Here is a 57,671-nt window from a genome sequence, read left to right on the forward strand (position 1 = left end):
TTCGAATCCCCTCAGAAGCGGCCGAGCACTGATGCTCCGGCACTTGGTCGCTGAAGCAACGGGAGCGAAACCATGATTGAGAACAATCGCGCCGAAGAATCATTCGACGACATGCCTGAACCAAGTTTCGGACCAGAAGAGGCGACCGCGCCCCCGCGTCCGATCAACTGGAATCTGCTCACCTCGCATGACCTTGAACAGGAGTTGCTCGCGCTCAACCGATGGGTGAACTGGCTCAGAGTTGAATACGGACTTCCAGCATCCGAGATACCCCCGCTCTGGCATCGCCACCCGGAACTGCTCTGGGAGTTGTCAGCGCTGCACCTGCATTGGCTCAGTGCATATGACGCGGAGCAAGATGGCTCAGCACCGTTCGGCTGGCACCGCGACTTTGCTGATGCCCGCGGGCGGCTGCGCGACTGGGTCGCTGCAAGCGGCACTCGACGAGATCGAGATCGCCCCACCAGGCAGACGCCCTGGCCTGGCGAAGAGAACACTCAAGAAGTTGTAGAGCAGGTCATTCACGACCGCGAAGCCGACTTCGTTGACTTCGTGCTCGATCAGGTGCGTGCCCGCGAAGCAGCAGAGGATGCGTTCTACGCAAACATCGACTTCGAATCTGGCGAGGTGCGTGAGTAATGCCTCGACGATACGAGAGGAAGACCGACCGCCGTAGCAGGGAGGAGCGCAGGTACTCGGTGCGAGCTGAACACCGAGAGCAACCGGATACAGAGCTACTAGCAGAACTGCTCATTCGCTTCGCCCTCCAGGATGCGGGCGAAGCTCGCGCCGCTATTGCAGACCCGCGGAATGGCGCCCTGGCAGGGAACAGGCCCCGGGCGTAGAATGGAGTCGTCCGCTGTGGAAGTGGATGTTGTGGTTCTTAAACCCTTGCGCTTCGACGCTTGGCAAATTTACGTGGCCGTTCCGGCCTAGTCCTACAGCCTTTCGGCTCTTCTCACGATCAACATTCACAGTTGAACATTCCGCGGTGGGCATTCAGAACCACACATTGCGGAGAAGTGTCATGAAGAGCCAAAACCCCAGCCGCACCGCGGTCGATGATCTGGTGCGCCCCTCAGTGCCGTCCGGCGGCGCAGTCGCCGTCACCTACTTGCGCGTGTCTACGAAGGAGCAGGCAGAGAAGGGCGGCACGGATGAGGGGTACTCAATCCCTGCACAGCGTGAAGCGAACCGGCGCAAGGCCGAGCAGATCGGCGCGACGATCGTTGAGGAGTTCGTGGATGCTGGCGAGTCTGCACGTAAGGTAGACCGGCCCGAACTGATGCGGATGATTAAGTACGTGGCCGAGCATCAGGTCAACTACTGCATCGTGCACAAAGTCGACCGGCTCGCACGCAACCGAGCTGACGATGTCGCCATCCACCTCGCGCTTCGTGACGCGGGGGTCATGCTCGTTTCTGCGAGCGAGAACATCGACGAAACTCCGTCGGGCATGCTGCTGCACGGCATCATGTCGTCAATCGCTGAGTTCTATTCACGGAACCTCGCCACCGAGACCGTGAAGGGACTCACGCAAAAGGCTGCGCAAGGCGGTACCATCAACCGAGCACCGATCGGCTACGTCAACATTGGCGTGCGAGACGAGCGTGGCCGCGAGAACCGTACGGTGAAAGTCGATGAGGAGCGCGCTCGACACGTCAAGTGGGCCTTCCAGGTGTACGCCTCGGGCCGCTGGACGATGTCTCAGATTCATCGTGAACTCATCGCCCGCGGCCTCACGACGTTGCCGACGCCGAAGCGACCGTCGAAGCCGATCGCGATCTCGACGCTGCATCGGATTCTGTCGAACCCGTATTACAAGGGTGACGTCACGTTCAAAGGCGCTACCTACAAGGGCAGTCACGAACCGATCGTGCCGAAAGAGGTCTGGTACCAAGTGCAGGCTGTGCTCGACGCCCACAAGTCTGCGGCCGACGCGACCCAAGTGCATGACCACTACTTGAAGGGCACGGTGTACTGCGGCCAGTGCGGGGAGCGCCTGATCATCACGAACGCGAAGAACCGGCACGGCAACGTGTACCCATACTTCGTATGCTCGGGCAGGCATTCGGGGAAGACCGAGTGCACGAGGCAGGCGATGCTTATCGAAGACATTGAACGCTTAATCGAGATGTACTACGAAATGATCGAAGTGTCACCCGGCATGCGGCAAGACCTCGCCGGGAAGATTCACGCCGATTTCGACGCGCTCATGGCGAACGAAACCCAAGAGCTTTCGCGGCTCACGAGTGAGCGTGACCGGCTCGATGACGAGCGTATGAAACTGTTGCAGGCTCACTATGCGGGGGCGATTCCGCTCGATCTGTTAAAGCAGGAGCAGGATCGCATCGCGAACCAGATCGGTGACATTCAACACCGACTTGAATCTCACCACGACGAGTACGCGTCGGCCAGAGCGAACCTTGATGACTCGCTCGGGCTGCTCGCGAACATCGTGAAAGTGTACGAGCGTGCTGATGACGCGAATCGGCGACTGTGTAACCAGGCGTTCTTCCATCGCATCTTCATCGAAGAAGAAGGAGATGTGCGGGTCGGGTACGAACGACCGTTTGGCTCACTTCTGGATACTGAGGAGCAGATGAACGCTCTCAACTGGGCGACCGAAGCGAAGAAAAGAGGAGAGGCTCAAACCGGACAACGAGTGGAGACTCTTGTCGAGGGTTTGAACCTCTCCCATTTGGGGTGAGTAACGGGGCTTGAACCCGCGACCTCCTAGACCACAACCAGGCGCTCTACCAACTGAGCTATACCCACCACGATGAACCGCAGCTTGGCGATCCAACCATGCGATACTACCGCATTATTTAAGATTGGGTGCGAAGTCCTCGACCACGCGGGTCGAAAGTGACTTGAGGTCCTTAGTTTCTGGCCCCGGCTGCGGCACGCACATCGCTTCGCGGTAGTAGCGAAGCTCGCGAATTGACTCGAGGATGTCAGCGGTCGCGCGGTGTCCACCGTTCTTCTCAGGGGAGTTGAAATAGACCCGCGGATACCACCGCCGCGACAGTTCCTTGAATGTGGACACATCGATATTGCGGTAGTGCAGATACGCGTCGAGTGCTGGCATCTGTCGGTTGATGAACATCCGGTCGGTGCCGATCGTATTTCCTGCAAGCGGTGCTTGGCGCTCGGCAGGCACGAACTGCTTGATATATTCGATCACCTTCGCCTCAGCCTCAGCCATGGTGAGTCCCTGCGGGAGTTCTTCGATGAGACCCGAGGTGGTGTGCATATTCGTGACGAATTCATTCATATTGTCCAGCGCCGCTTGCGAGGGCTTAATCACCACGTCGAGGCCCTCATCGTCGAGAAGGTTGAGGTCGAAGTCGCTGACGAAAACCGCGATCTCGCAGATTTCATCCACTTCAACATTGAGACCCGTCATCTCGCAGTCGATCCAAACTAGGCGGTCTTGTGATGTGCTCATACCCTCAATCGTAGTGAGCCGACAAGGTGAGTCCGCTCCATCGAGGTGAACACTGGCGCTGTGGGCGGCGCGGCTCGACTGTTCATACGACCGCGTCGTCCTCTACTCTTATATTCTGTTGCCATGCCCCCGTAGCTCAATGGATAGAGCAACGGCCTTCTAATCCGTAGGTTACGCGTTCGAGTCGCGTCGGGGGCACCAATATTCCTCCAGGTCGCCGCCTACTCCGCATGAGAAAATAACGCCTATGGGTGACTTGCAACAGCAGATTATTGAGGCGCTCGGCGTGAAACCCGAGATCTCGCCAGCAGATGAAATTCGTGAACGTATCCAGTTCATGAAGGACTACCTCCGTGCCGCCGGTGCCAAGGGCTTCGTTCTCGGAATCTCCGGTGGCCAAGATTCATCACTGGGTGGGCGCCTGGCACAGCTCGCCTGCGAAGAGCTTCGAGAAGAGGGCTACGAGGCTTCCTTCGTTGCGGTTCGCTTGCCATACGGAGTGCAACGAGACGAAGCGGATGCGCAAACTGCACTCGAGTTCATCGCTGCCGACCGGGTCGTGAATTTCGACATCAAGCCTGCCACTACCGGCCTTGATGAGGGTGTGGACGTGCGCTTCAGCGACTACAACCGGGGCAATGTCAAAGCACGAATGCGAATGGTCGCGCAATATGCGCTCGCTGGCGAAGAAGGCCTGATGGTAATCGGCACCGACCACGCTGCCGAAGCAGTCACCGGATTCTTCACCAAGTTCGGCGATGGCGCCTGCGACCTCACCCCGCTCGCCGGTCTCAATAAGGGGCAGGGACGCCAACTGCTCGAAGTGCTCGGCGCGCCGGAGCAGCTTTACCTCAAAGTCCCAACGGCTGACCTTCTCGACGACGTTCCGGGCCGACCGGATGAGGTTGAGCTTGGCGTCAGCTATGCGGAAATCGACACCTACCTCACCGGTGGGCAAGTGAGCGAAAAAGCCGCGTCGGTCATCGAAGGCCACTACCGCCGCAGCCAACACAAGCGTGAATTGCCCGTAGGTCCAGCTGACACTTGGTGGCGCTGATCGGCACTCCTGGCTGATCGCTCATACCCGGAGTCGCGGCCGAGCTACATCCATTTCAGCGCGGCGATTGCCTCCTCTGAAGTATCGAAGGTACCGAGCGTGACGAACCGGCGACGGTCAGCGGTCATCCGAGAAATTGCCCAAGTCTCAGTCGCACGAGCCGCGTCGCCCTCGCCCGGCCGACGTTCGAGATAACCGACGATGGCGCCGGTGGGTTGCGCGATTCGCCAGCGAAGGTCCGTCAGCCGGGTGAAGCGAAATCCGAATCGTTCGAAGTTGAGGTCGGCGGTGCGGGGGAGAAGCGTGGTGGTCATGAGGTACTCCTTTCGAGGCTGATTGCTTGCTTGGAACAGTAAGCCCGGCCTCCGACATGAGGATTACGATGAAGAGCATGACGACTTCATTTGTTCTTGCTGGCGGCTGTTTCTGGTGTTTGGATGCTGCCTATCGAAATGTCCGCGGGGTCAGCGATGTCGTATCCGGCTACACCGGTGGCGAGGTCGAGAATCCGAACTACGAGCTTGTGTGCACGGGGCGAACCGGTCACGCGGAAGCAGTTCGCGTGGACTTTGACGAAGAACAGGTTCCGGCCGATGTGATCCTGGATATGTTCTTCACCATGCATGACCCACGCCAACTCAACCGCCAGGGTAACGATGTCGGGACGCAGTACCGCTCGGCAATGTTCCCGGCCGATGAGGACCAGCGAGAGCTTTTTGCAACAGCACTTCAGCGCGCAGACGAGAACTGGGGCGGCGGAACCGTCACCACAATGGAACCCCTCGGCCAGTTCTACGTTGCCGAAGAAGCCCACCAGGATTTCTTCGCCAAGAACCCCACGCAGGGATACTGCCTCGCGGTTGCGGTGCCGAAAGTGAATAAGGTTCGCGCGGGATTCAAGGAATACGTGCTCTAGCTACAGTGAGATGGCCGCCGCGGACGCCGGCACAGGGGACGGCAACGAGGTGTCTCCCAGCAAGTACCGTTCCGCCGATGCTGCCGCGGCGCGACCTTCCGCGATCGCCCAGACGATGAGTGAGGCACCGCGACCGGCGTCGCCCGCCACGAATACACCGTCCACGTCGGTCGCATAGTCGTCACTGCGACTCACATTCCCACGCGAGGTGAACCCGACGCCGAGTTGCGAAGACAACGCAGCCTTTTCGGGCCCTTGGAACCCCATCGATAAGAGCACGAGATCCGCCGGAATCGTCTTTTCGGTACCGGCTTTAGGCACGCGCCTGCCGTCTTCGAGGAAGTCAGTGTCGGCAAACCGAAGCGCGCCAACCCTCCCAGTGTCGTCGCTGATGAACTCCACCGTCGAGGCCTCGAAGAGACGCTCGCCGCCTTCTTCATGCGAGGTCTGCACTTCAAAGACCCGGGGCGTCATCGGCCAAGGTTCACGTGGCGTGCGAAATTCCGGGAGCCGTTTGCCAATGGCGATATTGGTCACGGATGCGGCACCCTGGCGGTGGGCGGTGCCAATGCAGTCGGAACCGGTATCGCCACCTCCGATTACGACCACGTGCTTGCCCGCAGCCGTAATTTGCCCGGGGACCTCGTCGCCCGCTACGGCGTGATTCGACTGCACCAGGTATTCCATCGCCTGGTGCACACCGTCGAGCTCTCGACCCTTCACCGAGAGCTCGCGACCGATGGGTGCACCGGTCGCGACAATCACTGCGTCATATCGACGTCGAAGTTCCGGCCAAGTAATGTCCCGGCCGATCTCAATTCCGGCACGAAAACGGGTGCCTTCCTCACGCATTTGCTCGAGCCGGCGATCCAGCACCGCTCGCTCCATCTTGAAATCGGGGATCCCGTAGCGCAGCAACCCGCCGATACGGTCGTCTCGTTCAAACACGGCGACGGTGTGCCCCGCGCGAGTGAGCTGTTGTGCGGCCGCAAGGCCAGCCGGTCCCGACCCGACGACCGCCACGGTTTTGCCGGTGAGCCGCTGGGGCGGATGCGGTTCAATCCAGCCCTGAGCCACCGCTTCGTCAGCAATCGACTGTTCAATTCGTTTGATGGTCACTGCCGGCTGAGAAATCCCGAGCACGCAGGCCGACTCGCACGGAGCGGGGCACAGTCGCCCGGTAAACTCCGGAAAGTTATTGGTGGCGTGGAGCCGTTCCGAGGCGGTGCGCATGTCACCGCGATACACCAGATCGTTCCACTCGGGGATGATGTTGCCGAGCGGACATCCCTGGTGACAGAAGGCCACACCGCAGTCCATGCAGCGACTTGCCTGCGTGTGTAGCTGCTTTGGGTCCTGCTGCTCGTAGATTTCCTTGTAGTCCATGAGCCGCAGTGGCACGGGGCGGCGCGGTGGCAGCGCGCGTTCTCGTTCGTTGAGAAATCCTCTGGGGTCAGCCATGGGTAGCCTCCAAAATTTGAGTCCACGTCTCGTCACCATCCGGGTCGATCCCGGCGTCGACAGCGTGTTGACGGATATCGGTCACTTTCGCGTAATCGCGAGGAAGCACCTTCGTAAATTCGGTGCGCATGGCCTCGAAATTGTCGAGGATGCGCTGGCCCAGTTTCGAGCCGGTGTAATCGACGTGCTGCTGGATGAGATCGCGGAGTTCCGCGGCATCGGCATCCGAGACGGTCTCAAGGCGGAGCTCACCTGATGAGAGAGAGTCGGGATTGACGAGTTCTTCGCGCAATCGGTGGATATATGCGATGCCTCCCGACATCCCCGCACCGAGGTTTCGGCCCGTGGGACCGAGAATGATTGCCAGCCCACCTGTCATGTACTCGAGGGCATGGTCACCGACGCCTTCGACTACCGCGGTCGCACCCGAATTGCGGACGAGGAATCGCTCGCCGACGATGCCGCTCAGGAACATTGTGCCACTCGTGGCCCCGTAGCCAATGACATTCCCCGCAATGACGTTCTCTGACGCGTCAAACTTGGCCGACGCATCCGGTCGAAGCACGATTTGACCACCGGAGAGGCCTTTGCCGACATAGTCATTCGAATCCCCCTGCAGCCGAAGCGTGATGCCGGAGGGGAGGAACGCCCCGAGCGATTGACCGGCGGTGCCATTGAGCGTGATGTCGATTGTGTCGTGGGGGAGTCCGTGCTCGCCAGCGGCCACCGTGACGTGGTGACCGAGCATCGTGCCAACCGCGCGATCGGTGTTGTGCACCGGCAATTCGAGTTGGATGGATTCGCCACCGTGAATCGCCGCTTGCGTGCGTGCGATTAGGAGCTGGTCGAAGTGCTGCTCGAGTTCGTGGTCCTGGTCGCGAAGACGACGTCGGGGTGATTCGACAGAAAGCCCCGGCCCTTCGATTATTGGTGCGAGGTTCAACCCCATCGCTTTCCAATGGCGCTTGGCCGCATCCGTGTTGAGTAGGTCCTCTCGTCCGATCACCTCATCCAGCGTGCGGTAGCCGAGCTCGGCGAGATATTCGCGCACTTCCTGGGCAATGAATTCAAAGAAATTGACGACGTGCTCGACTTGTCCGGTAAACCGCGAGCGCAGTTCGGGGTTTTGTGTGGCAACACCCACGGGGCAGGTATCGAGATGGCAGACCCGCATCATTACGCAGCCCTCGACAACGAGTGCGGTCGTGGCAAAGCCATATTCTTCGGCGCCGAGCAGGGCACCGATGATCACATCACGGCCGGTCTTGAGCTGCCCATCCACTTGCACGGATACGCGATCGCGAAGCCCGTTGAGCCGCAGCGTCTGTTGTGTTTCGGCAAGTCCCAGTTCCCAGGGCGTACCGGCATGCTTGAGCGAGTTCACGGGGGAGGCTCCCGTGCCACCGTCATGACCGGACACAAGGATCACATCGGCAAGCGCCTTGGTGACGCCAGATGCAACCGCACCGATGCCGTTCTCGGAGACGAGTTTGACGTGGATGCGAGCGTTCGGATTCGCGCGCTTGAGGTCGAAGATGAGTTGTTTGAGGTCTTCAATGGAGTAAATGTCGTGGTGCGGCGGCGGTGAAATGAGGCCGACGCCAGCGGTCGCATGCCTGGTTTTCGCCACCCACGGATACACCTTCTGCGGCGGCAGCTGGCCACCCTCGCCAGGTTTCGCTCCCTGCGCAAGCTTGATCTGGATATCATCAGCGTGCGTGAGGTACATACTCGTCACCCCGAATCGGCCGGATGCGACCTGCTTGATCGCACTGCGACGTTCGGGGTCGAGCAACCGCTCGATATCCTCACCGCCTTCGCCCGTGTTCGACTTTGCACCGAGCCGGTTCATCGCAATCGCGAGCGTCTCGTGCGCCTCCTTGGAGATAGACCCGTAGCTCATCGCGCCGGTTGAAAACCGCTTCACAATCTCCGAAACTGGCTCCACCTCATCCACTGAGATGGGTGCTCGATCGCTCGCGAAGCGAAAGAGCCCGCGAAGCGTTGAGGTTTCTTCGGCCTGCGAATCAACGAGGTTCGTGTAGTCCTTGAAGAGGTCGTAGCGACGTTGTTTCGTGGCCTGCTGGAGACGGAAGATGGTGTCTGGATTGAACAGGTGCGTTGGTCCTTCGCGGCGCCACTGGTATTCTCCGCCGATCTCGAGCGGGCGGTGCGGCGGTTCGTCGCCATCCACGGGATAGGCCGCTTCGTGACGAGCTTGCGACTCCTGCGCAATGACATCGAGACCCACCCCGGAAATCTTGGATGGGGTGCCGGTGAAATACGAGTCGATCAACTCTGTTGCCAGCCCGACCGCTTCGAAGGTCTGCGCCCCCGAATAGCTCGCGATCACCGAGATCCCCATTTTTGACATGATCTTGAGCACACCCTTGCCGAGTGCCTTGAGCAGGTTGTGCGCCGCATCCTCGGGCGAGATACCTTCGATACGTCCCGAGCGGACCATGTCCTCAACCGACTCCATGGCGAGATAGGGGTTGACCGCACTCGCACCGTAGCCGAGGAGCACCGCGACGTGATGCACCTCGCGCACCTCGCCACTCTCAATGACGAGCCCCACTCGAAGACGTCGCTGCGTGCGAATGAGATGGTGATGTACTGCGCCGGTCATGAGCAGGGCAGGGATCGGGGCCCAATTTCGGTTCGAGTCGCGGTCTGAGAGCACAATGAATTTCGCACCATTGTCGATCGCTGCATCCGCTTCGGCACACAGGGCGTCGATGCGCTCGCGGAGCCCGGCAACGCCCTGATTGACGGGGTAGAGCCCGCTGAGCGTCACCGTTTCATCCCGCCCGGGACGTGACTCGAGGTGCTGCAGTTTCGCGAGCTCGTCATTATCGAGAACCGGAAACTCAACAATAATTTGACGCGCGTGTTCGGGACTAATGTGCAGCAAATTCTCCTGCGGCCCGATCGAGGTAATCAAGCTGGTTACGACTTCCTCGCGGATCGCGTCCAGCGGCGGATTCGTCACCTGCGCGAAATTCTGGGTGAAGTAGTCAAAGAGCAGCCGGGGGCGATTCGCGAGCACCGCGATCGGCGTGTCGGTGCCCATCGCGCCAAGCGGCTCGGCAGCAGTTCTCGCCATTGGCTCGAGCAGGATGCGCAGTTCCTCTTCGGTGTATCCGAAGGTGCGCTGGCGACGCACAACCGAAGAACCGGTGTGATTCACGTGTTCGCGTTCCGGGAGCTCCTCGAGGCGGATACGACCCTCGTCCAGCCAGTCACCCCAAGGTTGGAGCTCGGCAAGCTCCTGTTTGATTTCCGCATCCTCGATGATTCGGCCCACTTCGGTGTCGACCATGAACACGTGGCCCGGACGCAACCTGCCTTTTTGGATGACTCGAGCAGGGTCCGTTTCGAAGATGCCCGACTCCGATCCGACCACGACGATGCCGTCATCAGTGACCACGAATCGCCCTGGGCGCAGGCCATTGCGGTCAAGGGTCGCAACAAGGTGACGGCCATCACTGAATGCCATCGATGCCGGACCATCCCAAGGCTCCATCACCATGGAGTGATACTCGAAAAAGTCGCGCACCTCGGGCGACATATCCTCGCTGCGTTCCCACGCGGCCGGCACCATCATGTGCACCGCGTGTGCGAGCGATCGACCCGTCAGCGTCAGTAATTCCAATACCTCATCGAAACTGGCTGAATCGCTATTGCCTTCGGTGATGATGGGGAGGAGGTCTTGCACCTCGCCGAGATAGTGGCTTTCCAATTGCGATTCTCGGGCACGCATCCAGTTGCGATTGCCGCGAACGGTGTTGATTTCGCCATTGTGGGCCATCATTCGCATCGGCTGTGCAAGCGACCAGGAGGGGAATGTATTCGTGGAATACCGGGAGTGCACGATCGCGAGCGTGGATGCGAAGCGATGGTCCGAAAGGTCGGCGTAAAAGGGCTGCAGTTGCAGGGTCGTGACCATCCCCTTATAAGTGATGGTGCGTGAACTCAGCGAGCAGAAGTATGTGCCGACTTCGTGCTCGAGACGCTTGCGCAAGCGATACGCCTGTCGGTCGAGCGCGATGCCTTTGCGTGGGTTTCCGCGGTAGTTTTGCTGGTCCGAACGGATGAACAACTGCTCGATTGCAGGCATTGCCTGGCGCGAGAGCGGGCCGAGGTGCGTGCGGTTGACAGGGACTTCTCGCCAGCCGAGAACAATCAGCTCTTCCTCGGCACAGAGCTCCGCAATGCGCTGTTTCATCGTTTGCCGTTCCCGAGCATCGACGGGCAGGAACGCATTCCCAACTGCGTATCGCTCAGCTTCCGGCAACTCAAAATCCACCACCTCCCGGAAGAATTCGTGGGGGACCTGCGTGAGGATGCCAGCACCATCACCCGTGCCAGCATCAGAACCGACCGCACCGCGGTGTTCCATGTGGCGGAGTGCTTCGAGTGCGATCTCCACGACATCGTGGCTTGGGGCTCCCTGCATCGTGGCAACCGACGCGATGCCGCAGGAATCGCGTTCGTTTTCGGGATCGTAGAGCCCTTGGGCGGCAGGAATGCCATTGAATTGATGGCCTAAATTGCTCATAATGCTCCTGGCGGTTGCGGTAGGCCCACGGTGGTGGACCTTTAGCGTAAACCCTGTTGGCCCCATTGCAAAGTCACATTCGAGTAGCAATGTCCGCTACGTGATAGTTATCTGGGTTCATTTCTGCGCTCTGTTCGGCACTTTTTTGGCTGCTGCGTCTTGCGTGAGGCCTGTGGAGAACCGGGTATTCACAGGTGAGCGAAACCGCGCAGCAGAACGCCTCGCAATTCGCCACACTGACCTTGTGATCCGGCGGGCAACAAGCCACGCACGGTGCGGCCCGCCGGATCACCTCAATCGCTCGTTTAGGAACGGAGAACACTCATGACCGATTTCATTACGGTGACCGGCACCCTCGGCACCGACCCCGAACTCAAAGTTGTTGGTGACAAATTGAGCCGGACGACTTTTCGGATGGCGTGCAGCGAGCGTCGTCGAACCGAAGACGGCCAGCGCTGGGAAGACAGTCACACCAATTGGTACTCGGTGACCTGTTTTGGGCGACTCGCCGAAAACGTAAAGGGCTCGCTCGAGAAGGGGCAGCGTGTCATCGTCAGCGGCAAGCTGCGCATCCGTACCTATACGCGCGACGACAATTCGCAAGGCACCCAGGTGGAGATTATCGCGAACACCGCGGGGCACGACCTCGCATTTCAAGTAGCCATCGCCGCCAAGCGTGCGTCGGCGGAGCGCAATACTGCTGAGCAGGATGCGCCCGGTCCCGAATTTCCGACTCCGGATGGACCCGACTACATGGCGTCGGGAGCAGTTTCATTGACCGATCCATCGCACGCGAACGTCGCTGAGGACGAGAATCCGATGTTTGATGCCAAGACGGGAGAGGTGGTCGAGCCGGCGTTCTGATTTAGGAACTTCTCAACACTTGGCTATTGGCTCGTGGGCGGATTCATCCTCCCCACGAGCTGGCTGCTGTATTCCGTCACACGTCAGTCCGTGATCGGTGATGGGCTGTTGATCGACAGCGTGAGGTGCGTGACGACGTGCTGCACCGTTTTGCCAACCCCAATCCACGCATTCGCCACGGTCCGCAACACGAGCGCAAGGTCACCGTCGAGGCGCGTTGCATAGTGATCCGAACCGGAATAGATACCGTCGGCACGGGCCTGATCAACCGCGGCATAAATCGGCGACATGTGTTCGCCCGCCGAGTCGCCATCGAGCAGCGGGTAGAGCGACCAGTGTGCGCGGGCACGAACTCCTGTTTGTCCGAGTGAGATTGGCTCAGCCCCGAGCGCGCTCACGCCTGCGGGGAGTTCGCACAACAACTCGCCAGGGCACCCGCGCGAGAGCAAGATTGACGCCGAGAGGTGTGCACCGCTCTTCGACGCGTGCGCAATGACCGCGCATAAATACTCGAGGATGCGCTGCTCGGTTCCGCCAATAAAAGTCGAGATGTCACCGGTCTCTACCGTGAGTCCCGTGGCGTCGGCACTCCGGAGCGCGCCAAGAATGATCTCCGGATAATCCGAGTCGTAGACGGCGAGCGTGAAGCGGGCGCCGACGCCATACTGCTGCGGCGTCATCGGAGTGTCTGCGGGAGAGAGCTGTTCGTATGTCACGGGCACACACCCTAGGCGATGTTTTTGTGCGAGCGCGCGCATGCCTATGATGGTTCCACACGGGAGTCCGGTATGCCGGGCTGAGAGGAAGGTCATCAACCTTCGACCGTCGAACCTGATCTGGATCATGCCAGCGCAGGGAGACACTCTTCAAACCCGTGCCCATCAATGACAGAGAGGGCACGCTTCAATGCGCCACCACGTTAATCGGCGGAACTCCGCCAACCAATTCCCCGGCACTCGGCTCTCGACCAGCCGCAGGAACATATTCTCAACCGTCGCGCTGGTGAGTGCAGTCGGTCTCGCACTGACCGGATGCGCCGCCAGCAACTCGGATGCGACACCGGAGGAAACCTCCCTCACGCCGGTCACTTTCGCACTCGACTGGGCACCGAACACCAACCACATCGGCGTGTACGTCGCCGAAGCACTCGGTTACTTCGACGAAGCCGGCCTCGACGTGGAAATCCTGCCCTACGGATCCACTGCCTCCACGCAACTCGTGTCTTCGGGAGCCGCTGACTTCGGAATCGGCGGCCAGTCCAATGTCCAGATGGCTCGAACCTCGGGGCTCGATCTCATTTCCGTATATCGAGTGACCCAGTCGGATACCGGCGAACTCGTCGTACTCGGCGACCGAGAGGATGTGGCATCGCCAGCGGACCTCGACGGTGCGACATTCGGTGGTTTCGGATCACCGCTTTACACCGCTCTCGCTGCCGCAACCATCCAGGGTGACGGCGGCAGCGGCGAATTTGAAGAAGTCGTCCTCGACACCGGTGCCTATGAAGCACTGTCGCAAGGGCGCATTGACTTCACCCTCTCGGTCGCGACGTGGGAGGGACTGCAAGCCGAAATCGACGGGCACCCCTACCTCGGTTTCAGCTACCAGGACTACGGCGTGCCCGACCAACAATCCACGGGCATCGTCTCGAGCGATGCCTACCTCGCTGAGCATCCTGAAGAAGCGACGGCCTTTGTGCAGGCCGTCGCGCGCGGCTACGAATACGCGGCAGAGCATCCCTCCGAAGCGGCCGAAATCCTGATCGAGGCCAACCCTGACACACTGGGCACCGCCACCGAACTCGTGCACAACAGTGCAGAGCTGCTGGCAACAGACGGCTACTTCACGTCCCAGGACCGCGAAATCGGTGCCGCAAACCCCGAGGCCTGGGCGGAATTCGGCACCTTCCTCTTCGAACAGGACTTCCTCGTCGACGCGGAAGGAAACGTGCTGACCTCGGAACCGGATTGGACCGAGTACTACACGGACGACTACCTGTGATTCGACTTCACTGGGGGCAGCTCGGCGGCGTTCTCGCCGCGGTGCTGCCCCCGCTCATCGCACTCTTCCTCCTGCTCGCACTGTGGCAAGGGGTGGCGTCGGCGGGGCTGCTCCCGGCCGACATTCTGCCCTCACCCACACGAATCCTTGCCTCGGGCCAGGCTGAGGGGGCAGCGCTCCTGCAGCACGCGATCCCGACACTCGTGGCTACCGTCGTCGGCTTCGCACTTTCGGTCACGGTCGCCTTTGTCACCGCCGCGCTGCTCGATTTTTCTGGTCCGCTACGCCGAGCGATCTTGCCACTGCTCATCATCAGTCAGACGCTGCCGCTCATCGCTCTTGCGCCACTGGTGGTGTTGTGGTTTGGGTTTGGTCTGCTCCCAAAAATACTGCTCGTTGCCTTTGTGACCTTCTTCCCAATGGTGGTCGGATTCATGCGGGGATTTTCATCGGCCGGCCCGGAGGCAGAGAACCTGCTGCGCTCAATGGGAGCCTCGCGTGCCGCAGTGTTCCGTTACCTTCGCTTACCGGCAGCGACTCCCTCCTTCTTCTCTTCGCTGCGCATCTCAATTACCTATGCCGTGGTGGGCGCGATCTTTGCGGAATACGCGGGGGCCGTCGCGGGACTCGGGGTCTACATGCAGTCCGCGAAGCACGTGTTCCGTACGGATCTCGTTTTGGCAGCCGTGCTCGTGAGCACGATTCTGACGCTCGCCCTTTACGGACTCGCGGTGCTGAGCGAGCGCATCCTCGTGCCATGGATTCGAGTCGAACAGGGAGCGCAGCGATGACGGCAACCGGAGAACACGGTGCGATCGTTCCCCGCGGAGCGCTCACCATCCGAAATCTCACTAAGCGCTTCGGTGAAAAACAGGTCCTCGAACAGGTCAACCTCGACGTGGCTCCCGGCGAAATTGTCGCCCTGGTGGGTCCCAGTGGCAGCGGAAAATCAACGCTCCTTTCGATCCTGACCGGCGCGTTGCAAGCGGATGCGGGGGAGATTCTATTTGACGGCGCGCCAGTGCCGACAAAGAACCGGCCCTTTGCGTATATGCCGCAGCGCGACGTGCTCTTGCCTTGGCGTCGAATTCTGGACAATGCTGGAATCGGGCTCGAAGTCGCGGGATGCTCTCGCCAAGCAGCGAGGCAACGCGTCATCGAACTACTCGAGCCGTTCGGACTCGTTGGTACTGAGCGGCTCTACCCGCGGCAGCTTTCGGGCGGGATGCGGCAGCGAGTGTCATTTCTCCGGACCGTCGTGCAGAACAAACCCGTGCTGCTGCTTGATGAACCGTTCGGCGCGCTCGATGCGATTACCCGGGACGAATTGCAACGCTGGCTGCTGGAGATTTGGCAGGAAAATAACTGGAGCATCCTTTTGATTACGCACGATATTCGGGAAGCCGTGCGCTTATCCGACCGCGTGCTCGTGATGCCCGCAAACGCCGGTTCGCTCCGCGGGGACATCAGGATCGACCGCGATATTCCGCGTCATGACGGCTTTCTCCACGACCCGCGCGTGGCACCGCTCGAGGCGCACCTCTATGAAGTACTTGGCCACGCATCCGCCCAACCAACCAGCAATTGGAGTCCTCGCAGTACGCAATAATGGGCCGGGCCCTCAGGAATGCTTCCACTAAGCACTCCTATGCTTTGGGACATTGTGTTCGTTCGTGAAAGGAAGCTAGTGCCTCAGCTTCGAAAGCTCTCCGTTGTTGCCATTCTTGCGACGGCGGGACTGACACTGGCTGGTTGCGCCACGGATTCTGGGCCCGGCCCCACCGATACTGCCGACACAAGCTCGACTGAGAACGCCACGGCACCGGAAGCGACTTTTGTCCCGGGTGGGGGAGCCGAAGAGAATAAGGCCTTCTTCGACCAAACCCTCGAGGGCTTGCTGGAAGCAAACCCCGATGCGGGATCGCATGAACTGGTGAACACGCTCACCGAGGCCGGCTTCGACAAATCACAAATGGAAGTGACCTTCGACGAGACGAGCGTCGACCTCGAGGCGGCGTTCGTCATTGTCTCCGTGAAGATGCCCGACAATATGTGCCTGATCGGCCAGACTGGCACGCACGGCTACGCATCAGAACTGGTCGAGCCGATGAGTACCGGTAAGTGCCTGATCGGCATGACCCAGGACATCGACTGGTAGCGAAGTCGGGGCAATCCCAAGAGTTTCAGAAATGACCGGCTGATAGAGTCGGTGCAGGCCCCGTGAGGGCCACATTGCTTTGTCCACGCGCCCACCAGGGCTCTTGAAGACTGGAATTTATGGCTGAGTTCATTTACCAAATGGTCCGTGCCCGCAAGAAGGTGGGCGATAAGCTCATCCTCGATGACGTGACCATGTCGTTCTACCCCGGTGCCAAGATCGGTATGGTCGGGCCGAACGGTGCAGGTAAGTCCACCATCCTCAAAATTATGGCCGGTCTCGACCAGCCCTCGAACGGTGAGGCGATGCTGACGGCCGGCTTCACGGTCGGCATCTTGCTGCAGGAACCACCGCTCAACGAAGAGAAGACGGTTCGCGAGAACGTTGAAGAGGGCGTTGCCGAGATCAAGGGCAAGCTCGACCGCTTCAATGAGATTTCGGCTGAGATGGCCGATCCCGACGCAGACTTTGATGCGCTCATGGAAGAGATGGGCACACTGCAGACGGCAATCGACGCCGCGGATGCCTGGGACCTCGACTCGCAGCTCGAACAGGCCATGGATGCACTTCGTTGCCCGCCTGCCGACGAGCCGGTCACGAACCTCTCCGGTGGTGAGCGACGCCGCGTGGCACTGTGCAAGCTCCTCCTCGAGAAGCCAGATCTGCTGCTGCTTGATGAGCCCACGAACCACCTCGATGCCGAGAGTGTGCTGTGGCTCGAGCAGCACCTGCAGAAGTACCCCGGCGCAGTAATTGCCGTCACGCACGACCGGTACTTCCTGGACCACGTCGCGCAGTGGATCGCGGAGGTCGACCGCGGTCGTCTCTACCCCTATGAGGGCAACTACACGACCTACTTGGAGAAGAAACAAGAGCGTCTCCAGGTGCAGGGGAAGAAGGACGCGAAACTCGCCAAGCGCCTCAGTGAAGAGCTCGAGTGGGTTCGCTCGAACACCAAGGGTCGGCAGGCGAAGTCCAAGGCACGTCTGGCACGCTACGAAGAGATGGCGGCCGAGGCTGAGCGGACTCGGAAGTTGGACTTTGAAGAGATTCAGATTCCACCGGGGCCGCGTCTCGGCAATATCGTGCTCGAAGCAAATGACTTGAAAAAGGGTTTCGGCGACCGCGTGCTCTTTGACGATTTGTCGTTCTCGCTACCTCGAAACGGAATCGTCGGCATCATCGGTCCCAACGGTGTCGGTAAGTCGACGCTGTTCAAGACCGTGGTTGGTCTGGAAGAGCTTGATGACGGTGACCTCAAAATCGGTGACACCGTGCAGATCTCCTACGTCGACCAGAGCCGTGCCGGTATCGACCCAGAGAAAAATGTCTGGGAAGTCGTCTCTGATGGCCTGGACTTCATCCAGGTTGGCAAGGTAGAAATCCCCTCCCGTGCCTACGTGTCCTCCTTTGGGTTCAAGGGGCCGGACCAGCAGAAAAAGGCCGGTGTGCTCTCCGGTGGTGAACGCAACCGCCTCAACCTCGCGCTGACGCTCAAGCAGGGTGGAAACCTACTGCTGCTTGACGAACCGACGAACGACCTCGACGTGGAAACACTCTCGAGCCTCGAAAACGCACTCCTCGAGTTCCCCGGTTGCGCCGTGGTCATCACCCACGACCGGTGGTTCCTCGACCGAGTGGCAACCCACATCCTCGCGTACGAAGGTACCGATGAGGACCCCTCGAACTGGTACTGGTACGAGGGCAACTTCGAAGGCTACGAAGCCAACAAGGTGGAGCGACTCGGCCCAGAAGCGGCGAAGCCCTCGCGCGTGACCTACCGGAAGCTCACGCGCGACTAATGCAGGTCGGCTGGGTATCGGGAGAAGAGGACGGACAGCGGCGATACCACGTGGCAATGCCCGTGCGTTGGCGTGACCTTGACGCGTACAACCACGTGAACAATGCCACGATGATGACGCTGCTCGAAGAATCGCGCACGATTGCGTTCTGGAAAGTCCACCCTGACGACCCCAGCCCCGAACGGCCTCTTGCCGTGGTGGATGCGCAAGCGGATTCGGCAACGAATACGCTCATCCAGCGGCAAGAGGCCGAATACAAGGTGCCCATTCCGTACGGACACGAGCCCCTCGACATTCAGCTTTGGGTGAGTGAGCTTTCCGCGGCATCGGTGGAGGTGTCCTACGAGGTTTGGAACCCCGTGACGGCACCCAAGCGCATCCTGCACACCGTCGCCCGCAGCACGATCGTGTTTGTGGATACCGCGACGGGTCGCCCGCGTCGCGTAAACGAACTCGAGCGAGCCGCGTGGTTGCCATTTCTCGGCGCGCCATCGCGGATGCGTATCGACAAGCCGCGTCGAAGCTAGGTGTGGGGCATGCCCGCGATGCTGTATCTGGCGGATCCAAAGGACCGCGATGATCTCGCGACGTTCCTAGGGCGCGCAGGCCGAATTGAGGACGCGGGACTGCGATTGCAGGAAGTGCCGAATGGCATTGCCTGCTGGGTCCCCGTGCTCCGTCCCGCGGGGCTCCTTACCGACTCGCCCCTGGTCATCGGGGTGCGTGGGATCCCTGGGCGCATTGAAAGTACTGAAGCGAATGACTTCGATGGCGAACGGATCGACCTCGTTGTGCCCCTTCGCGGGATGCTCGATCGGCTTGCGCGGGAGGCCGCATCCGAACTTGAAGCGACGCGGATGCTGCTACCGAGTGAGCGTCCGCACGAGTCTTGGACCGGAGTCACTCCGCCGCTTTCCGGGTGGGAACCGATAGGTATGCTCTCGGCGGAAGTGCTCAATCAAGTCGCCGAGGACGGTATCGCCGAAGTGGGCGAGCGGGTCGGGGGAGGACTCGGCCAGATTCTCGCGGAGGAAATCCGCACGAATACCTGGACCAGACCGCTGCCGGAGTTGGCGCGATTACGGAAGGCGAAACGCGACGCCGATCGCGCGAACGAGACCGCGCACGATGCCGCGGCTGCAGCACCGCTGCCGCCCGCAGGTGTCGCGTTCGCGGCGCACGCGCTCGGATTCTTGAGGTCGGGGATGCCGGGCCAACTGTCACAGGCCCCGGGCTGGTGGCGGATCGCGTTTCCCGCCGGCAATGTACTCGTTCGCCGACGATAAACCTTCCGAAAGCTCTACCGTGCTCTCACGATACGGACTACGATTCAATTCGGTGGCTGATCAATCCAGCCTGGAAAGGAAATCCCTCCTGTGACTTCAATGCACACGACGATAGAGACCCTCAAGCGCGAGATCTTCGCGCGGAACTCGGGTGAACCCGAATTCCAACAGGCAGTTGCCGAGGTCCTCGACTCGTTGCCGCCCGTTTTGGAACGGCACCCCGAATACCTCGATCAGGACATCGTTCACCGGCTCGCAGAACCGGAGCGTCAGATCATCTTCCGTGTGCCTTGGATTGACTCTGAAGGCCACGTCAACATCAATCGCGGCTTCCGCGTCGAATACAACTCGGCACTCGGGCCATACAAGGGCGGGCTGCGTTTCCACCCTTCGGTAAACCTCAGCATTGTCAAGTTCCTCGGGTTCGAGCAGATCTTCAAGAATGCACTCACCGGCCTGCCAATTGGTGGCGGTAAGGGTGGTTCCGACTTCGACCCGCGTGGCCGCTCGAACCGCGACATCATGGCCTTTTGCCAGTCCTTCATGACCGAGCTGTATCGCCACATTGGTGAGCACACCGATGTGCCCGCAGGCGACATCGGTGTAGGCTCGCGCGAAATTGGCTACCTCTTCGGCCAGTACAAGCGCATCCAGAACCGCTTTGAAGCGGGAACCCTCACGGGTAAGGGCCTGTCCTGGGGAGGGTCGCTCGTGCGCCCCGAAGCAACCGGATACGGCACCATTTTCTTTGCTCGTGAAATGTACGGCACCCGTAATGAGTCATTCGAAGACAAGACCGTTTCGGTCTCCGGCTCGGGGAATGTCGCAATCTTCGCGATCGAGAAGGCACAGCAGCTGGGGGCCAAGGTCGTCACCGCATCCGATTCCTCGGGTGTGATTTACGACCCCGACGGTATCGACCTCGACCTCCTAAAAACGATCAAGCTCGAAGAGCGCGGTCGAATTCGCGAATACGCGGATCGCCGCAGCAATCGAGTGGAGTTCCACGAAAACCTCAGCGACGTGTGGCACGTTCCGGTGCACGTGGCACTGCCCTGTGCAACCGAAAACGAGCTGGACCTCGACGCGGCAAAGAAACTCCTCGAAAACGGTGTCGAAGTCGTCGCGGAAGGCGCAAATATGCCCTGCACCGCGGAAGCCGCTACGCTCTTGCGTGAGACGGATTCGGTGCTCTTCGGACCGGCCAAGGCAGTGAACTCGGGCGGTGTCGCCACCAGCGCACTCGAAATGCAGCAGAATGCATCCCGCGACTCCTGGTCCTTTGACTACACCGAAGCACGACTCGACGAGATCATGGTTTCAGTGCACAAACGGTGCCGCAACACGGCCGCCGACTACGGCAGCCCGAACGACTACGTGCTCGGTGCGAATATCGCCGGTTTCACCAAGGTCGTCGAAGCGATGCTCGCCCAGGGCGTCGTGTAAGCCAGCGAGTCGTCTAAAACCCTGGTCGTCGACGCGACACCGCAACTCGGACCCCGAAATCCCACCAGGATTTCGAGGTCCGAGTCGTTAATCCAGCCGGTTCAATTCGACAATGCCGCCGAAGTCGCTATGCTGGGTTCTCACGACAGGGGAGCACCACTTGGTGCTGAGAGTGCGGAAACGCAGACCCTCGAACCTGCCCGGTTAGCACCGGCGAAGGAAGTCGGGATCTCTCCTTGCACCGCAAAATAGTGGTGTAAGCCCTCCATGCGAATGGAGGACAGATGCAACGTCGAATTACCCTGGCCGCAGCAATTGCGACCGCAACACTCGTACTGACTGGCTGCTCGGCGGTAGACCAGCTTTCGGAACCAAACGCATCCGAAAGCGCTGGCGGGACGGTCACGATCCTCACGCACGATTCCTTCGTGATCACGGATGAACAAATTGCCGCATTCGAAGACCAGAGCGGCTACCAACTGCAGACCACCGCTCCCGGTGACGCCGGTGTGGTGGTGAACCAGCTTGTTCTCGCGGGTGATGCACCGACCGTCGACGGCGTGTATGGGGTGGAGAACTTTTCGGCCCAAACACTCGTGGATGCGGGGGTACTCGCCTCATACACGTCGCCGAATCTTCCCGAGTCGGCGAACGAGCTCATGATTGATGATCTGCTGACCCCAATCGACCAGGGACAGGTGTGCGTCAATATCGATCACGCGTGGTTCACCGAGAATGGCATGCCCGAGCCAGAAACACTCGAGGACCTCGCGCAGCCCGAGTATGCGGAGCTACTGGTCACCACCAACCCCGCGACTTCCTCACCGGGCCTCGCGTTCCTCGTCGCCACCGTTACCGAACAGGGGGAGGACTGGGAAGACTACTGGCAGCAACTGCTCGACGGGGGAACCAAGGTGGCCTCGGGCTGGTCGGATGCGTACTACGTCGATTTCTCCGGCGCGGAAGGCCAGGGCGCGTATCCACTCGTGCTGAGCTATTCCTCATCACCGGCCGAAGCCGACGGTGCGACCGGGGTGCTCGAAGCGAGCTGCACGCCGCAGGTCGAGTACGCCGGTGTCGTCGAAGGCGCCGCGAACCCCGAGGGTGCGCAGGCCTTCATCGACTTCATGCTCGCCGAGGAATTCCAGACGAGCCTGCCCGAGAACATGTACATGTACCCGGTTGATGACGCGACCGCTCTTCCGGAAGCCTGGGCCGAACACGCGACGCTGGTGGATGACCCCATCCAGCCCGACCTCGCCGAGGTCGCTGCACAGCGCGAGAACTGGATCGAAACCTGGACAGATCTCTTCGAGAACGGCGCTGGCTAGACCTCGTGAAAGCGGGGATGCGCGCGACCGGTGCGTGGGGAAACGTCGCTTGGACGGCGGCGGCAATCGTGCCGCTCGCCTTCCTCGCGGTCTTTTTCGCGTGGCCGGTCGGCGCGATTTTGAGCCGAGGCTTCGTCACAGATGGCCAGCTCAACCTGTCCATGTTCGGCGAGGTGCTCGGTCAGACTCGCACCTGGCGAATCCTCGCGCAGACACTGTGGATGGCGTTGGCGGGAACCGTGGGCGCAATTGTGCTTGGCATACCGGGCGCATACATCCTGTACCGCTGCCGTTTCCCAGGGCGCACGGTGCTGCGCGGGATCGCGACAGTGCCGTTCGTGCTGCCGACGGTCGTGGTGGGTGTGGCATTTCGCGCGCTGCTCTCCGAACGCGGGCCGCTTGGGTTCCTCGGCTTGGATGGCACGACCACCGCGGTGATTCTCGCGATGGTGTTCTTCAACTATTCCGTTGTCGTGCGCCAAGTGGGTTCGCTCTGGGCCACGCTTGATCCGCGCACTCCGGAAGCAGCACGGACGCTCGGTGCATCGCCGTTTCGTGCCTTTGTCACGGTCACCCTGCCGCAACTGGGACCCGCGGTGGCTTCAGCGGCGAGCCTGGTGTTTTTGTACTGTTCCACGGCCTTCGGCATTGTGGTGACGCTCGGGCAGCCCGGATACGGCACGCTCGAAACCGAAATCTATACCCAGACGACGGTGTTCCTGAACCTATCCGGAGCCGCGGTGTTGTCGATCCTGCAGTTCGTGATCGTGCTGATCGCGGTGCTGTTATCGAACCGCGCCCGGCACGGCACCGAGACGGCGTTGCGTCTGCGCGAAGCCGTGAACACTCGGCTTAGTCGCGGCGACGCGGTGCCGGCAGCGATCACGTTCTTCACGATCGCGGGGCTGATCATCGCACCCCTGGCAGCACTGATATTGCGCTCCCTGCAGCGCGCCGGTGAGTGGAGTTTCGGCAACTACGCGCTGCTCACTTCCAGCGGGGAAGGCTTTGCGGGCGGTGCCACGGTGCTCGAGGCACTCGAACACTCACTGAAAATTGCGCTCGATGCCACGGTGATTGCCCTCGCAATTGGCGTGCCGCTCGCGCTGGTGCTCTCGCGCCGCACGAAACGCTCTGGCTTCAAGCGGACGCAGCGGATCATCGACGGGGCAGTAATGCTGCCGCTCGGTGTCTCCGCGGTCACTGTCGGATTTGGTTTCGTGGTCTCCCTGCAAGCGGTGGCACCGCAGCTCGCACATTCGGGGCTGCTCGTGCCGCTTGCTCAGGCGGTGGTTGCGCTCCCGCTGGTCGTGCGCTCACTCGTCCCGGTTTTGCGGGCGATCGACCCGCGGCTGCGAGAGGCTGCGGCCACGCTTGGCGCTTCGCCCGGTCGGGTGCTGCGCACCGTGGACGGACCGTTTCTCGCGCGCGGCCTCGGCCTCGCCGCTGGATTCGCGTTCGCGGTTTCGCTGGGTGAGTTCGGCGCGACGAGTTTTCTTGCCGCACCCGACTACGTGACACTGCCCGTGCTCATTGTTCGGTTGCTCTCACGACCGGGCGCAGATAATTACGGAATGGCACTTGCCGCCGCAGTGCTCCTTGCGACTGTCACGGCCATCGTGATCGTCGTGTGTGAGCGACTGCGTCCGCGCGGAGCCGGGGAGGTCACCGGATGGTAGACGAAATGAATCCAGACACAACGAAACCAGAGACAACGAACACGACGCCGCAGCCCGCACTCGAATTGCGCGCCGTCGGAATCGCCTTCGAAGACGAATACGAGTGGATCAAAGACGCCAATCTCCGGGTTGAAGACGGTGAAGTGGTGGCGCTCCTGGGCCCTTCGGGTTCGGGAAAATCAACGCTCTTACGCGGCATCGCCGGCCTCGAAACGCAGACCAGCGGCGAAATGTGGATGCGCGGTCGGCTCGTGAACGACGTCCCAACTCACCAGCGCGACTGCGGAATGGTCTTCCAAGACGGGCAGCTGTTTCCACATCGCAACGTGGCTCGAAATATTGCGTACGGGCTGGAGTCGGCTCGCTGGCCGCGCGCCAAGATCACGAAGCGGGTGGATGCGATGCTCGAGCTCGTGGGGCTGGAAGGCTTCGGCGACCGCGCGGTGCAGACGCTTTCTGGCGGTCAAGCACAGCGCGTTGCCCTCGCGCGTTCACTCGCGACGCGTCCCCAACTCCTCTTGCTTGACGAGCCGCTTTCCGCGCTCGACCGCGAGCTGCGGGAGCGGCTCGCGGGGGACCTGCGGCGCATCCTGACCCGCACCGGCACGAGTGCGGTACACGTCACGCATGACGAAGATGAGGCGGCAACGATCGCCGATCGCACCGTGTTCATTCACGAGGGGCGGCTCGTGACCTCGCGCTCGTAGTCGTTCTTGCTGTCGACAAGATAGGCAGCCGGCAGCGTCGCGACTCCGGTCAGCATGAGGAAGATCACCGGGGCGACCCAGGAACCAGTCGTGCTGTGCAGGAGCGACACAATCAGCGGCCCGGTGGCTGCAATGAGGTAGCCAACGCCCTGTACGAAGGCGCTCAAACGGGCGGCGCCGAGTACGGTGGCGGAACGGACACTCACGAGGGTCATGGACATTGAAAACAGCAGCTGTGCCACCCCGAGAAGCGTCACTGGCCAGAACACCTGTGATCCCGGAACCACGAGCATGAGCGCATAACCGCTGATAAAGAGCCCGACTCCGATGAAGGATGCGCTGCGAACGTGTCGGTCTCGAGTCGCGATAGTCGGTGCAATAAATCCGACCGGGATGCCGAGCAGCGCAAACCAGCTCAGCTGCAGGTTCGCAGCCGCTGGATCGAGCCCCTTGAACTCGATGAGCAACTGCGGCAGCCACGCGAAGATCGCGTAAGAGTTGAGCGAGCACACGCAAAACAGCGCGGCAATCACCCAGGCGGTGCGCGAATGGAAGGGTCTCGGTGTTTCGGTGGTTGCGGTGGGGACCGCACCCGTGATCGCCGGGGCGACAGCGAGCGTATTGCGATCCGTAATCCAGAGCACGATCCACGGCAGCATCGCACAGATAGCAACCGCACCCCAGAACGCCAAGGAGAATCGCCAGCCATGGTCGTTCGCGAGCTGTGCGGCGATCAGTGGTGGAGCGGATGCGGAAATCGCGATGCCCACGATGTAGACGGAGGTTATTGGCCCGATGTGCTTGGGGAAGCGTGCCTTCACGATCGGTGGCAGCAACACATTGCCCACACCCATCGCCACCAGCGCAATTGCGGTGCCCGCACCAATACCCCAGGCACTCTGGGCGAGTGACCGAATCACAAAGCCCACCACGATTACCGCGAGGCTCACGACGACGATGGATTCGAGCGAAAATCTACGACTCAGTGGCCGCGCAATAAAGCCCGCCGCCGCAAAGCACAGTGGCGGCAGCATCCCAATCACACCGAGCGAAAGACTCGACAGCGGGATTTCTTCACCGACAATCAGCGTGATCGGGGAGAAGCTGGACACTGCCGTTCGAAGGTTAAACGAGAGCAGCGCAATCGCGAGCAGTCCGAGGGCGATGAACACCCAGGATGAGCGGTGCTTCAAGAGACTAATTGGCCTTTGGGGTCGGCTCGAAAGTGTTCACCATTGCCGTGGCGGCCCGATCAAAGTACTCGAGCATTTGAGTGCGCACCATCGGTGGAAACTCCATAGACTCCACCGCCGCGGTCATGTGCTTGAGCCAGTGCTCGCGTGCTTCCGGATTGACGTGGAAGGGGTTGTGCCGCATCCGCAGCCGCGGGTGGCCGCGCGCCTCGGAATAGGTGCTGGGGCCGCCCCAGTATTGGGCGAGAAAGCGGCTCAGTCGCCAAATCGCGCCCTCGAGGTCCTCCTGCGGATACATCGGCCACAGCACCTCGTCGGCTTGGACATCGTCGTAGAACCGACGAGTGAGTTCCTCAAACGTGTCCATGCCGCCGATTTCGTCATACACGGTCAATGCAGCGGGGTCAGTCATGCAACCAGCTTAGTTCTCCGCAACTGGCGGCTCACCGGCATCCTGACGGCGCTGCGCCTCTTGCTTGCCGTCGATACCGGTTGCCTTTTGGTGTCGGACCCCGTTCGGTCCGTCAAAAATGATGGTGTTCATTGCCGGCAGCGAAATGCCTTCCGCCTTGAGCGCATCCTGGATGCGGGCACGCAACTCACGCTCGACACTCCAGCGATCGCCCGGGGTGGTCTTGACGACGAGACGAACGATGACCGCCTCTGCCGACAGGGTTTGCAGCCCCCAGATGGTTGGCTCCTCGAGGATTTTGAGCATCCAATCGGGGTCTTCGGTGAGTCCCTCCGCGGCAACCAACATTGTCGCTTTGGCCTTCTCCCGATCAACGCCATAGGGGATGGCCAGGTCGATGATCGCGCGGTTCCAGCCCTGCGAGTTATTCCCGACGCGCTGGATCTCACCGTTGCGGACATACCAAAGCTGGCCGTGGACGTCACGGACCTGCGTTACCCGCACACCGACCGATTCCACGATGCCGCTGGCGTACTCCATATCCACTTCGTCGCCGACACCGATCTGATCCTCGATCACCATGAACAGGCCGTTCAGCACGTCGCCCACGATTTTCTGGGCGCCAAAACCGAGACCGGCACCGATCGCGGCCGAAAGTACCGTGAGTGAGGCGAGGAAGCTCGGACTAATGATCCCGATCGACCACATGATCGCAATGACTGCGATCACCACCCGCAGAATATTGGTGAGCACCTGCCCGATCGTGCGAGTGCGCTGCACGGTCCGCACGGATGCGAGCGGGGACTTGAGTGAGAGCATTTGCGTGTTTTCCACGCCTCGCTTCTTTTTCACCCCGTCGACAATCTGGTCCACCGATCGAAGGATGATCCAGGTCAGTACTTTGCTGACAACCCAGGCACCCACGAGAACGAGGACGACTTGCACGAGGGGAAGAAAAGGGCCGAGAAACTCGGCGACAGTATCGAAAAATTCCTGCATATCGGTGACGAGTGTATTGAGTCACCCCGAATGTGACCTGGCTGCGCGGGCCGGATTACCTGAAACGTGCACCTCGAGTTCATCAGTGCGATGATTGACGTGGTTACAATGCCTTCCTGTTGGGTAACTGGTTTTCCTTGTAACCCACTGATTATCGAAGCCTGAGAACTGCGAACTGAGACTGAGGAAGCTAGCTAATGTCCCAATCTGATGCGCGGGATCGCGAGTATGTCGACATCCCGGACACTGACGTTGAAGCCCCGGATGCACACGGAAAATTCTCGCTCAACGAAGACTGGTGGGCCACGATCGTAGGGACGGCGCTGATGCTGCTGTGCCTCGCGCAGGTCATCCCAAACATCGGCGGGTGGTTCTAATGTCAACCAAGTCACCGGTATCGGCGTCGCGCCGCGACGGCGAGGTCTCCGAGAACACTCCCGTCACAAACGGCGGTGGCTGGACGATCCTCGGCCTGCTCTTAGTGGTGGCGCTCGCGGTCTCCGTCCAAATCCTCACCTCGAATATGCCCGATTGGACCGCGGACACGTGGTTCGGACCACTTGCGAAGTCAATTGAATTCCCCGTGTACGCGATCGCGCTGGGGTTCCTCTTTAACGGGATCCTTTCGGCCACGGGCGTGCGTGACAAGATGTCCGCTGGTTTCCGCACCGAGTTCTTCATCAAGATCGGCCTCGTGCTGCTCGGCACCACCGTGAACATCAACGTCATTCTCGAAATGGGGCTGCCCGCGATCATCCAGGCCCTGCTGCTGATCACGATCGTGTTTTTCTTTACGTGGTGGTTCGCCGGGATCATCGGGCTGGAGCCGCATCTGCGAGCGCTCCTCGCATCCGCGCTGTCAATCTGCGGTGTCTCCGCGGCTGTGGCGGCAGCGGGAGCCGTGAATGCGAAGAAGGAACAGCTCGCCTACGTCGCGGGGCTCGTGATTGTGTTCGCGCTCCCGGCGATCTTCTTGCTGCCGTGGCTTGCGGGAGTCATGGGGCTCTCCCCGGTGGTCACCGGTGCCTGGATCGGCGGCAATATCGACACCACAGCCGCAGTGACCGCCGCCGGCGCCATGGCTGGCGACGAGGTGCTGCAGTACGCATCCGTGGTCAAGATGATCCAGAACGCACTCATCGGCTTCGTTGCCGTCGCGCTCTCGATCTACTTCACGCTCAAGGTTGACCGCCCGGCCAACATCTCGACCACTACCGTGACTCGTGCCGGTTGGGGACAGGTCTGGTCACGCTTCCCGAAGTTCGTGCTCGGCTTCCTCTTCGCGTCGATCCTGGTCTCCGTTCTCGCCGCGATCTTCCCGGCTGCGATGTCCGATGGCGCCTGGCTCGATAACGGTGTGAGTGCCGCGAAGTCCCTGCAGACGATGTTCTTCACGCTCGCCTTCGTGTCCATTGGTCTCGAGTTCCGCTTCGGTGCGCTCAAGGAGGCGGGATGGAAACCCATCCTCGTCTTCTTCGTCGGCACGATTGCGAACCTTGTCGCCGGCCTCGCTCTGTCGTGGCTGCTCTTCGGCGTGATCTTCGGGGGCAACTTCGCCTAGCTTGCCGAAGCCCGGCACCAGCAAGGAACGGGCTCTGATCAAAATCTGAAAAAGTGCCACGGATTGGTGCGACACGCGACGACACGCGCGGCGTATTCCCTCTCGTGGCACTTTTTCAGTTCGGCGGGTTACCTGTGTGGACCGCCGAGCGTCTCGCGGCTACTCGTTTTCCGCATCCCGCTTCTGCACGAACAGCGCGCGGTTGGTGTCGTCGAGCCCCTCGGTGATGATCCGTCGCAGGCCGGCCGGAGCATCCTGATTCTGCTCGAGCCACGCGCTTGCCGCGTCGGCAACCTCCTGGGTTACGAGTGTGCGCGGGAAGAACCCCTCCACGAGGTATTCGGCAATCGAGAAGCTACGCGAATCCCAAATCCCTCGAAGTCCCTCAAAGTACTGCGCCACGTAAGGCTGCACGAGCGAGTCATCGTGGGTATTCCAGAATCCGGCGAAGGTGGCACGGACAACCTCATTGGCAGCACCCGAGTGCGTCCACACCGAATCCCACGCAGCCTGCTTGGCCGCGGGCGTTGGAATCGCGGCACGGGCTTGGGCGGCGGAGCGCTCGCCGTCCGAGGTGCGGTCCTCTTCGAGTCGCGTAGCGATCTCGGTTTCGCCCGCACGACCGCCGGCCACGAGCGAGAAAAGCAGCTCCCAGCCCAGGTCGGTGTCGATGTCGAGTCCGGGGAGCGTTTTCGTCAGCGAGAACAGATCGGCCACCGCCTGCAATTGCGCATCGGTCCGAGCAACCTGCGCAAACGCACGCACAAACGCGAACTGCGCATCCGACCCCTGCTCGGCTTCGGTGGCAAGGACCAGCAACTCATCCCCAATCACATCGAGAATCTCATCGCGGTCTTCGGTTGCGACGTAGCGGTTGGATGCGGTGGAGAGCTGGCCGAGCAGTTGACGTCTCGTGGTCGACTCGGTTTCGGGCGCGATGTGTTCGAGGACGAGCCGCGCGTAGTCGCGTGCGCGATATTCGCCATCACGGGTGGCATCCCAAATACTGCCGAGCACGAGGCCGCGCGCGAGCGGATCTGGCATCCGCGAGACGTAGCGCCGCGCGGTGGCAAGAGACTGTTCGTCGAGACGAATCTTCGCGTAGGCGAGGTCTTCATCATTGAGTAGAACGAGGTCCCCGCGAAGCTCGCCAACAAGCTCGGGCACCTCGGTGCGCTCCCCGTCGACATCGAGTTCAACCTTCTTGACGCGCACGAGCTGGTCCGACTCATCCACCGTGTAAATGCCCACCGCGAGGCGGTGCGGGCGCAGTGTTGGGTACTGTTCGGTAGCCGACTGGGTGATGGCGAAGGAAGTGAAGCGACCCTCGGCATCCACTGCAAACTCCGGGCGGAGCGTATTGACCCCGGCGGTCTGCAGCCACTTCTGCGACCAATCCTTGAGGTCACGGCCCGAAGCACGTTCGAGCTCGACAAGGAGGTCATTGAGCTCCGTGTTTCCCCAGGCGTGCTTCCTGAAGTACTCGCCGACGCCCTGGAAGAAGGCGTCACGGCCGACCCAGAAGAAGAGCTGCTTGAGTACCGAGCCACCCTTGGCGTAGGTAATGCCGTCGAAGTTCACGAGCACGTCGTCAAGATCGCGAATCTCGGCAACGATCGGGTGTGTCGAGGGCAGCTGGTCCTGGCGGTAGGCCCACGACTTCTCGCTCGCGAGGAAGGTAACCCAGTTGTTCTGCCATTCGGTGGCCTCGGCGGTCGCAATGGTCGAGATGAACTCGGCGAAGGACTCGTTGAGCCACAGGTCATTCCACCACTTCATCGTGACGAGATCACCGAACCACATGTGACCGAGCTCGTGCAGAATCGTGACGACGCGGCGCTCGCGAACCGCATCCGGCACGCGCGAGCGGAAGACATAGTTCTCGGTGAAGGTGACGCAGCCGGCGTTCTCCATCGCACCCATGTTGTATTCGGGCACGAACAGCTGGTCGTACTTCTCGAAGGGGTAGGGGACACCGAAGTGGGATTCGTAGTACTCGAAACCCTGCTTGGTGGTTTCAAAGACACTCTCCGGGTCCATATATTCGGCGAGTGAGGAACGGCAGTACACACCGAGGGGGATGGTGCGGCCATCGCTCGAGGTGAGTTCGTCGCGGTATTCCACGTAGGGTCCCGCCACGAGCGCGGTGATGTAGGTCGACATCCGCGGGGTGGTGGGGAACGCCCAGGTCGACTTTTTGTCGTCAATCGACTGCGGTTCCGGTGTCGGCTGATTCGAAATGACCTGCCAGTGATCGGGCGCGGTGACCGTGAAGGCGAAGGTTGCCTTGAGGTCGGGCTGCTCGAAGCAGGGGTACATCCGGCGCGCATCGGGCACCTCAAACTGCGAGTAGAGGTAGACCTCGCCGTCGGCGGGGTCCACAAACCGGTGCAGGCCCTCGCCGGTGTTCATGAAGTGCATATTTGCGTCGATCACGAGCGTATTCTGCTCAGCCAGATCGGTGAGCTGGATACGCGCACCATCGGCAACTTCGGCGGGGTTTAGGTCACGACCGTTGAGCGATACCGAGTGGACTTCGCTCGTGATCGCGTCAATGAACGTGTTCGCGCCCTGCTTCGCCGTGAAGGTCACGGTGGTGGTGCAACGGAAGATTTCGGGCGAGATAGTGAGATCCAGCGCAATGTCGTAGTGATCGACGGCGATCAGATCGCTACGTTCCTGTGCTTCGGCTCTAGTGAGATTCTCTCCCGGCATACTGCTCCTGTCATCGATCGGGCCACCAAGATTCAGGTGGCAACAGTCGCGAGCCTAGTGGGATCAAACGTCGGATGCGGCGCGCGACGCCGTGAGCGAAACCAATCGGCGAAGGATTCCCACCCGTCGCGAATAACCGTAGGCTGGTTGATCGGTGAAAATTCACCGAAGGATGGCGTGGTTGGGGAGGGAGAGATATGCAGCAAGCACTCCGCCGGCTTTGGCAGCTGGTGAAACCAATTCGCGTTCGACTACTGCTCGGCATGCTTACCGCGTTTGCCGCCACGCTCACCGCCCTCGCGATGCCGCAAGTGCTTTCCTGGCTGGTGAACGACGTCATCACCGGCGGCGCCGGCATGACCGTGGTGCTCGTCGCGGGCGTTATTGTCGCCGCGCTCGGTCTGCTCGAATCGGTGCTGTTGTATCTGCGTCGAGTGTTCACCATTGACCCGTCGAGCCGGGTCGAATTCACGCTCCGCAATAAGCTCTTCCGTCACCTGCAGCGGCTCCCACTGTCCTTCCACGACTCTTGGGAATCCGGTCAGCTGCTTTCGCGAGCGATGAGCGACATGAACCTCATCCGACGCTGGCTTGGTTTCGGTCTGATCATGCTGTTCTCCGACATTGTGATGATCGGGGTAGGCATTGTGCTCATGTGGAACTCGGCGGGCATTCTCGCGCTGATCTACCTCTGCGGGGCGCTACCGCTCATTCTTTTCGTGTGGCAGTTCACCATCCGCTTCCAGCGCATTTCGCGCCTCAGCCAGGATCAAGCCGGCGACCTCGCAACCAATGTCGAACAGTCGGTGCACGGCATCCGCGTGATCAAAGCCTTTGGCCGTTCCGATCATGCCCTCGAGCAGTACACGGAACTCGCCGAGGTGGTTCGCGGTACCGAGGTGCGCAAGGGCCGACTCACCGCGACCTTCGACTCGGCGATTTCGTTGCTGCCCGAACTCGCACTCGGTATCGCCCTGCTCGTCGGAATCTTCCAGGTCGCTGACGGCGACATCACGGTGGGCGGGCTCTCCGCATTCTTTGCCACCGCGATGATTATGACCGGCCCGGTGGCAATGCTCGGACAAATGCTTGGTAGCGCCGCGGCGACGCTTGCGGCACTCCACCGGCATGATGAAGTTGCGAACGAGGAACCCCTGATCGTCGACCCCGAGTCACCCGCGGCATTCTCGACCGAGGATGCGCGCGGCGCGCTCGAGTTCCGCCACGTCGAGTTTCGATATCAGGATGCGCGTGAGGGCTTCGAGGTCCTGCGCGACGTCGATCTTGCGGTGCGGCCGGGGGAGACCCTCGCCATTGTCGGCGTGACGGGCTCGGGGAAGTCGACGCTGTTGCAGCTCGTACCACGGCTCTATGACGTCACCGATGGTCAAGTGCTCGTCGACGGCATCGACGTGCGGGAGCTTCGACTCGAGGACCTTCGCACGGTCACTGCCATGGCCTTTGAGGATGCCACGCTGTTCTCCGGATCCGTCCGTGAGAATGTGCTTCTCGGCGCCGACCCAGACCTCAACGATGAGGAGGCCCAGTCGCTGCTGGAGCTCGCACTCAACACTGCGGATGCCGGGTTCGCATACGAGTTACCCGATGGCCTCGACACTCGCATCGGCGAGCAGGGTCTTTCGCTCTCCGGTGGACAGCGGCAGCGCATCGCCCTGGCGCGTGCAATCGCCGTCCGCCCGAAGATTCTTCTCCTCGACGATCCGCTCTCGGCGCTCGACACCTCGACCGAAGAACGAGTCACTGAGCGCTTGCGCGAGGTGCTCCGAGGTACGACCACGCTGGTGGTCGCCCACCGCACCTCCACCGTGGCACTCGCGGACCGCGTTGCGCTCCTCGATGACGGCCGCATCGTGGCCGTTGGCACCCATTCCGAGCTGATGGAAACCGACCCCCGCTACCGCTTCGTGATGGCCGACCTCCAAACCGAACGACTCGATGTCGAAGAACTCGCGGGAGGTGAACAGCAGTGAGCCAGCGCAACACCCAGCAGCGCAACAGCCGGGGGAACGGCACCCAAGAACGCAGCGCCCAAGAGCCCGGCAATCAACACAGTAGCGAACAGGACACCGGACTCGCGGGCGACCTACTAAGCGACAAGCAGCGACGGCAGCGATCCTTCTCATTGCTCGGCAACCTGCTCAAGCCTGTGCGGTGGACCTTCGCGCTCAGCGCCGTTTTCGTCGTGCTCGTACAGCTTGCTACGGTCCTCGGCCCGGCCCTGATTGCCTGGGCGGTAGACACCGCACTCCCGGCGCTCGTCGACGGGGACGCTTCGCTCGCTATCGCAGTCGGGATCGCCTATATCGTCATCGCGCTCTTGCGTGCAGGCGCAACCTATCTGAGTATTTGGCTGTCCGCAGTGGCCGGCCAAAAAGTGCTCTTCAATTTGCGCCGCAGAATCTTCCGGCACACGCAGCGATTGAGTCTCGGTTTCCACGAGCGCTACACCTCGGGGCGGGTGATTTCGCGTCAGACCAATGACACCGAATCGCTCCGTGAGCTCCTCGAAGCGGGTATTTCCGTGATCGTCGGGGCACCACTGCTGATGGTGTTCACCTCGGTCGCCATTATCTCGATGGACTGGGTGACGGGCCTGCTCATGCTGGTCATGCTGGTTCCGGGTGTCTTCCTGACCCGGTGGTTCCAGCGCAGGTCCTCGCTTGCCTACCGCGATATTCGCACGCACTCGGCACGGCTCACGGTCAACTTCGTTGAAACCATGGGCGGGATGCGTGCGGTGCAGGGGTTCCGCCGCGAGGCAGTGAATGACGCACGCTTCACCAGAATCGGCGCGGACTACCGCGATGCCGTACTCGTCTCAATCCGCGTGTTCGGGATTTACCAACCGACACTGAAGTTCCTCGGTAACGTGATCGTCGCGGTGGTGCTCGTCGTCGGTGGTTGGCGCGTGCTCACCGGCCACCTCGATGTCGGGGTGCTGCTGGGCCTCGTGCTCTATACCCGCCGCTTCTTCCAACCGATCGACATGATCGCTGGGTTCTACAACTCGCTGCAGTCGGCCGTGGCCGCGCTCGAGAAAATCTCCGCGCTCCTCGCTGAAGAGCCCACGATTCGGGAGTCTGAGCATCCGATCGCCCTGCCCGAGGAAGCCGCGCTGCAAGGTGTGGGTGGGGAACTCGAATTCCGGCAGGCATCCTTCAAATATTCGGCTGCGGGACCGACCGTGATGCACCCGCTGGAGCTACATATCCCCGGCGGCCAAACCGTCGCGCTCGTGGGCCAGACCGGTGCCGGAAAATCGACGGTCGCAAAACTCCTGGCGCGCTTCTACGACGTCACCGACGGCGAGATTACGCTCGACGGCGTCGATTTACGTTCACTTTCGAGCCAGTCGCTGCGGGATGCGGTGGTGATGGTGACCCAGGAGTCCTACCTGTTCTCAGGGACCGTCGCCGAGAACATTGCCATTGGGCGACCAAACGCGACTCGCGAGGAAATCGAAGAAGCGGCGCGGATTATCGGTGCGGATGCGTTCATTCGTCGATTGCCGGATGGGTACGACACGGATGTGCAGACGCGCGGTGGCCGGCTCTCCGCGGGGCAGCGGCAACTCGTGTCCTTTGCGCGCGCGTTCTTGGCCGACCCGCGCGTGCTCATTCTGGATGAAGCGACCAGCTCGCTCGATCAGCCGAGTGAACGCGCCGTGCAGGATGGGCTGACGACGCTGCTTGGAGATCGGACCGCCCTGATCATTGCCCACCGACTCGCGACCGTGATGGTCGCGGATCGGGTTCTCGTCATGCACGAAGGCCGGGTGGTGGAGGACGGTACGCCCACCGAACTCATTGAAGCGGGCGGTCGGTTCTCCCAGCTTCACCGGGCGTGGCGCGAGTCGATTTAGACCGCCATACTGCGGGCGCGAATTCAGGCAAGTGCCGCTGGCCGTTGTAGCCTTGAAGCCATGTCTGAGAACACGCCGACCAAGGTCGATTTCTGGTTCGACCCCGCTTGCCCCTGGGCCTGGATGACGTCCCGTTGGATCGATGAGGTCGCGTCGCTGCGCGATAGCGTTGAGGTGGAGTGGCACATCATGTCGCTCGCAATCCTCAATGAGAACCGCGAGATGGATGACGCGCACCGCGCATCCCACCAGCGTTCGATGCGCGCGGGCAAAGTTGCCGCCGGAATCATCGCCGAACTCGGCAATGACAAGGTCAAGGCGTTCTATGACGAGATCGGTACCCGCATCCACCCGGAAGGTCGCGGCAAGGACGACGGCATCCTCGAAGAGTCGATGGCCGCTGCCGGAATTGACGAAGCCATCCTCAGCCGCGCTGACGCTGGCGAATTCGACGCTCAGCTGCGCGCATCCCACGAAGACGGCATCGGCCGCGTGGGTCAAGACGTGGGCACGCCGATTGTGTCGGTGAACGGTGTGGCCTTCTTTGGTCCCGTGATTTCCCCCGCTCCGAAGGGCGACATGGCACTGACGCTATTCGACGGCGTCGTTGCGGCAGCAAGCTATGAGGGTTTCTTTGAATTGAAGCGCAGCCGTACGCGCGGACCGGAGTTCAACTAATGCGCATCCACATTGCGACTGACCACGCGGGACTCGAGTTCTCGCAGCAGCTGCAGGAACACCTGCGCACCAACGGCCACGAGGTCGTTGATCACGGTCCTCAGGAATACGACCCGGTTGACGACTACCCGTCTTTCTGCATCAACGCCGCACAGGCCGTTGCGAATGACTGGGCTGCCGGCGAGGAATCACTCGGCGTTGTGTTCGGCGGATCCGGCAATGGCGAACAGATTGCGGCCAATAAGGTCACCGGCGTTCGCGCGGCGCTCGTATGGAACGATTCCACGGCCAAGCTCGCGCGCGAGCACAATAACGCGAATGTGATCTCCATCGGTGCCCGCCAGCATGAGGTCGCGGATGCGATTCGCTTCATCGATCTGTTCGTCGCCGGACCGTTCCCCGGTGATGAGCGTCACGTCCGCCGCATTTCGCAACTCGCGGAGTACGAGCGCACCGACTCGATCGCAGGCAAGGAACTCCTTGACGGCACCCGGGCTGAGGTGCCGGTGCAGTTGACCGGAGGTGAATAGGGATGCCCGAGGGGCACTCCGTTCACCGAATCGCCCGCCAGTTCCAAACGAATTTTGTCGAGCGCATTTGTGAGGCATCGAGTCCGCAGGGCCGGTTCTCCGATGGCGCTGCGGTTCTCACGGGGCGGGTCATGGAAGAATGCTTCGCCGTCGGCAAGCACATGTTTGCGCGGTTCGAGGACGGCTTTTGGCTGCGCGTCCACCTCGGCATTTATGGCGCCTGGGATTTCTCCGGTCAGGTCAATTCAACGCTTGGCCAAACCGGAGAATACTCGCGTCCGAGCGTGGAGGATTCCCGCGGCGAGAATTCGTTGACCTCGATCGGTGCGCCGCGGCTCACCCGCGTGCGTATGGCGGAGCAGGAAACGGCCACGGCGATTGCGGAACAGTGGCCGCCCGAACCGGTGGGTGCGGTGCGGCTGCGGCTCCTTACCGCCGACTCCTGCGGCGATCTTCGCGGGCCGACCGCCTGTGAAGTGCTTGATCAGGCTGGCGTCAACAAGGTGCTTGACCGGCTCGGTCCCGACCCGCTGATCGTGGACTATGACGAGGGTGAACGCACCTTTATTGAGCAGGTGCAGCGACGTCGAGTGCCGATCGGTCAACTCCTTATGGACCAGTCGGTGGTCGCCGGCATCGGCAATATTTATCGCGCCGAGATGCTGTATCGCGCCAACCTCGACCCGTATACGCCGGGGAATCTCGTGACCACCGACACCCTCAAACAGATGTGGGCCGACTGGTGGCGGCTGCTGCGCATTGGTGTTGAGGTTGGTCAAATGATGACCATTGACGGTCTCGAGGGGCAGGCGTATGAGGACGCGCTCCGCAGCCGCGAGGACCGTCACTGGGTCTATGGTCGGGCTGGCGAGCCGTGCCGCACCTGCGAAACGCCGATCATGCTCGCAGAAATGCAGAACCGCAAACTCTACTGGTGCCCGACCTGCCAGAAGTAGTGGCGCGGTAGCTGGGGCTCGCTAACGCAGTTCGCTGACTGTTTGGGCGAGTGTCTTCGCGTTTTTCAATCGGTTCTCGTAAGTCGCAGCGACAAAGATCAGCAGTGCGCCTGCGGAGCCAAGCCACACCCACCACGGCAGCGAAAGGTCGGGCACCATCCACCGGATGGCGACGATGACGTGCGCGATTGCGGCGATGGACCCGAGCACGAGCGGCGCCTGTAGTTTGCCGAGTGCGCCTACGAGCACCGCAGCGACCACGAGCGCGGTGTAGATTCCGATTCGCAGCGGTGTCGGGTCTGCCGCTTCGATAATCCACAGTGGTACCAGCACTAGCAGGAGGCCGGGCCCGAGTGCGGGATAGCTTCGCAACTGCGGATTGACGCGCATCCAGATCGCACCAACCACGCACAACACGAGACCGTAGGCGAGGAAGAAGGTGTCCGCGGTAATGGTCGTGCCGGCGGTGATCGCTTTGAAGAGCAGGGCCAGCGAAGAAACCCCACTCACGGCAGCGATCGCGTTCATCGAGTATCGGAGTACGGAGGCTTTGCGCGCGAGGAGGGCGGCAACGATAGTGGTGGCGAGGACTGCAAACAGCATCGCGAAAGCCAGTATCGCGAAAGTGTTGCCGCCACGAAGATCGCTGCTCAGCATTGTGATCACGGTGAACCAGCCTGGTACCGCAGCGGCGTAGACGCTCACCTCAACCCGCAGAGCCGGAAGCGGTGCACGGTTCGGATCGCGAGGGATCAGGATCGCGAGAAGGGTAAGGAATACGCACCCGGGGAGGGCGACCGCGAATAATTGTGCCGTGGGATCTGTGGGCCAGAGAAGATTCGCCGAGGCCAGGAGCGTGAGGCCGGTGCCAAAGCCGCGAAGCAGGGCCGAGAAATTACGATCGGCGAGTTTTCCTGCCGCTGCAAAGCCCAAGCAGACGAGTGAAACCCCAACCGCGAGCGCGGCAAACGGTAACGCCCGAACTGACTCGTCGTTGACGGTGGTCGCCGTGACGATCGGCAGGAGCGTGGCAACTCCGGCCGCAACGAGTACTGCGATGCCGGTTCGATCCCGACCAATCGCCGCAAATAGCGCTGTAGCTACCGCGACGGCACCGGCGGCAGTGAGTGTCCACCACGGCCAACTGATAGGCACGGCGATCAGTGCGGTCCACATCGCCACGGGGATGAGGGCTGCGGTGAGGATTCTGAGAGCACCGAAGCCAGTGGTACGCAGTCGGATGCCGAGCATCGCGGCGAGCGCGAGAGCGGCGACGGCTACACCAATGTGGAGCCAGGGAGCATCGGTCAAGGCCGTCGTGAGCCCCGCGTGCGCAATGAGTGACGCGATAGCGGCAATGAGTAATGCCACCGCGGTAACGATCCGAGCCGCGAACGAATTCACCACGACAAACGCAAGCGTGATCGCTACCGCGGCGAGTGCGATATCAATTGCGCGCGGCGGCAACAGCAGTGCGGCAAATGCCACGAGGACGACGCCGGACCCCGAGATGATGCGCATGAGGTGCGGCGGGTTGGCGATGCGTGTGCCTGCACTTGCACGCGTACCGGCCCCGTTGGCTGCTCCAGTAGTTGTTGGTGCTGTTGTCGCAGCCACGGTTGCAGCGGCCGTTTCTTGTTGAATCGGAATGCCGCGCCGCATGAGCTGGAGCGCGACGCCAGCTGACAGCCCGATCGCGGCCGCGAGGACAAAGCCGGTCAACGACGGAGCGGGAGCGGCCATCGCCGTGTCTGGGTTGGCCGCGAACTCAAGGGCATCGCTGGCGGCGGTGATCGTGGCAATCGCCGCGAGCGGGGCGAAAACCATGGCCAGCAACTGTCGAGTCGGCCCCAATAGGGAACCTGCGCGCCAAAGACTCGCAAAGACGAGCACCGCGAACGACAGGGCGGCGCCGACGAGCGCAATAATCAGGGGCATCGTGGAATGGATGGCCTGGCCGCGGCTACCGAGCAGTGTCGCGACGGGGAGTGCGACGCCGATCACCGTCATACCACCAAGAACCCACGTCCCCTGATGCATTCTCGAGGCAATTCCTGACCTGCCGAGAACCAGCGCCGACATCAGGGCTGCGAGCGCGATCGGTGCTGCGATAAACAGTGGCCACGCATCGGCGAAGATCCGGCCGACAAACACTGGACCAAATAGCGCCAGGATTGCCGGTGCCAGCCACGGTAAGACAGTGCGGACTCCGGTGCGGGGAGTGTCGGGCGCGGGTTTGATGCTTGCAATGAGCGGCACCGCGCACGCGAGACCGAGGGTAATCAAACTCGTCGGCTTCGGCTCCCAACCCCATTCCGAAGAATTGAGCACATTCGTGAGTGCGACAACTCCCGCCGCAATAGCGAGCGCCTCGGCGGCAAGAGTCTCCCGCTCGGGTACCCGCACCAGCCGCAACACGGTGGTGACTGCGACGGTAAGTACGGCAGCGAGGACCAGCGACCACACGAGCAGCAGGCGAGCCTCAGGGGTACCTAACCCCGCGCTGATGAGCCGAATGGTTGGGGCAACGATGATGATGAAAAGCGGCAAGAGCGCGATAAGGGAGAACACCCTGGTGACAGAAAGAGTGTCCGTGTCAGTGTCGCGGTCGCGAAGTGACTGGAGCACCAATGCCACCGCGGTCAATGCGGCGAGGACCATCCCGACAATGCTCGCGACACCCGCGGATTCGGTTGGTGTCGCCCCGAAGAGAAAGAGCTGCAGCTGCTGGACTGGCACCAAGAATAGAAGCGCTGCACCAGCTATGGCGAGAATACGCCGGTCGACTTGTTCCATGCTGCGCATCCCTGCCGCGGTTACCAGCGTGGTCGCGGGGATCCCGATCACCACGAGGACGCTCAGTACTGGGAATTCGCGTACTTCCACGCAATAAAGGAGGGCGAACACCGCAATGACCACGGTCGCGATGCTGAGTGCCCGTGCCGGTACTTGACCGCGAAGCATCCGAAGTACGAGAAAGCCAAGCCACACGAATGTGACCGAGGCGAATGCCTCCGGATTCTGGAAAATTGTCGTAAGGAGGAGTCCCACGGATGCCACCATGAAGAGCGACTGCAGCACAAACCGCAGCGCGTGTTTATCCTCACGAGCCCAGATCGCGATAGCAATGATCGCGCCAGCCATCAAGACCGCCAGAGTTACGGCACTCGCGAGGAAGGGGAGGCCCAACGCAATAATGACGAGGCCGACAGCTCCGATGACGGCCACAATCGTCAATCGACGCTGTGTTCCGGGCCCCCGACCCCACACGCGATATCCGATTCCGGCAATGACCGTACAGACAAGAATCGAGACGCCGGGGGCTACTAAGTCCCAGCCGATCGTTGGTGTTTCGCCGGTGGCTCCTGCGAGCAAAGGTATGACGATGACGAAGGGTAAGAACGGTATTGCGCACAGGATGGTGATCACACCGGTGCTGATAATACTGACGAGCCAGCGGACTCGATCCTTGTGCTCCGCACGCAAATAGACGAGATCTGCGAACACCGCAGCGAGCGCGATGAAGGGGAGCACCCGCCATAGAACGTTCAGTGCACCGGGTGGTGGGGTGAGCATGTTGATGGTTGCCGCGACGGAGAACATCGCGCTGGCCCAAAGCAGCGAGGTCGCAATCGTGCCCGAGATGCGCAGCCAATTGAGCGGTCGCAATTCTGCGTGGTTGTGAATTTGGCGAGCCTGTCCCATCATCGCCACTGTGCCAATCACGGAAGCGATGATGCCGACGATGGCGGCCTGGGTGGGTAGGTCAAATTCCCTAGCGCCACCGACACTCGAAATGAAGAGGGTCAGACCACTCGCCATGAGGTAGAGGGATGCGATCTGGCCAATTCCGTAAACAATGCCCACCTCGAGCGCATCAATCCGATTGTTTCGTCTGTGAATAATCGGGGCAAGCAGCGAAGCAAGCGCGAGTCCTGAAGCGCCAAGCATCGTGGCTGAGGACTCCACGAGGACGATGGAGAACACCCACTGCACGAGCGACATCACTGCCGGACCCATTGTGAACGTGCTCGCGAGTCGTGGCGAACGAAGGCCTGAGAGCTTGCCCCAGAAGAGCATCAGCGCGGTCACAAGAAGCAGCCCAACACCCCAGTACAGCGTGCCGGTTACGTTGCCGAGACCGAGCATATTGAGTGACTGGACAGCCCACACATCGAGGAGTACTAAGACGACGCCGAGCACGGCGACACCCTCGGCTGTTGCCGTGAGGCTACGTCGTTTCAGCCAGGTGGCGAGCGCAATTACCGCGGCAGTGACGCCCGCGGTAATGATTGCTTTCACGGTGAGGTCGAACACCACGAATGCGACAGTCAAGAACACGATCGCGGCGATGCTCACGAATGAGACACCGATGATGAGCAGCAACATCTGGATGCCCGAACGGCGAGGCTTTTCACTGCCTTCTGTTGTTGCAGACCCTGTTGTTGCGGAGCCTGCTGGCTCGGGCGGCATTGCTGCAGGCGTTGAGACTGCCGACGGCGCTATTGGCAATTGCGGAGCGGCCTGCTCCCAGGAAGTATCTGCTGGTGCTGGTGCTGGTGCTGGTGCTGGTGCCGGTGGCACAGTGTCCGCCGGTTGATCGTGTTGTATCGAATACACCGCTGCGCGCTGGCTTTCTTGCCAAGCCCGGTTGAGGAGATGTCCGCGTGCGATGAGCGCATCTGCAGCAGTGTTTGACTGCGTGAAGACCTCCGAAAGTTCCGGCCGATTGAGATCGAGACCGCAATCAACACACTTCGCCGCCTGCAGGGTGGCAGTGAAACACATCGGGCAGCGGTCGGTGGAACGCAGGTCGTCGAGGTTGCGGGGAAACTCTGGAAATCGACTCGAGGAAGCCGAAGAGTGTTGCTGATCCAAGTTGAGTCCTTCCGCTCGGATTCCGAAGCGGAATCCCACATGCCATGTAGGTAGGTAAGCAGAAATTGACCGGTGAGTAGGCGTTGTCCACAGAAATGCAACTGGAGCATCACTACTGAGCCCATTGTGGACAACTCGACACCTGAAAAATCAGCCTTGCGCGCGAGGAAGCAAAACGTCCGCTACAATTGCTAAGTCCTGTTCCGACAGGTACGGGGATGTAGCTCAATGGTAGAGCCTCAGTCTTCCAAACTGATTACGCGGGTTCGATTCCCGTCATCCCCTCCAACGCACCTTCCGCGCTATTGCAACGAAGTGCAGGGGTAAACCCTGCGCAGAAACACGTCGTAAAACTGCCGAAACCCTGCCGCGTGCCAGATCGTGCCCGATTTGGCTGCGGTAACTCACTTTCGGAGTTCAGACCGTGGCAAAACGCACGACCAATTTCGGCACTATTCGGAACCTACCTTCGGGCCGGTATCAAGCCCGCTTCACTATAAACGGCCAACGATTCCCCGCTCCCGATACATTCGGCTCGCGCGCGGCCGCCGTGGACTGGCTCGACGTTGAACGCGCCCGAGTGCTCACCGGCAGTTGGGCACCGCTACCGAACAACGCAACACCGCCCGAAGCGGTGACGCTCGCGGACTACGCGCGGCAATGGCTCGACGGCCGCGAACTATCGCTACGCACCCGCGCGCACTACGAGCGCTGGAGCGGAAACCGTTTCGACTGCGATTTGAGTCCGATCCATGAAGGGCAAACAAGTCAGCGACTGTGATCTTCCCGTTGGAAGGAACAACGCATTCTCCCTGTGCTTGGAGGCTTCAACGGCGGCGGTGAATACTCCGGCCTCTTTCTTCGGTTCGAATCCTCGCTTGTCGTTCTGACTCCCGTCCCTCTTCCGGTAGCGAACTCGAGAGCGTTGGCAGGTCGCGGTCGGGTATTCGCTAAGCGTGGCTATGGCTATGGCTATGACGACCTCGTCGGCGGTGCATCGAGAATCGCCTGTACGCCGCGATGATCCGCCTCAAGTCGACCAGCAAGATAAGGGATGAAGCCTTGCGCGAGGAGCGGGTGAAAGTTGATACCGTGCTTCTCTGCCATACGCCGGGTAAGTTGGCCGATTTTCTGCCCGTTGAGGCGGACCGCGAACGTCGCTTGGTCTTTGTATTTACCTTTGGTGATCCAGTCGTCGCCAATACTGAATGCGAGAACCTTGCCCTGCGGGTGCGACTTTAGAATGTGTTGGTATTCTTCTTCTCCGGTAACAGTAAGATCATAGGTCCCGTCGACGAAAACTCCCTTGGGGTCGTCGATTCTTGGCGGCACGAGGATCCCGGGCGTTCCCATTTTGATGTACACCTGCGGAATGTCACCTTTGAGCCATACTTTCGCAGGGGCTACGGGGAGCCCCTGCTCATCCCAAACTGATTTAAGCGCGGCTACATACTCGGGGGCCACGTCGGCGGGGAGATAGCCAGCGGTGAGTAGCTGATTGCCACCTGACATGTCGATGACAATGTCTACACGGATAGCGTTTCTGTCATGGCGGTTTTCAGGCTCGTGGGAGAGTGCGACTTCGATGTTGTTGGCGTCAGGGGAGCGGCGTAGTGCTTTCTTGATAGTGCGTAGATAGTGCTGTTCACCGACAACGGACAAGTCGCCGATTCCTCGTCGAAGTTTCACTTTGTGCGTGTAGGTCGGTTTATGATTTCGGCTGAAGAAGCCCATGTATATCTCTTCCGTTATGCAGCCTTACGCCAGAGGTGTTCGGTGCGCGAATAGTTTGATGGGATGTTTAGCCAATTACGGAGCATGTGTTGTGTCGCTTGTAGCTCGTCGAAACAGAATTCTGGATGCTCCGGGTAGCCGGGGGACGCACCGGTCGGCTGGTAATGAAGGAATGTCGCTCGGATGACCGCTTCGGTGCCTTCGCGGTGGTGCTTAGTTGCATGCCGATCGGAGCTCCCCATACCAGGAGCTTCCTGGCTGCCGACGACGTTATTCGCGGTCGAGTTCATCTTCGCTGACATTGGTGGCGGCCACGAAACGGAGGACTCTAGGCCCGAAGGGCGCATCCTCGCCTAGTCACCTCGTTTCTGATTGTTGGAAGTTGGTACGTGCGCCTTAGTCGAGGCACGCTAGTGCATCGCTCACGCCGGGTTCGGTTACTGAAAACTCGTGCCCATTCATCTGTCCTGGCCAGTCGGTGGCGGCCTGGGCTACGCCGTCAATCGCGAGAATCGTAACGCTCCCACCTCTGTCAATGTAGCCCCATACGCCTGTGGCCTCGGTCCCGTCTATGAGAGTGAAATCCATTGCGATGATCATCACATCGGCCTCGGTCGGGTGCATGACAGCGGCGGTCACCCCTGCCTCTATGGGGAAATCATTCGCGCCGTCGGCGATGCGTTCGCCTGCATCGGCAGGCGGGCTGGCGCACTCGACCTCGCTTGCGTTGGAGCATCCGGTGAGAGTGAGAACGATTAATGGCATAAGGGCGAGAGCTTTTCGCATGTCTGGATCCTAATCAAGAAGCAGGGTTCACCTAATCAGAGGCTAATTCGGCGGCATTTCGTATCTGAAGGGCGCGAGCGGCGGCAAAATTCCCTAGCAACTCAGTGTGAGGCACACTGATCTCATATGACTACATCGATACAGCCGAGCCAGGCCGGCCCCTTTCGAGTGTTCGACTGGATCCTCATGCTCGGCGCCGGCACGATGTGGGGATCGTCGTTTTTCTTTGTCCGGCATGCAATCGAGGACATCGACCCCACCACCGTTGCCTGGCTGCGACTGGTGATAGGCGCACTCGTCTTAACCATCGTTCCAGCCTCGTGGCGGCCGCTCCACCAGCGACGGGACTGGTGGCTCATCGCGATACTCGCCTTCGTATGGATGGCAGTGCCCTTCACCCTGCTGAATTTCGCCCAACAATCGATCGATTCAGCAATGGCGGGGATGATCAACGGTTCTGCGCCGCTGTTCACAGCGATTGTCGCGGCACTTTGGTTCCGCAAACGCCCATCGAAACTCTTGGCTGCGGGTCTCATTGTTGGGTTTCTCGGCATCATTGTGGTCCTTATGCCTTCGCTCACTGGCAATGTCAGGATCACCGGCGTTTTGCTGATGCTGCTCGTCACCGCGATGTACGGAGTGGCCTTCAACATTTCTGGCAACCTGCAGCAACGCAACGGTGCGCTCGCGGTAATCTGGCGCGCTCAGGTGCTTGCGGCGGTCATGACCACGCCTCTGGGACTACTCGGCCTCGGCAATACGCCGCCTGCAACCTTCTCCCCATCAAGTATCGCTGCGGTCGCGGCACTGGGTTTGCTCTCCACGGGGCTCGCGTTCATTTGCTTCACCGTGTTGATCGGCAGGGTCGGGCCGGCACGGGCGTCGATCAATATCTATTTGATCCCCGTGGTCGCCATGCTGCTCGGTGCATTGGTTGCGGGCGAGCAGCTGCATCCGATTTCATTCCTAGGCGTCGCACTCGTGCTCCTTGGAGCCTTTCTCGCATCCCGGAGCGGCCGTACGAAACGCTAATCGGCGATCAAGTGCGCGCCACTAAACGCTCATCGTCTCGCTGCCGCCGATCCGGTGATAGGGACGTCCTGCAATAAATCGCTGCAGGGCTCCGTCGGTAATGGCAATGCCCGATTCCGAAAGAATCGCGTCATGAATCGGTACGACCACGGCAGTGGGGTGTGCTTTCACGAAGTCGATGGTCTCTGCGAGCTTCAGCCACGGCGCCGCGATCGGGGTAAACAGGGTCGTGACGCTCGCGGGATCAGGGGCGGTGGTGAAGGAGTCGCCCGGGTGGAACAAGACCTCGTCGACGAGATACGCGTTGTTTTGGAGCGGCGGCATGGTGGGATGAACCAGCGCATGTTGGTCGCCGAATGCCGTCACCGCAAACCCGGCAACCTCGAAGGCGTCGCCCGGAGACACGACGGTGAGCCGAGCCTTGTCGATTCCCGCATCCAGGAGCACGTCGATCACTTCTTGCGGACCCCAGACCATCGCATCCGACCCTTCGAGTGCTTCCGGAACAATATGGTCTGGATGCTTGTGGCTCACGATGACTGCTTCCGCCTCGCGCACTCGAGCGTGCTCGCTGAGGTTTCCCGGGTCGATGACGAGCACTCTGCCGTCTTTCTCGAGGGCGATGGATGAATGTCCTAGTTTCGAAATCTCGGTCACGATCGGTCCTTCCGAATCGGCGTTTTTCTCACCGTAAGCGGTCGGAATCATAACTGGTCGATTTCTTTGCCCGCGGCGCATCTGACTACAAAGTTTTACCTCAGATCTAAGTAAGGCTGGCCTTATTTGCTGGACTGGTGTAAAACAATACATGGCTGACTCACAGGTTAGCCTCACCTAAGTCACAGCAGGTTGCACCTTGAGGGTCGCTCCTGTGTGCCGACACGTGGAATATCGACACTCAAGGAATCTGAAATATGAAGAGAGCGGATGCGAGGGGACGCAATTGTTCACTGCGTTCATCGTGGACCAAGCGGGGCCTTGCGGTTACTGCGGTGGCAGCAGTTGCCACAACGAGCGCCTTCGGAGCGAATCCTGCAACGGCGGATGAATCGGACTGGATTGTCGACGTCGAATCGCACGAGACGGGCGTAAATAACGGCTATCAGCTCGCCTACGACGACGACAACGACAAGGTCTACTTCACCGACGCGCAGTGGCGTTCGGAACAACGCACCGAGGGCACGCCAGACAGCGAGCCCTTCGACTGGACCGGTGTCGATGCCGAAACCACGAGCCTGAGCAGCATGCGCACCACCTTCTCGCCGTACGGCGTTGCGGTTGACGGCAAGCTCGATGGCGGCACGATTGTGACCACAACCGCTCGTGCCCGTGACGGTCAGTACGGCGGTGCGGTTGTCGTGTACTCGGCCGAGCAGGGCGCCCCCACGAACGCTGATCGCATCTACCAGTGGGAAGACGGCTCCCCGATCTTCTCCGGCGTACGTCGTATTGCGGTGGATGAAACCAACCACCTCGCCTACGTAACGAACCTTGGTAACTCGCGCGGCAACGGCCCCGACGGCTGGATCACCGTCATCGACCTCACCAAGCGCGGTCACGAGTCGGTGCTCGCACAGATCACGATTCCGGATGCATCCGGTGCCGTCGGCGTGACCGTGGACGAAGCGAATAACCTCATCTACGTCGGTGGCTACGCGGGTGGTCTCTACGTGATCGACGGGTCGAAGATTGACACCTCGAATCCGAAGAGTTTCGACCTGAACAACGCTGCTGTCAGCAAGCTTGACGGCGCCGGTGTCGGTTCGAACCCGCGCCCGACCTATAACGCTGACCTCAAGCGCGTCTATGTTTCCGAGTGGGCTTCGCCTACCGCGAAGATCACCGTGGTGGATGCCGATCCCGCATCCTCGACGTACGGTCAGCAGATCGAGCAGATCGAGACCGGCCCGAGCAACGCAGTTGAAGTCGATGGCGAGCTCGGCATCCTCTACTCGGCGAATCTTGGTGACCAGGAAGTCGTGGCCTTCGACACCGAGACCCACGAGGAACTCTTCACTGTTCCGACTTCGGGCAATGCGGTGAACCTCGGCATCAACCCGGACAACAACGATGTCTGGGTTTCGAACTTCTCAAACTCGGGTAAGACTGACGTTATTTCGGTGAGCGAAACGACGGTAGAGGCACCCGAACCGGAGACTGTCGAGACGGCGTACGGCTCCGGCGCGAACGTCGCGTATGTCACGCACCCGGCGCAGTGGGTTGAGGGCACGACGCTGAAGCTGTCAGGCCGTGACTGGAAGCACCCGGACGGCAGCGGCTCGACGATGGCGGTCAAGCTCAATGCTGGTGCAATCACCCCGAAGACTCCCTTGGGTGGGGACACCCCGGATGATGTCTGGGCTGTGATTGAAGCGAATGATGACGGCACGTGGACCGCTGAGATCCCGTTCCCGACGAGCGAAAACACTGACTCCGATCGCTCCGGAGTTGTTGCCGGTCAGTCCGTCACTTTCACATTGCTGACCGGTTCGATGAAGCCGGGTGACGTAGCCCGCGGCGGACAGATTCCGCTCGACATTGTTGCGGCAGATTCGGAAGCGGATGCAGCGGCTGACAGCGACCCCGCATCCGAATACGACTTCTCGGTGAAGGCCTACGACACGGGCGTTAACAACGGCTACCAGCTCGCGTACGACGATGACAACGACCGCGTGTACTTCGCGGATGCGCAGTGGCGTTCGGAGACCCGCGATGCTGAGACCGGTGAAATCACGGTCACCCAGGAAGCGAGCGGCAAGATCGTTCCGTTCAACGCAGCAACCTACGAGCGTCTCGACTCCCACGACTACACCGGGTTGAACCGAAACGACGACTCGTTCTCCGTTGAGACGACGCAGGAAGCTACCGGCAAGGTCGTCGAGTTCGACGCGGTCAACAAGTCGCTCACGAAGGACCACGACTACACCGTACTCACGCGAAACGATGACTCGGGCCTCACCGACGCCGATCCCTTCAACTGGACCGATGTTCCTGCTGACACCACGAGCCAGAGCAGCATGCGCACCACCTTCTCGCCATACGGCATCGCGGTGGACGGCAAGCTTGACGGCGGCACTGTCGTTACGACCACCGCTCGTGCCCGTGACGGCCAGTACGGTGGCGCAGTGGTGATTTACACCGCTTCGCAGGGCACTCCGACCGACGCTGACCGCGTCTTCGAATGGGAAGATGGCACTCCGATCTTCTCGGGCGTGCGCCGTATCGCGATTGACGAAACCAACCACCTCGCCTACGTAACGAACCTTGGGAACTCGCGCGGCAACGGCCCCGACGGCTGGATCACCGTCCTCGACCTGACCAAGCGCGGTCACGAGTCGGTGCTCGCACAGATCACGATTCCGGATGCCTCCGGCGCGGTCGGTGTGACCGTGGACGAGGAGAATAATCTCATCTACGTCGGTGGCTACGCGGGTGGTCTCTACGTGATCGACGGGTCGAAGATCGACACCTCGAACCCGAAGAGCTTCGACCTCAATAACGACGCAATCACCCTGCTCGACAAGGCTGGTGTGGGCGAGAACCCGCGTCCGACCTACAACGCTGACCTCAAGCGCGTGTACGTGTCACAGTGGGCATCGCCCGAGGCGAAGATCACGGTAGTGGATGCAGACCCAGAGTCGGCAGCCTACGGTGAGCAGATCGACGAAATCACCACCGGACCGAGCAACGCGGTTGAGATCGATGGCGAGTACGGCATCCTCTACTCGGCAAACCTTGGCGACCAGGAAGTCGTAGCCTTCGACACAGAAACCCATGAGGAACTCTTCACGGTTCCGACTTCGGGCAATGCGTTGAACCTCGGCATCAACCCCGAGACCCACGATGTGTGGGTGTCGAACTTCTCGAACTCCGGCATCACGGACATCATCTCGGTTCGCCCCGCAGATGACGGTGGCGATGACTCGTCGAACGGTGACGACTCGGCTGAGGGTGACGACGCCGCGAATGGTGATGACTCGGCCAACGGCGATGACTCGTCGAACGGTGACGACTCGGCTGAGGGCGATGACGCCGCGAATGGTGATGACTCGGCCAACGGCGATGACTCAGCGACGGGCGACGACTCGGCGACGGGCGGTGACTCGGCCGAGGGTGACGACTCGGCAACCGGCGACGACGCAGCCAAGGGCGACGACTCGGCAACCGGCGATGACGCTGCCGAGGGCGACGACTCAGGTGACGCAGATGGTTCCACTCCGGTTCCGTCTACACCTGAGGAAAACGACGGTGCCGGTTCCGGCACTGACGGCTCAGGTGACAACAAGGGCAAGAACGATGGCGCTAACGCTAAGGGCGACAAGTCCGAGGCAGGCGACAAGGACCAGAATGGTGGACTCGCATCGACCGGTGCAGAAATGCTGCCCGCGATCGTAGTGCTCTCTGTACTGCTCCTCGCCGGTGCTGCTCTGATCACTTGGAACCGCAAGCGCGGTCAAGAACAGGAGTAAGACCACTCCAGGAGTAGTCCAATTCCCTGAGTAACGACAGCCGCCGGGTGCCGCAATTAACTTGCGACACCCGGCGGCTGTCATTCAATTAGAACCAAGTTTGGACCGGTACGGTGCCTGTGGACTACCCGATCGTCAAAGTGTTAGCTCTCAATCTGCGCGACGAGGCGACCTCGAACTTCTCCTCGTTCGAGCTTGCCGATGCCGTCGGCGATGTCTTCGAAGCCAATTGTTGAGATGGTGGGGGACAGGTCGCCAGAAGCGATCCATTTCATGACTTCCGCAATGTCTTCCTTGCTTCCACCCATCGAGCCGTGCAGTTGTACTTTGCCCATAATGAGGGCATAGGTATTGATGGCAGACTCGAGCTTGCCCATGCCGACCTGAACAACCCGGCCATTGAATCGAACCGTTTCGATCGCGTCGGCGGTTGTTGTGCCGAAACCGGCGAAGTCGACTATGACGTCGAGCTCGTCCTCTTTAAACTCTTTGATCGATTTTGCAACCTTGACCGCACCAGATTCTTTTGCTGCATCCCAGACAGCTTCATTGACTTCAGCGATGTACACCTCGGCATTGTTGAGGTGTGCGACTCGTGCGCCGATCTGACCGAGCCCACCGAATCCGATAATGCCGACCTTCATGCCAGCCTTGACCTCACCAGTGCCCATAACCGCACCGTGCGAAGTCATACCCGCATCGGTCGCTGCAGCGGCCTGCTCGAAGGTAACGTCATCGGGGATAGCGATCAGCGCATCAGCAGAAACGAGAGACTTCTCTTCCCATGCGCCGTTGACCATGTAGCCCATGAGTTCTGCCATTGGCCACACGGCGACTCGATCGCCAACGTTCCAGTCACTAACACCTTCGCCGACGGCAGAGATGACGCCAGCGGTTTCGTGGCCGGGGACGACGGGAACGATCATGTTGGCGAGCCATTTTTCGTCCTCAAGGATCCCGACATCAGAGTGACAAAGCCCCGCAGCCTTGACGTCAATTACTACTTTTCCTGCTTCAGCATTTGGTTCGGGGATATCAACGCGTTCGAATGGTTTGTGAGTTCCGTTAAAGTGCCAAGCCTTCATCGGTATTCCTTTCAACTCTTGCGTCGTGGCTGGGGTGACACGAACTCCAATCACGCTATTGGGGGCACCTGCAAAGGGCCTCAGCAAAACCCAACAAGTGTCGGTTTGCGCTGCAGAAATGGCGAAGATGGTAAACGTCTGCTGAAATTCGGGCTACACTTGCACAGGTCGATTCAAATCGACATCGGGACATAGCTCAGCTTGGTAGAGCGCTCGCTTTGGGAGCGAGAAGTCGCAGGTTCAAATCCTGTTGTCCCGACCAATTTTTTTGGTTTGAGTCTGGGTCCTCTCATCCTCTCGTGATCTGCTGTACGGCATAGCGCCACCGCAGTTGTCTCAATGAAGAGGTACGAATCATGACTCACGCTGTCATTGTCGACGTCCTAAGGCTCGCGTCCGGCAAAGGAAAGCCAGGCGGCGCGCTCTCCGGTACGCATCCGGTCGATTTACTCGCGCAGGTGCTGAACGCACTCGTGGCACGGAGCCAACTCGATGCGGCGCTCATCGACGACGTCATTGCAGGATGCGTTGGTCAAGCGGGTGAGCAGGCCGCCAATATCGCGCGCAATGCGGTGCTCGCCGCGGGAATCCCCGAGTCGGTGCCTGCGACCACGATCGATCGGCAATGCGGATCGAGCCAGCAAGCTGCACACTTCGCGGCCCAGGGCGTGATCGCAGGTGCCTACGACATCGTTATTGCTGCTGGCGTCGAGTCGATGAGCCGCGTTCCCATGGGTAGCCCGATGGGGGACCACGACCCGCTCGGCCCGTCCATCGCAGCGCGCTACCCGGAGGGGCTCGTGCACCAGGGTATTTCGGCCGAACTCATCGCCGCGAAATGGCAACTCTCGAGAACCGAACTCGACGAATTCGCGGCGCGCTCGCACCGACTCGCGGCAGAAGCAACCGACACGGGCCACTTCGATAGCGAAATCCTACCCATCGAGGTGACCGATGCATCCGGCCAGAACACACGCCACCGAACCGACGAAACTATGCGCCCAAACACCACCGCGGAGGGGCTTTCGGGCTTGCAATCGGCATTTCACACGGAGGCATTCGCCGAGCGGTTCCCCGAAATCCAATGGCAGATCACCGCCGGGAACTCCTCGCCGTATACCGACGGTGCGTCGGGGGCACTCATTATGAGCGAGTCCACCGCCACCACACTTGGCCTCAAACCGCGCGCTCGCTTCCACTCCTTCGCGGTGGCGGCAGACGACCCGCTATTTATGCTCACCGCACCGATCCCCGCGACCCACAAGATCCTGGAACGCTCCGGACTGAAGATCGAGGAAATCGACACCTTCGAAGTCAACGAGGCATTCGCCTCGGTTCCGCTCGCCTGGGAACGTGAGTTCCAGGTCGACCCGGCCAGGGTGAATCCGCGCGGCGGTGCTATCGCGCTCGGGCACGCCCTGGGTTCCTCCGGCACCCGGCTGCTTACGACCATGGTCAATCACCTCGAAGCCACGAACGGTCGCTACGGCCTGCAGACCATGTGTGAAGGCGGCGGGATGGCCAATGCCACAATCATCGAACGGCTTTAGGAGGTCAGAATGGACATCGACGGTTCCGTCGCAGTCGTCACCGGAGGAGCATCGGGGCTCGGCGCGGCAACGGCAAGGATGCTCTCGGCCAGGGGAGTACGCGTGGTGCTGCTTGACCTCCCGACTTCACAAGGCGCGGAAGCCGCCACTGAACTCGGCAACGATGCCCTCTTCATCCCCGCCGACGTCACGTCGGAGGCGGATGTCCAGCACGCGGTCGACGCTGCCGCCTCGCTTGGTCCGCTGCGCATCCTCGTGAACTGTGCCGGGATCGCCACACCGGGCAAGACGCTCGGTCGCGAGGGTCCACTGCCGCTCGAACAATTCGATCGAGTCCTCAAAGTGAATGTTTCTGGAACCTTTAACGTCATTCGCCTGGTTGCGAGTCGGATGCTTGACCACGAACCGCAGGGCGAGGAACGCGGGGTGATCATCAACACCGCGTCGGTCGCCGCCTTCGACGGACAAATCGGGCAGCCTGCCTATGCGGCCTCAAAGGGTGCCATCGCATCCTTGACCCTGCCGCTCGCTCGTGAACTTGCCCGACACCAGATCCGAGTGATGACCATCGCTCCCGGGATTTTTGAAACACCGCTCCTGCAGGCACTCCCGGAGGCTGCACAAGATTCGCTTGCAGCACAAATCCCGCACCCCTCACGGTTTGGGAAACCGGAAGAGTTCGCCTCGCTCGTGGCCCACATCCTTGAAAATCCAATGCTGAACGGTGAAACCATCCGACTCGACGGGGCGATTCGAATGGCTCCGAAATAGCAACTCGGAGCCGTGAACATCAATCTGATCACAGGGTTCTTCCGTAATAATTGACGGAATGGATGCGTTGGGATGGACTTCAGCCGAGGGACACGGCGCGATCGAGCGCGCCCAACCGGGAACGGGTGTGCGCTGGCGCCGCCGCGGAGCAGCGCTTGAACTCGACTTCGACAAGCCCATCGGTGACGCGATGTGGAAGCGCAATGCGTTTTCGCCCGGCGCGATTCCGATCATGTGGGGCCTGGGCTGGGGCGTTCTCGGCGTCGGCGCATATGCGGCACTCGCAGTCGTCGGCGGTGTCATCTCACTCTTCAGCGGCTTCGCAATCCCGGCGGGCCTTGCGATCCTGGGCGGCGTACTCGTGGGGCCAGTCTCGGCGATCGCAGGATTCTTCGCGGGACGCCGCCGCGCCAAATACGTGCGCCAACGCCAGTATTCCGAGGACCAATACACCGAAGCGGTATCCACCGCGCTCGGCAGCGTCTATCGCGGTGTCGGGGCGAAGAGCTTCCTGCAGAAAATTTCTGAGGTGATGCGCACCGGACGACCGCAAAAAGCAAATGTGTTGTCCGTGAGCGGATACGCCGAATTCAGGATCGAGCCGGTGGGGGAGTCAACGATTCGTATTCGTCCCACCGAGATCCCAACTGAGGGCAAGTGGTACAACAAGTTTGCGAATTCGCTGCAGCTTGGAAGTATCGACGAAACCAAGCTCACCGCCCCGGTGGACCGCAAAATGGCGGTACTCGAAGAACGACTCGACGCGATCCAAAAAATTGGTCACATCGATTCGAAGCACCCGAGCTACCCGTCCTTCATCATTCTGCAAGTCGACCGCATCACCGAATATCGCAAGCTTGCGGTGCGGGCGAACGCGGTTGCATCCATGGATACCCCCGATTCGCAAGCAACCGCGCTCGAACTCGTTGAAGACCTCGAGCGCGTGGTGGAACTGATGAAGGTGGGCGTTGACGAGCTGGAACAGAAGATTCTTGTCGACTCCGAAATTAGCTCGGATGCGCACCTCATGTTTCTGCGCGAGAAATACAACCGGGTCAAGGCGGATCCCGAAGGGACCGGGCCGGGAATCTAGCGCCGCGTCGCTACTCCGATTTGAACCCCTGCTCGCCGAGCCATTCACTGATCTGGTGGCGACCGTGCATCCCCTTTAGCGAACCAATGCGTCGGTTGAGGGTGAATGCCCAGCTGTAGTTATCGCGACCGTACCGCGCGTAATATTCGCCGATGTGCTGCTCGTACTCGGCACTCGCGGGCTCCCACGCCTCAGCGTCATATTGCTCGTGATGCAGCACTGCCGTCTGTGGCAGCCGTGGTTTCGTGTCAGCGGCCTCTTCGGGGTCGGGGATGCCGAGCGCCATCCCCACGGTCGGGAAGACGTACTCGGGCAACCCGAGCTCTTCCACCAGCGCTAAGGGATTATTGCGCACCCCACCGACAAACACGCCACCGAGCCCGAGCGATTCTGCGGCAAGCAGCGCGTTCTGCCCGACAATGCCCGAGTCGATGAAGGTAACCAGCGTGTTCTCGAGATAACCGATCGTGTCGACCTGGGTATCGTGCTTTTTCTCGACGATGCGCGAAGCCCGGTGGAAGTCGGCCGTCCACACCAAAAACACTGCGCAGTTTTCGATATACGGGTGGCCGCCGAGGGCCTCTGAGATGCGATTCTTTCGTTCCTGGTCGCGCACGGCGACCACGCTCCACACCTGCAGGTTCGATGACTGCGAGCCAGACTGCGCGGCTGCGACGATTAAGTTGAGCTGCGCATCCGTGACCTCGCCGGGCAGAAACTTCCGCACCGAACGGTGCTGCAATTGCAGATCGATCGTGGCATTCCCCTCGGCAAGCTCGCCCGGGAATTCGGCGCCGTAGCGTCGTGCAACGAGCTGTTCGGTGGATGTCGCCTTCGCGTCGGAGCCAGCTTCGGGGGTGTCCGAGTCAGTTTCGACTGCTTGCGGTTCGTTCGTCAACGTCATCCTCACTACTTCGTACTGCGTTATTCGATGTCGAGATAGGCGCCCGCGAAGACGGGGCGCGCACCGTCCCAGCCGCTCGGGTGGAACATGCCTGCCAAGGCATCACGATACAGGCGATTCATCTCCGAACCATTGTCGAAGCCAGCCCCGCCAACACACCGGAACGAGGCCTCCACCACATGTCGGGCCATTTCGGTGGCGCGTAGCTTGGCCCCCACAAGGCGACGTGCCCAGCCAGCACCGTGGTCAACAAGATCATCGAAATCGCGCGTATAGCTGTCGAGCTGCGGCGGGACGGACTCGTATTCAATGGCAGCATCCGCAATCCGATCGCGAAACTCCGGAATCTCCGCATAGCTGACACCGTGTTTGAGCGACTGTCGTTGGTGCAGCGACTCCGCCGCAAGCTCCAATGCCCGAGCGGCAAGGCCCGTGTACACCGATGCGATCAGCAGCTGGAAATTCGCGTTGATTGCAAAGGTCAGCGAATCGGGTGTGATGCCCTCGTGGATGCGTCGGGTCACGCGATCTGCCCGCATCCGCACCTCGGAGAGGGTGGTCGAACGGCTCTGTGTCGCACGCATCCCCATCGGGTCCCAATGCTCCGATACCGAAATGCCCGCCTCATCACGCTCGATGAAGCCATACACCACGCGCTTATCCTCGGGGTTGCTTGCATCGAGCCCGTGCACTCCGAGACGGGTCCACACCGGCGACAGTGAGGTAAAGATCTTCTTCCCCGAAAACAGGTACTCACCGTCGCCCACGGGAACCGCTGCGGTCGTCGACCCGTACAGCACCAGATCGTTGCCCGGCTCACTCACGCCGAAGGCGAACACCTCCCCGGCCGCGGCCTCCTCGAGCACGAAATCATGCGAGTGGTCATCCCGCTCAAAGAGCGCTCGCGCCACGCCCGTCCACACGAGGTGCATGTTGATCCCGAGTGCGGTCGCGGGGGAGGCCTTCGCGAGGGCCTGCTGCAAGCGACTCACTTCGTTCATCCCAAGTCCCGGGCCGCCGAACTCCTTCGGGATAAATACCTTGAGATAGCCCTGCGCCTGCAGCTCGGCAAAGTCCTCGTGGAAGAACCTGTTCTCGCGGTCATAGCCAGCGGCGCGGTCGTGGATGCGCTGCAGTAAGTCCTCGGGAAGCAGCTCGGCTTGAATCTCGGCAAAGCGGGTTTCGCGATCGGTCACGGCGGTGGGTGCTCCTTCTTATTTGCGCCATCGAGTTGGCGGAGGGCGTTTGTGAGTGGGGTTGCAATCAATCGAGCGCGCGCAAGAGGACGGCGGCATTGTGCCCACCAAACCCAAAGGAGTTGGAGAGCACCGTCCGAACCGATGCCTGGCGCGGCAACGTGACAATGTCGTGGTCGGGGAATTCCGAATCCTCGAGATTGATGGTGGGCGGCAGCAGCTGATCGCGCAGGGTCATCGTGGCTGCAAGCGCTTCGAGCACACCACCGGCTCCCAGCAGATGTCCGGTGGAAGATTTTGTGGCGCTCATCGGTAGCCGCTGACTGTGATCGCCAAACACCGTGTCGAGTGCGCGTATCTCCATCGCGTCATTGAGTTTGGTGCTCGTGCCGTGGGCATTGACGTGATCGACCTCTTCGGGCCGGACCTGCGCATCCTCAAGGCACGCTGCCATTGCGGCGATGGCGCCGCGAGCTTCGGGATGCGGCGCGGTCGCGTGATAGGCGTCGCTCGAGGCTGCGAAACC

The 57,671-nt window shown here is 60.8% G+C and carries 47 protein-coding genes, 4 tRNA genes and 2 riboswitches (1 of these 53 running past the window's edge); of the genes, 32 read left to right on the forward strand and 19 right to left on the reverse strand.

What is annotated here, in order from left to right; genetic code table 11:
• Positions 1–72: 72 nt before the first annotated feature.
• Together ACTHXA_RS01570 and ACTHXA_RS01575 are read left to right on the forward strand one after the other, a co-directional pair.
• Positions 73–639 carry a hypothetical protein gene (locus tag ACTHXA_RS01570; RefSeq protein WP_441668663.1) on the forward strand — a complete coding sequence of 189 codons (567 nt, stop codon included), beginning with the start codon at positions 73–75 and terminating at the stop codon, positions 637–639.
• 388 nt (positions 640–1,027) lie between these two features.
• Positions 1,028–2,710 (forward strand): recombinase family protein, encoded by a 1,683-nt coding sequence (locus ACTHXA_RS01575; protein ID WP_441668665.1) that lies wholly within the window; start codon positions 1,028–1,030, stop codon positions 2,708–2,710.
• Here the strand turns inward: ACTHXA_RS01575 and ACTHXA_RS01580 are convergent.
• Positions 2,703–2,778 (reverse strand) — tRNA-His (locus ACTHXA_RS01580). The genes ACTHXA_RS01575 and ACTHXA_RS01580 overlap by 8 nt on opposite strands.
• A 46-nt stretch (positions 2,779–2,824) precedes the next feature.
• Positions 2,825–3,451 (reverse strand): oligoribonuclease, encoded by a 627-nt coding sequence (gene orn, locus ACTHXA_RS01585; RefSeq protein WP_441668667.1) that lies wholly within the window; start codon positions 3,449–3,451, stop codon positions 2,825–2,827.
• Positions 3,452–3,576: 125 nt separating this feature from the next.
• Between orn and ACTHXA_RS01590 the strand changes: the two genes are divergently transcribed.
• Positions 3,577–3,652 (forward strand) — tRNA-Arg (locus ACTHXA_RS01590).
• 46 nt (positions 3,653–3,698) lie between these two features.
• Positions 3,699–4,508 (forward strand): ammonia-dependent NAD(+) synthetase, encoded by an 810-nt coding sequence (gene nadE / locus ACTHXA_RS01595; RefSeq protein WP_441668669.1) that lies wholly within the window; start codon positions 3,699–3,701, stop codon positions 4,506–4,508.
• 44 nt (positions 4,509–4,552) lie between these two features.
• Here nadE and ACTHXA_RS01600 read toward each other — a convergent pair whose 3' ends face one another.
• Positions 4,553–4,822: a hypothetical protein gene (locus ACTHXA_RS01600; protein WP_441668671.1), complete on the reverse strand. Its 270-nt coding sequence runs from the start codon at positions 4,820–4,822 to the stop codon at positions 4,553–4,555.
• 77 nt (positions 4,823–4,899) lie between these two features.
• Here ACTHXA_RS01600 and msrA point away from each other — a divergent pair, with 77 nt between their 5' ends.
• Complete coding sequence (gene msrA / locus ACTHXA_RS01605; protein ID WP_441668673.1) at positions 4,900–5,424, forward strand: peptide-methionine (S)-S-oxide reductase MsrA; 525 nt, start codon at positions 4,900–4,902, stop codon at positions 5,422–5,424.
• Here msrA and ACTHXA_RS01610 read toward each other — a convergent pair whose 3' ends face one another.
• Both ACTHXA_RS01610 and gltB read right to left on the reverse strand, forming a co-directional pair.
• Entirely contained in the window at positions 5,425–6,885 is a 1,461-nt protein-coding gene (locus ACTHXA_RS01610) for a glutamate synthase subunit beta (protein WP_441668675.1), read from the reverse strand.
• Positions 6,878–11,446, reverse strand: coding sequence for a glutamate synthase large subunit (gltB, locus tag ACTHXA_RS01615; protein WP_441668677.1), 4,569 nt, complete (start codon positions 11,444–11,446; stop codon positions 6,878–6,880). The genes ACTHXA_RS01610 and gltB overlap by 8 nt, the downstream gene beginning before the upstream one ends.
• A gap of 324 nt (positions 11,447–11,770) precedes the next feature.
• Here gltB and ACTHXA_RS01620 point away from each other — a divergent pair, with 324 nt between their 5' ends.
• Positions 11,771–12,310, forward strand: coding sequence for a single-stranded DNA-binding protein (locus ACTHXA_RS01620; RefSeq protein WP_441668679.1), 540 nt, complete (start codon positions 11,771–11,773; stop codon positions 12,308–12,310).
• A gap of 83 nt (positions 12,311–12,393) precedes the next feature.
• Here the strand turns inward: ACTHXA_RS01620 and ACTHXA_RS01625 are convergent, their stop codons facing one another.
• Complete coding sequence (locus tag ACTHXA_RS01625; protein ID WP_441668681.1) at positions 12,394–13,026, reverse strand: YkoF family thiamine/hydroxymethylpyrimidine-binding protein; 633 nt, start codon at positions 13,024–13,026, stop codon at positions 12,394–12,396.
• A 49-nt stretch (positions 13,027–13,075) separates the two neighbouring features.
• Positions 13,076–13,185: riboswitch (TPP riboswitch) on the forward strand.
• Between the two features lie 127 nt (positions 13,186–13,312).
• Between ACTHXA_RS01625 and ACTHXA_RS01630 the strand changes: the two genes are divergently transcribed.
• From ACTHXA_RS01630 to ACTHXA_RS01680, 11 genes are all read left to right on the forward strand, one after another.
• Complete coding sequence (locus ACTHXA_RS01630; protein ID WP_441668683.1) at positions 13,313–14,311, forward strand: ABC transporter substrate-binding protein; 999 nt, start codon at positions 13,313–13,315, stop codon at positions 14,309–14,311.
• A complete protein-coding gene (locus ACTHXA_RS01635) occupies positions 14,308–15,102 on the forward strand; it encodes an ABC transporter permease (RefSeq protein ID WP_441668685.1) in 795 nt (264 codons plus the stop codon). Before ACTHXA_RS01630 ends, ACTHXA_RS01635 begins: the two co-directional genes overlap by 4 nt.
• Entirely contained in the window at positions 15,099–15,920 is an 822-nt protein-coding gene (locus ACTHXA_RS01640) for an ABC transporter ATP-binding protein (protein WP_441668687.1), read from the forward strand. The genes ACTHXA_RS01635 and ACTHXA_RS01640 overlap by 4 nt, the downstream gene beginning before the upstream one ends.
• Before the next feature lie 78 nt (positions 15,921–15,998).
• Complete coding sequence (locus ACTHXA_RS01645; protein ID WP_441668689.1) at positions 15,999–16,469, forward strand: DUF6993 domain-containing protein; 471 nt, start codon at positions 15,999–16,001, stop codon at positions 16,467–16,469.
• 119 nt (positions 16,470–16,588) lie between these two features.
• Positions 16,589–18,271, forward strand: a complete 1,683-nt coding sequence (gene ettA / locus ACTHXA_RS01650; protein ID WP_441668691.1) for an energy-dependent translational throttle protein EttA — start codon at positions 16,589–16,591, stop codon at positions 18,269–18,271.
• Between the two features lie 56 nt (positions 18,272–18,327).
• Entirely contained in the window at positions 18,328–18,798 is a 471-nt protein-coding gene (locus ACTHXA_RS01655; RefSeq protein WP_441668693.1) for an acyl-CoA thioesterase, read from the forward strand.
• Positions 18,799–18,807: 9 nt separating this feature from the next.
• Positions 18,808–19,557 carry a hypothetical protein gene (locus tag ACTHXA_RS01660; RefSeq protein WP_441668695.1) on the forward strand — a complete coding sequence of 250 codons (750 nt, stop codon included), beginning with the start codon at positions 18,808–18,810 and terminating at the stop codon, positions 19,555–19,557.
• A 99-nt stretch (positions 19,558–19,656) separates the two neighbouring features.
• Positions 19,657–21,003: an NADP-specific glutamate dehydrogenase gene (gdhA, locus tag ACTHXA_RS01665; protein WP_441669031.1), complete on the forward strand. Its 1,347-nt coding sequence runs from the start codon at positions 19,657–19,659 to the stop codon at positions 21,001–21,003.
• 137 nt (positions 21,004–21,140) lie between these two features.
• Positions 21,141–21,242: riboswitch (TPP riboswitch) on the forward strand.
• 45 nt (positions 21,243–21,287) lie between these two features.
• A complete protein-coding gene (locus ACTHXA_RS01670; protein ID WP_441668697.1) occupies positions 21,288–22,334 on the forward strand; it encodes a thiamine ABC transporter substrate-binding protein in 1,047 nt (348 codons plus the stop codon).
• Positions 22,335–22,351: 17 nt separating this feature from the next.
• On the forward strand, positions 22,352–24,013 hold the full coding sequence (locus tag ACTHXA_RS01675; RefSeq protein ID WP_441668699.1) for an ABC transporter permease: 1,662 nt from the start codon (positions 22,352–22,354) through the stop codon (positions 24,011–24,013).
• 5 nt (positions 24,014–24,018) lie between these two features.
• On the forward strand, positions 24,019–24,720 hold the full coding sequence (locus tag ACTHXA_RS01680) for an ABC transporter ATP-binding protein (RefSeq protein WP_441668701.1): 702 nt from the start codon (positions 24,019–24,021) through the stop codon (positions 24,718–24,720).
• Here the strand turns inward: ACTHXA_RS01680 and ACTHXA_RS01685 are convergent.
• The 3 genes from ACTHXA_RS01685 to ACTHXA_RS01695 are packed head-to-tail and all read right to left on the reverse strand — an operon-like array spanning position 24,687 to position 27,324.
• Entirely contained in the window at positions 24,687–25,913 is a 1,227-nt protein-coding gene (locus ACTHXA_RS01685; protein ID WP_441668703.1) for an MFS transporter, read from the reverse strand. The genes ACTHXA_RS01680 and ACTHXA_RS01685 overlap by 34 nt on opposite strands.
• A gap of 4 nt (positions 25,914–25,917) precedes the next feature.
• Positions 25,918–26,325 (reverse strand): globin, encoded by a 408-nt coding sequence (locus ACTHXA_RS01690; RefSeq protein WP_441668705.1) that lies wholly within the window; start codon positions 26,323–26,325, stop codon positions 25,918–25,920.
• A gap of 9 nt (positions 26,326–26,334) precedes the next feature.
• Positions 26,335–27,324 carry a mechanosensitive ion channel family protein gene (locus ACTHXA_RS01695; RefSeq protein WP_441668707.1) on the reverse strand — a complete coding sequence of 330 codons (990 nt, stop codon included), beginning with the start codon at positions 27,322–27,324 and terminating at the stop codon, positions 26,335–26,337.
• Positions 27,325–27,521: 197 nt separating this feature from the next.
• On the opposite strand from ACTHXA_RS01695, the gene ACTHXA_RS01700 reads away from it, so the two are divergent.
• Complete coding sequence (locus ACTHXA_RS01700; protein ID WP_441668709.1) at positions 27,522–27,701, forward strand: hypothetical protein; 180 nt, start codon at positions 27,522–27,524, stop codon at positions 27,699–27,701.
• Positions 27,701–28,885 carry a YeiH family protein gene (locus ACTHXA_RS01705; protein WP_441668711.1) on the forward strand — a complete coding sequence of 395 codons (1,185 nt, stop codon included), beginning with the start codon at positions 27,701–27,703 and terminating at the stop codon, positions 28,883–28,885. Before ACTHXA_RS01700 ends, ACTHXA_RS01705 begins: the two co-directional genes overlap by 1 nt.
• A gap of 159 nt (positions 28,886–29,044) precedes the next feature.
• Here the strand turns inward: ACTHXA_RS01705 and pepN are convergent, their stop codons facing one another.
• On the reverse strand, positions 29,045–31,600 hold the full coding sequence (pepN, locus tag ACTHXA_RS01710; RefSeq protein ID WP_441668713.1) for an aminopeptidase N: 2,556 nt from the start codon (positions 31,598–31,600) through the stop codon (positions 29,045–29,047).
• A 197-nt stretch (positions 31,601–31,797) separates the two neighbouring features.
• On the opposite strand from pepN, the gene ACTHXA_RS01715 reads away from it, so the two are divergent.
• Genes ACTHXA_RS01715 through ACTHXA_RS01735 form a run of 5 tightly spaced genes read left to right on the forward strand, consistent with a single transcriptional unit; the run spans position 31,798 to position 37,647 of the window.
• Positions 31,798–33,591 carry an ABC transporter ATP-binding protein gene (locus ACTHXA_RS01715; protein WP_441668715.1) on the forward strand — a complete coding sequence of 598 codons (1,794 nt, stop codon included), beginning with the start codon at positions 31,798–31,800 and terminating at the stop codon, positions 33,589–33,591.
• Positions 33,588–35,483 carry an ABC transporter ATP-binding protein gene (locus ACTHXA_RS01720; protein WP_441668717.1) on the forward strand — a complete coding sequence of 632 codons (1,896 nt, stop codon included), beginning with the start codon at positions 33,588–33,590 and terminating at the stop codon, positions 35,481–35,483. The genes ACTHXA_RS01715 and ACTHXA_RS01720 overlap by 4 nt, the downstream gene beginning before the upstream one ends.
• A gap of 60 nt (positions 35,484–35,543) precedes the next feature.
• On the forward strand, positions 35,544–36,161 hold the full coding sequence (locus ACTHXA_RS01725) for a mycothiol-dependent nitroreductase Rv2466c family protein (RefSeq protein WP_441668719.1): 618 nt from the start codon (positions 35,544–35,546) through the stop codon (positions 36,159–36,161).
• Positions 36,161–36,691: a ribose-5-phosphate isomerase gene (locus ACTHXA_RS01730; protein WP_441668721.1), complete on the forward strand. Its 531-nt coding sequence runs from the start codon at positions 36,161–36,163 to the stop codon at positions 36,689–36,691. The genes ACTHXA_RS01725 and ACTHXA_RS01730 overlap by 1 nt, the downstream gene beginning before the upstream one ends.
• Positions 36,692–36,693: 2 nt before the next feature.
• Complete coding sequence (locus tag ACTHXA_RS01735; RefSeq protein ID WP_441668723.1) at positions 36,694–37,647, forward strand: Fpg/Nei family DNA glycosylase; 954 nt, start codon at positions 36,694–36,696, stop codon at positions 37,645–37,647.
• A gap of 21 nt (positions 37,648–37,668) precedes the next feature.
• Here the strand turns inward: ACTHXA_RS01735 and ACTHXA_RS01740 are convergent, their stop codons facing one another.
• Positions 37,669–42,525, reverse strand: coding sequence for an SCO7613 C-terminal domain-containing membrane protein (locus ACTHXA_RS01740; RefSeq protein ID WP_441668725.1), 4,857 nt, complete (start codon positions 42,523–42,525; stop codon positions 37,669–37,671).
• 214 nt (positions 42,526–42,739) lie between these two features.
• On the opposite strand from ACTHXA_RS01740, the gene ACTHXA_RS01745 reads away from it, so the two are divergent.
• Positions 42,740–42,813: transfer RNA gene (locus ACTHXA_RS01745), tRNA-Gly, on the forward strand.
• A gap of 136 nt (positions 42,814–42,949) precedes the next feature.
• Positions 42,950–43,306 carry a hypothetical protein gene (locus ACTHXA_RS01750; protein ID WP_441668727.1) on the forward strand — a complete coding sequence of 119 codons (357 nt, stop codon included), beginning with the start codon at positions 42,950–42,952 and terminating at the stop codon, positions 43,304–43,306.
• Between the two features lie 191 nt (positions 43,307–43,497).
• On the opposite strand, the gene ACTHXA_RS01755 is transcribed toward ACTHXA_RS01750, so the two are convergent.
• The 3 genes from ACTHXA_RS01755 to ACTHXA_RS01765 all read right to left on the reverse strand — a co-directional run bounded on the left by ACTHXA_RS01755 (position 43,498) and on the right by ACTHXA_RS01765 (position 45,045).
• Positions 43,498–44,259, reverse strand: coding sequence for a hypothetical protein (locus ACTHXA_RS01755; protein WP_441668729.1), 762 nt, complete (start codon positions 44,257–44,259; stop codon positions 43,498–43,500).
• A gap of 14 nt (positions 44,260–44,273) precedes the next feature.
• Complete coding sequence (locus tag ACTHXA_RS01760; protein WP_441668731.1) at positions 44,274–44,561, reverse strand: hypothetical protein; 288 nt, start codon at positions 44,559–44,561, stop codon at positions 44,274–44,276.
• Positions 44,562–44,655: 94 nt separating this feature from the next.
• A complete protein-coding gene (locus ACTHXA_RS01765; protein ID WP_441668733.1) occupies positions 44,656–45,045 on the reverse strand; it encodes a hypothetical protein in 390 nt (129 codons plus the stop codon).
• Positions 45,046–45,171: 126 nt separating this feature from the next.
• Here ACTHXA_RS01765 and ACTHXA_RS01770 point away from each other — a divergent pair, with 126 nt between their 5' ends.
• Complete coding sequence (locus ACTHXA_RS01770; RefSeq protein ID WP_441668735.1) at positions 45,172–46,077, forward strand: DMT family transporter; 906 nt, start codon at positions 45,172–45,174, stop codon at positions 46,075–46,077.
• Positions 46,078–46,098: 21 nt separating this feature from the next.
• On the opposite strand, the gene ACTHXA_RS01775 is transcribed toward ACTHXA_RS01770, so the two are convergent.
• A complete protein-coding gene (locus tag ACTHXA_RS01775) occupies positions 46,099–46,785 on the reverse strand; it encodes an MBL fold metallo-hydrolase (RefSeq protein WP_441668737.1) in 687 nt (228 codons plus the stop codon).
• A gap of 284 nt (positions 46,786–47,069) precedes the next feature.
• Between ACTHXA_RS01775 and ACTHXA_RS01780 the strand changes: the two genes are divergently transcribed.
• A complete protein-coding gene (locus ACTHXA_RS01780; RefSeq protein ID WP_441668739.1) occupies positions 47,070–50,546 on the forward strand; it encodes a hypothetical protein in 3,477 nt (1,158 codons plus the stop codon).
• Positions 50,547–50,689: 143 nt separating this feature from the next.
• On the opposite strand, the gene ACTHXA_RS01785 is transcribed toward ACTHXA_RS01780, so the two are convergent.
• Entirely contained in the window at positions 50,690–51,631 is a 942-nt protein-coding gene (locus ACTHXA_RS01785) for a zinc-binding dehydrogenase (RefSeq protein WP_441668741.1), read from the reverse strand.
• Positions 51,632–51,816: 185 nt separating this feature from the next.
• Here ACTHXA_RS01785 and ACTHXA_RS01790 point away from each other — a divergent pair.
• The 4 genes from ACTHXA_RS01790 (at position 51,817) to ACTHXA_RS01805 (ending at position 55,045) form a co-directional block, all read left to right on the forward strand.
• Positions 51,817–51,893, forward strand: a tRNA-Pro gene (locus tag ACTHXA_RS01790).
• Positions 51,894–51,987: 94 nt separating this feature from the next.
• Entirely contained in the window at positions 51,988–53,181 is a 1,194-nt protein-coding gene (locus tag ACTHXA_RS01795) for a thiolase family protein (RefSeq protein WP_441668743.1), read from the forward strand.
• 9 nt (positions 53,182–53,190) lie between these two features.
• Entirely contained in the window at positions 53,191–53,952 is a 762-nt protein-coding gene (locus ACTHXA_RS01800; RefSeq protein ID WP_441668745.1) for a 3-hydroxyacyl-CoA dehydrogenase, read from the forward strand.
• Positions 53,953–54,010: 58 nt separating this feature from the next.
• Complete coding sequence (locus ACTHXA_RS01805) at positions 54,011–55,045, forward strand: hypothetical protein (RefSeq protein WP_441668747.1); 1,035 nt, start codon at positions 54,011–54,013, stop codon at positions 55,043–55,045.
• Positions 55,046–55,055: 10 nt separating this feature from the next.
• On the opposite strand, the gene ACTHXA_RS01810 is transcribed toward ACTHXA_RS01805, so the two are convergent.
• The 3 genes from ACTHXA_RS01810 to ACTHXA_RS01820 form a co-directional block, all read right to left on the reverse strand.
• Positions 55,056–55,949 (reverse strand): NADPH-dependent oxidoreductase, encoded by an 894-nt coding sequence (locus ACTHXA_RS01810; RefSeq protein ID WP_441668748.1) that lies wholly within the window; start codon positions 55,947–55,949, stop codon positions 55,056–55,058.
• A gap of 20 nt (positions 55,950–55,969) precedes the next feature.
• The gene (locus ACTHXA_RS01815) at positions 55,970–57,145 is read right to left on the reverse strand and encodes an acyl-CoA dehydrogenase family protein (RefSeq protein ID WP_441668750.1); all 1,176 of its coding nucleotides are present in this window, start codon (positions 57,143–57,145) and stop codon (positions 55,970–55,972) included.
• 67 nt (positions 57,146–57,212) lie between these two features.
• Positions 57,213–57,671, reverse strand: partial view of a beta-ketoacyl-[acyl-carrier-protein] synthase family protein gene (locus tag ACTHXA_RS01820; protein WP_441668752.1) — the final stretch only. The gene runs 834 nt beyond the window's last position; 459 of the gene's 1,293 nt are visible here — the last part of the coding sequence; its start codon lies beyond the right edge, outside the window; it ends in the stop codon at positions 57,213–57,215.

Origin of the sequence: Gulosibacter sp. (assembly GCF_052090685.1) — a bacterium.
Lineage (GTDB): Bacteria > Actinomycetota > Actinomycetes > Actinomycetales > Microbacteriaceae > Gulosibacter.

Coding starts and splice junctions, on each gene's coding strand:
- ACTHXA_RS01770 (WP_441668735.1), top strand. CDS start 45,172: ATGACTACATCGATACAGCCGAGCCAGGCCGGCCCCTTTCGAGTGTTC.
- pepN (WP_441668713.1), bottom strand. CDS start 31,600: ATGCCGGGAGAGAATCTCACTAGAGCCGAAGCACAGGAACGTAGCGAT.
- ACTHXA_RS01795 (WP_441668743.1), top strand. CDS start 51,988: ATGACTCACGCTGTCATTGTCGACGTCCTAAGGCTCGCGTCCGGCAAA.
- ACTHXA_RS01800 (WP_441668745.1), top strand. CDS start 53,191: ATGGACATCGACGGTTCCGTCGCAGTCGTCACCGGAGGAGCATCGGGG.
- ACTHXA_RS01765 (WP_441668733.1), bottom strand. CDS start 45,045: ATGCGAAAAGCTCTCGCCCTTATGCCATTAATCGTTCTCACTCTCACC.
- gdhA (WP_441669031.1), top strand. CDS start 19,657: ATGCACACGACGATAGAGACCCTCAAGCGCGAGATCTTCGCGCGGAAC.
- gltB (WP_441668677.1), bottom strand. CDS start 11,446: ATGAGCAATTTAGGCCATCAATTCAATGGCATTCCTGCCGCCCAAGGG.
- ACTHXA_RS01715 (WP_441668715.1), top strand. CDS start 31,798: ATGCAGCAAGCACTCCGCCGGCTTTGGCAGCTGGTGAAACCAATTCGC.
- nadE (WP_441668669.1), top strand. CDS start 3,699: ATGGGTGACTTGCAACAGCAGATTATTGAGGCGCTCGGCGTGAAACCC.
- ACTHXA_RS01760 (WP_441668731.1), bottom strand. CDS start 44,561: ATGTCAGCGAAGATGAACTCGACCGCGAATAACGTCGTCGGCAGCCAG.
- ACTHXA_RS01570 (WP_441668663.1), top strand. CDS start 73: ATGATTGAGAACAATCGCGCCGAAGAATCATTCGACGACATGCCTGAA.
- ACTHXA_RS01785 (WP_441668741.1), bottom strand. CDS start 51,631: ATGAAGGCTTGGCACTTTAACGGAACTCACAAACCATTCGAACGCGTT.
- ACTHXA_RS01575 (WP_441668665.1), top strand. CDS start 1,028: ATGAAGAGCCAAAACCCCAGCCGCACCGCGGTCGATGATCTGGTGCGC.
- ACTHXA_RS01805 (WP_441668747.1), top strand. CDS start 54,011: ATGGATGCGTTGGGATGGACTTCAGCCGAGGGACACGGCGCGATCGAG.
- ACTHXA_RS01675 (WP_441668699.1), top strand. CDS start 22,352: ATGCGCGCGACCGGTGCGTGGGGAAACGTCGCTTGGACGGCGGCGGCA.
- ACTHXA_RS01755 (WP_441668729.1), bottom strand. CDS start 44,259: ATGGGCTTCTTCAGCCGAAATCATAAACCGACCTACACGCACAAAGTG.
- ACTHXA_RS01670 (WP_441668697.1), top strand. CDS start 21,288: ATGCAACGTCGAATTACCCTGGCCGCAGCAATTGCGACCGCAACACTC.
- ACTHXA_RS01610 (WP_441668675.1), bottom strand. CDS start 6,885: ATGGCTGACCCCAGAGGATTTCTCAACGAACGAGAACGCGCGCTGCCA.
- ACTHXA_RS01810 (WP_441668748.1), bottom strand. CDS start 55,949: ATGACGTTGACGAACGAACCGCAAGCAGTCGAAACTGACTCGGACACC.
- ettA (WP_441668691.1), top strand. CDS start 16,589: ATGGCTGAGTTCATTTACCAAATGGTCCGTGCCCGCAAGAAGGTGGGC.
- ACTHXA_RS01775 (WP_441668737.1), bottom strand. CDS start 46,785: ATGATTCCGACCGCTTACGGTGAGAAAAACGCCGATTCGGAAGGACCG.
- ACTHXA_RS01700 (WP_441668709.1), top strand. CDS start 27,522: ATGTCCCAATCTGATGCGCGGGATCGCGAGTATGTCGACATCCCGGAC.
- orn (WP_441668667.1), bottom strand. CDS start 3,451: ATGAGCACATCACAAGACCGCCTAGTTTGGATCGACTGCGAGATGACG.
- msrA (WP_441668673.1), top strand. CDS start 4,900: ATGACGACTTCATTTGTTCTTGCTGGCGGCTGTTTCTGGTGTTTGGAT.
- ACTHXA_RS01680 (WP_441668701.1), top strand. CDS start 24,019: ATGAATCCAGACACAACGAAACCAGAGACAACGAACACGACGCCGCAG.
- ACTHXA_RS01695 (WP_441668707.1), bottom strand. CDS start 27,324: ATGCAGGAATTTTTCGATACTGTCGCCGAGTTTCTCGGCCCTTTTCTT.
- ACTHXA_RS01690 (WP_441668705.1), bottom strand. CDS start 26,325: ATGACTGACCCCGCTGCATTGACCGTGTATGACGAAATCGGCGGCATG.
- ACTHXA_RS01705 (WP_441668711.1), top strand. CDS start 27,701: ATGTCAACCAAGTCACCGGTATCGGCGTCGCGCCGCGACGGCGAGGTC.
- ACTHXA_RS01730 (WP_441668721.1), top strand. CDS start 36,161: ATGCGCATCCACATTGCGACTGACCACGCGGGACTCGAGTTCTCGCAG.
- ACTHXA_RS01640 (WP_441668687.1), top strand. CDS start 15,099: ATGACGGCAACCGGAGAACACGGTGCGATCGTTCCCCGCGGAGCGCTC.
- ACTHXA_RS01735 (WP_441668723.1), top strand. CDS start 36,694: ATGCCCGAGGGGCACTCCGTTCACCGAATCGCCCGCCAGTTCCAAACG.
- ACTHXA_RS01600 (WP_441668671.1), bottom strand. CDS start 4,822: ATGACCACCACGCTTCTCCCCCGCACCGCCGACCTCAACTTCGAACGA.
- ACTHXA_RS01725 (WP_441668719.1), top strand. CDS start 35,544: ATGTCTGAGAACACGCCGACCAAGGTCGATTTCTGGTTCGACCCCGCT.
- ACTHXA_RS01620 (WP_441668679.1), top strand. CDS start 11,771: ATGACCGATTTCATTACGGTGACCGGCACCCTCGGCACCGACCCCGAA.
- ACTHXA_RS01660 (WP_441668695.1), top strand. CDS start 18,808: ATGCCCGCGATGCTGTATCTGGCGGATCCAAAGGACCGCGATGATCTC.
- ACTHXA_RS01655 (WP_441668693.1), top strand. CDS start 18,328: ATGCCCGTGCGTTGGCGTGACCTTGACGCGTACAACCACGTGAACAAT.